The sequence below is a fragment of the Microvirga makkahensis genome, from assembly GCF_009830105.1.
GTDB lineage: Bacteria > Pseudomonadota > Alphaproteobacteria > Rhizobiales > Beijerinckiaceae > Microvirga > Microvirga makkahensis.
On sequence record NZ_WURB01000022.1, the window covers coordinates 1 to 55,882 of the forward strand.

Genomic DNA, 55,882 nt, shown 5'->3' on the forward strand with positions numbered 1-55,882 from the left:
GCGCTCATCTTCGCGGAGCCTGACTTCCTGCTGCTCGACGAGCCGACGAACAACCTCGACCGCGAGGGACGCGCGGCGGTGATCGATCTTCTCGCCGATTGGCGGGGCGGCGCGATCATCGTCAGCCCTGATGAAGCATCCCTCAATGCCATCGGGGTCTCCCGCAGGCTGGACCTCGCATCCGCGCAGAACCGACGGGGGATCTTTGATGCCGAAAGGCGCACAAAATGCAGGTCCGCCTTTCAGGTTCGGTTCGAGTCGCCGCCCTCGACCTGGTTCGCCTTGTCCTCGCCGGGCACGGTCGTGGCTTCGCCCAAGGTTTCGCGAACATAGAGTTTCTTCACCAGGACGAACACGACCACGGCCAAGGGGAAGCCGAAGATCAGACCGAGCGTCCCGAACAGGACGCTGCCGATCAGAATGGCGAAGAGCGCCAGGGCCGGAGGCGTGGCGATGACGTTCTGCGTCACCAGCGGTTGGATGACGTTGCCCTCGATCTGCTGGATGACGAGCGTGGCCAGAACCGTCCAAAGGGCGGCCTCGCCGCTCACGGTGAAGGCGATCAGCACGGCGGGAGCCGCTCCCAGGAACGGGCCCAGGAAGGGGATGAAATCCGCCAGCCCCGCGATGAGGCCGAGCGCGAAGGGCGAGGGCAGGCCGATCCACCAATAGGCGAGAGAGGAGAGAATGCCCACGCAGGTCATGGCGATGAGTTGGGAGACGAGCCAGAGCCTCAGGGCCTCGCCGGAGGCGCGAAGGGAGCCTTCCACGCGCTGGTGATGACGAATGGGGAAGAGCTTGATTGCGCCCTGGAGATAGGTCCGCGGCGAGGCTGCGATGTAAATGCCCGCCACGATCACGAGCACGAGGTTCGTCAGGGCGCCGAGAATCGTGCCGCCGATCCCGGCCAGCCGTGAGGCGATGCCGCCGCTGGGCGCGTTGCGCAGCATCTCGTTCAGATTGTCCGTGACGGCTCCGAAGCCGAGATTCTTGCTGAAATTGTCGACGGCGAACGGCAGCTGCTCGGCCACATTGGCGAGCTGCGAGCGGATCTGTGTGCCAAACATCACAGCCAGGAGCAGAAAAGTCGCGAAAATAAGAAGAGTAGCGACGCTCAGGCTCCAGCGCTCGGCTACGCGAAGATAACGTATGAGCAGGTCCGCCAGAGCATGCAGGATGATCGCGACGAGAACGGCCCCGAAGGCCAGGAGAAGGACGTCTGCGAGCTTCCAGAGCAGGAGAGTTAGCAGGACGAGGCCCAGGACGATCAGGGTTTTCCGCACGAACTCGGCATCCCCCATGATCCTGCGAAAGGAATAGCCGTCCTCGTCCATCAGCCGTCCTCTGTCTCGTCATCAGGACAATGGAAACGGCAAAGCCGGGTTCCCTTGACGGGTCAGGGACATAAGTCAGAGGCCGCTCTGGTTCATGCTTGGCTGTAAAAATTGTGTAATGGGAGAGTTTGCCGTTGTTAGGAACGTAAAAGGAGCCGGGTAGTTGATAGTAAGGAAGGAGGGTTCATGTAATGACATCGCATGTGATCTGCTTTTTGCTTGGCACCGTGTTTCCTCTGGCCGCTGTCGGTTGGATGATTGCTCATCAATAGGTCGCCGCTCCGCACCTCATGAAGATGAGAGCAGAGGATAGAGAAGGAACTTGCGCAAAGATGCCCGCGCGGGTTCGAAATGTGCGGGGGCTTACCGTGCGGCAACGGCGGCGCGCTTGATGAGCTCCTCCCGCAAGGGGACGGGCAGGTCGATTCCGGTCAGGCGCCAGGTCGTGTATTGCAGGCGCATGGTGATCCTGAACTGCTTGTCTTTCGGCTGATCCACCGGAACGGGGATCGTCACGCTCCGGAAGCCCTGGGACTCAGAGAAGAGAAACGTTTTCCACGCCTGCCCGAAGGACCCGATGTCGAGGCGAGGGGCTGCGGCCGCCCCATCCGAGCCGCGGCCTACGGCCCGCTCGGGCCAGCCGTCCTCGAACAGGTCGACCAAAGCCTGGGGCGTGACGAGCTGCTCCACGACGGGGTTGAGAACGGCGGTTCCCGCCTCGGTCGCGAGGTCCAGCTCGGGCCCCTGAAGATCCTGGTCCTTCAGGTATTCGCCGAGAATCTGGCGAGAAAGCGAGGTTCGCAGGGCGTTGAAATTCACGCGCTCCGCAATCCTGTCCATGTCCTTGGCTCCGACTGCCTTGCTCAGATCGTAGAGCGCCACGAAGGGCGAGACCATGAAGATCGCCCAGGCCAGGAAAAGAAGAAAGCTGATCCGCAATGTCCAGCGCATGAGGCCGATGGTTCCTTCGCAATGCTGCCATCCGCCCCACAACGATGCGAGACGGCGGGCAGCCGGGAAAGGTCCCAATGTGGGAATTGCCGGCCGCATAAAAAAGGGCGGCCAAACGGCCGCCCCGGTCGGGGGAGCTGCCCCTCTGCCTGGAGCATCGGAGAGATGGCGCGTCGTCCGGTGCGGCCCGAAGGACCACGTTGTTGAAAATCCAGGTCTTCCTTTTTGCACGATGCGCTAGCCGCGGGCGCGGGCGCGGATCATGAAGGTGTCGTAGGAGTACTCGGCCACCTGGAACCACAGGTACTCCTCGTTGCGGAACCCGCGGACGCTCTCGTAGATCTTCTTGAATTCGGCGTTCTTGGCGGACACCTCGTCGTAGACCTCGTTGGCGGCTTTGTAGGCGGCCTCCAGGATCTCCGATGCGAGGGGACGCAGCTGCGTTCCGGCGCCGAGTAGGCGGCGCAGGGCGGCCGGGTTGCGGGCGTCGTACTTGGCCAGCATGTCCTGGTTGGCATAGCCGGCGGCGGCCGTCAGGATGGCCTGATACGCCTTCGGGAGCTCTTTCCATTTCGCATTGTTGACGAAGAGGTGGATCGCCGGACCGCCCTCCCAGAAGCCCGGATAATAGTAGTAGGGCGCGACCTTGGAGAACCCGAGCTTCTCGTCGTCATAGGGGCCGACCCACTCGGCGGCGTCAATGGTGCCGCGCTCAAGGGACGGATAGATGTCGCCGCCGGGGATCTGCTGCGGCACGGCACCGAGCTTGGTCATGACCATGCCTGCGAGGCCCGCGATGCGCATCTTGAGACCCTGGAGATCCTGAACGGTCTTGATCTCCTTGCGGAACCAGCCGCCCATCTGGACGCCGGTATTGCCGGCCGGCATGCCGTAGAGGTTGTGCTTGGCATAGAACTCGTTCAGGAGGTCGTTGCCGCCGCCGTGATAGAGCCAGGCATTCATCTGACGGGCGTTGAGGCCGAACGGAAGGGCCGTGCCGATGGCGAAGGTCGGATCCTTGCCGAAGTAATAGTAGGAGCAGGTATGGCCCATCTCGACCGTGCCGTTGCCCACGGCATCGGCCACTTGGGGCGTGCCGACGATCTCGCCCGCCGCGAAGGGCTGGATCTGGAACTTGCCGTCGGTTGCCTCGGACACGAACTTCGCGATCACTTCGGCCGCGCCGTAGATCGTATCGAGGGACTTCGGGAAACCGGATTGCATGCGCCACTTCAGGTCCGGCATCGACTGAGCGATGGCGGGGGCCGCGACCGCCGTCGAGGCGGCACCGGCTGCAGCGGCCTGTATAAACTGACGACGCTTCATGTGTTTGTTCTCCTCCCAGGGATCGTGACTTTTGTCACTTGGCCTTATTGACACTAAATTTCGTTCAACCCGCAAGGAGGTAACGTGTCATTATCGACCAATGACGGAGACGTCTTGTGAAAACCGCCTCGGGGAGGCTCAAGATCCAATCCCCTCCAAGGGCACGTCGATCGTGCAGATGACCCCTGCAGACTCGTAGGCGATATGGGCGGATCCGTTCAGCTCGCGCGCCAGGCCTTTCTGGATCAGGCGGGAGCCGAAGCCCGTCCGCCGTGGAGGGCTGACCGGAGGCCCGCCGCGCTCTTCCCAGCGCATGATCAGGCGCTGTCCGGTCGCCGCCGCGAAGGTGGACCAGGACAGACGGATCCGGCCCGACGAGTTGCTGAGGGCGCCGTATTTGAGAGCGTTGGTGAAAAGCTCGTGCAGGGTCATGGACAGGCAGAGGGCCATCGGCGGCGCAATGCGCAGATCGGGCCCATCCATCCCGATGCGCGTGCGCTCCGCGGCGCTCGCCTTGTACGGAGCGCAGGCCTCGGCCAGGACATCCGAGAGGTTCGCGCCCTCCCAGTTCTCCCGGGTGAGGACGTCATGGCCGCGCGCGAGCGCAAACAGACGCGCCTCGAAGGCGCTGCGGGCCGCCCGTAGTTCCTCGTCTTCGTGCGAGGCGAGCCGGCTGAAGCTCTGGGCCGCAAGCGATTGGACGGTCGCGAGCGTGTTCTTCACCCGGTGATTGAGCTCGTTGATGAGCAGCCGCAGGTGGTCCTCGGCGCGCTTGTGGTCGGTGATGTCGATCTGGAGGCCGTCCCATATGGCTTCGCCGTTCGGCAGAATCCGGCGCGTGGCCATGATGCGCTGCCAGCGCAGCTCCCCCGTCACGCCGTGGCGGATGGCGATTTCCATGTCGAAGGGCTTTCCCGTGGCATGGGATTCGATCTGGGCCTGAAAGACTTTCTCGCGAAATTCGGGCAGGAGGAGATCGTAGAGCGCCGTCGGATCCTCGATCGCGCGCTCGGCCGGAACGCCGTTGATCCGTTCGCAGCTCGCCGAGACATAGATGAAGCGGCGGTCGAAGAAATTCTCGGCGTCCCTCATCTGGTAGACCATGCCGAGCGGCAGGTTGTCGGCGAGGGCGCTCAGCTGGGCCCGGCTCTCCCGCAGATATTCCTCGGTCCTGCGGCGCTCGGTCCAGTCGCGGAAGCTCACCGCAATTCCCCCGTCATAGGGGAATACTCTGTACTCCAGATGGCGGCCTGGCGCGCCGACCGTCCTGGATTCGAACGACGCCGCGACGCCCGTACGGAATACGTCCTCACAGCGCCTGCGCAGATCCGTTCCTTCGGAATGGGGGGAATGGGGGAATACGTCCCAGATGACGCGGCCGAGCATGCTCGGCGCTGGCGCGCCGAAATGTTCCTGTGCCGCGCGGTTGATGTAGGTGAATCGCCATTCGCCATCGAGGGAGTAGAACGCGTCGCCGATCCCTTCGAGCAGGACGGCGAGCCGCCCGTGATCCTTCGCGTCGGAGATTGGACCACGGGATGGTCCGTCGTCATCCGGGATGACGAGAGCGCCCGAAATCCTCTGCTGGTCGGGAGAAGCTGGAAGAGCGGATCGCGGCACGTTCATCCATCGAAACATAATCATATTACGTTTCGGGCGCAATCCGCGAACTTTCCTGCAACGCGCCGGGAAGAACGTCAGGGCAGGGATCCTGGGGACGAACTGCCCCCCGGGCCCCGTGGCGGGAACGCTGCGCGGTTCTTGAGAGGATCAGCTCTTCGGTACGCTGAAGGCCTCCGCAGCGCAGACGATGGCGAACAACGCGATCACGCCTGCCAGCTCCGCGATGTTCATCACGAGGACTGCAGGATCGGCGACATAGAAAAGGGCGCTCGCGACGAGCGCAATGATCGTAGCCCAAGCGAGCATGGGCCTTCTCCCGGCTTATTCTTGTGCGACCTAATAATCCCAAAGAGACAAAGAAGTTCCTAACCTCACCCAGAATTTTTCTGGACGCTGCCGCTCGCGGCCGGAGCGCGATGCACTATCTGCGAGGCGTGAACCAAGGTGCGAAGGGAGCTCGCGCTTGCGTCCCCTGATCGATCGGAGCGTCTCTGACCTTCCCTGTCCGGATCCCGCCTTGCTGGAGGAGGCGCGCCGGACGGCGCACGCCTCCTCGGCGCATCGGGACGTCCTGAGCCGGATCGAGGCTTTTCGCAGGCTCGAAACGCGTCCGCCGCGAAATCCGGTGTCCTGCCCCGGCCGCCTGCGGATCGCGGCCCTCAATGCCGAGCGGCTGAAGCGGCCCGAAGAGGTCAGGCGGCTTGCGGATCGGGTCGGGGCGCACGTCCTTCTCCTGAGCGAAGTCGATGTCGGCATGGCCCGGTCGGGCAATATCCACACCATCCGCGAACTCGTCGCCCCGATGGGCGAGGGCTACCTTTACGGGGTCGAGTTCGTGGAGCTCGATCTCGGCGACGAACAGGAGATGCGCTGCCATGCGGGTCAGCGCAACCTCTGCGCGCTCCATGGGAACGCCATCGTCAGCGGGCTCGCCGTCGAGCGCCCGCATGTGATTCCGCTGGAGGAGAGCGGGCTCTGGTTTCAGGGATTCGAGGGGGCGCAACGGCGCATTGGCGGGCGAATCGCGCTCGCCGCCTGCGTGGCCGATGCGTCGCGCCCCCTGTGGGTGGTGAGCCTGCATCTCGAAAGCAAGACCGATCCGGCCGACCGGCGGCTTCAGATCCGCAACCTGCTGCACGCCCTGAAGCGGCTGGCGCCGGACGATGCCTGCGTCATCGGCGGGGATTTCAACACGAAAGCCCTGCCGAGCGGCGTGGGAGAGCGGCATCTGCTGCTCGAGGAGCCGGAACGCTACGAGCCGCTCTTCGCCGATCTTCGGGAGGCAGGCTTTTCGTGGGCTCGCGCGAATCGGGCCGATCCGACTCAGCGCGACGGCCCGTCGAAGACGCATCCGCGCCCGTTCGGAAAACTCGATTGGTTCTTCACGCGCGGCGTGAGAGCGGAGAACCCCCAGATCGTGCCCTCCGTGGACGGGCAGGGACAGCCCATTTCCGATCACGAGATGATCACGGTCGATGTCGTCCTCGATGAACACGCCTGACGGAGGCGCCTCGGAGGCTCTTCGGCATCACCGGCCTCGTGCCGGTGGTCCCGGTCACGCGAGGCACGGCGCTCCTCGGAAGCGAGATGGCCGGAACGAGCCCGATCGAGACGATGCGGTCGACGGGCCGGAGGCAGCCTCCAAAGGCCACTTGACAGCGCAACGCTGATAGGGTACAAAACGTGAACACTGGCGAAGTGTGAATGATCTCCCCCGGCTTCGTCCATGGTGCAAAACCTCCGCCGCTCAAGCGCCGCTTGGGCGGTTTTTTGTTGGCCGGACCGGCGATCAAGAGAATGCAAGATCCCTCCCTTCATCAACTTCGGCGCCTATGCCGGGGATTCCGAACCCTTGAGCGCCATGCTTCTCCGAACGGATGGCCGGGCCGCGCCCGGCTGTGACGGTGAGGCTCATGCGATGAGGTTTGCCATGCGTGCTGCCAAAGCCGTTTCCGCCGCTGGCCAGGCGAGGGCCTACGAGGCCTATTGCCGCCCGGAGGTCGCTCTCCAGGACATCGCGAAGGATCTGGGCGTGTGCATACGCACCTTCGCCAATCTGCGCCGCCGCTGGGGCTGGCCGCGGCGCGCCGACGCGGTCCGCGAACGGGACGCGGAGGACGCGCGCCGCAGGGAGGCGCGCCTGGCGTTCGAGAACGGATTGCACGCCGCCGCCAACGCCCTCGTCGCGACCACCTGCGCGCGCATCCAGGCATTGTCGCAGGCCGGCGAGGGATCGTCCACCGACCACGACAGGACAGCCCGGATGCTCGCGTCCTATGCCAGGACGCTGGCGGCCGCGCGGCTGCTTCTGCAACAAGGCAAAACGTCCGATGCCGGACACCAATTCACACGGACGGGCGCGCCCGGCGATGGCCCGGTCGACGAGGGCCAGGATGCTCCGCGCGAAGAGCCGGGACGCTCGCTCCACGAACTCCGCGACGAGCTTGCTCGCCATCTTGAGCGGATTGTCGCGGAGGAGGAAGCTCGCGGAAGCGACGGCCTTCTTCTCTGAAAAGGATCTCGAACGGCTTTTGCGCCACTGGCCCGTCCGCTGCCGTCCCGAGCAGCGCGTGCCGGGCCTGTGCCGGATGCGCGATCCGTGGACGATCTGGCTCATGCTGGGCGGACGCGGGGCGGGCAAGACCCGCACCGGCTCCGAATGGGTGCGCGGCATCGCGCTCGGCGAGCCGGATTTCGCGGTGGCGCCTGTGCGGCGTATCGCGCTCGTCGGAGAAACCTTTTCGGACGCCCGCAACGTGATGGTGGAGGGGCCCGCCGGAATTCTCGCCGTCCATGCGCGCCAGGAGCGCCCCGTCTGGTCGCCGTCCTTGCGCAAGCTCGAATGGCGCAACGGCGCGGTGGCGCACGTGTTCTCCGCCGAGGATCCGGATTCGTTGCGCGGGCCGCAATTCGAGGCCGCCTGGGCGGACGAGCTCGCCAAGTGGAAGCACGTGGAGGCGAGCTGGGACATGCTGCAATTCGGTCTGCGCCTCGGCGCGCATCCGCGCCAGGTGGTGACGACGACGCCCCGGCCGATCCCGCTGCTGAAGCGCCTCCTCGCCGATCCCGCGGTCGCGGTCTCGCGCGCCAGAACGTCGGACAACGCGGCCAATCTCGCGCCGGCCTTTCTCGAAGCGGTCGTCGGGCGCTATGCCGGGACGCGGCTCGGGCGGCAGGAGCTCGACGGCGACATCATCGAGGACCGCCCGGATGCCCTGTGGGCGCGGGAGACGATCGAGGCCCATCGCGCGGATGCGCCGCCGCCGCTCATGCGCATCGTCGTTGCCGTCGATCCGCCCGCCTCTTCGTCCAGGCGCGCGGATGCCTGCGGCATTGTCGCGGCGGGTTTGGACGAGGGTGGCACGGCCTATGTGCTGGAGGACGCCACCGCCTCCGGACTCAAGCCGCCCGAATGGGCGGAAAAGGCGGTGGCGCTCTACCGGCGGCTCCAGGCCGATGCGTTGATCGTCGAGACGAATCAGGGCGGCGAGATGGCGACCGGCGTGATCCGTGAGGTCGATCCGTCCGTGCCCGTGGCGAGCGTGCGCGCCACGCGCGGAAAGTATCTGCGCGCGGAGCCCGTCTCCGTTCTCTACGCGCAGGGCCGCGTGCGCCATGTCGGCGCGATGCCCGAGCTGGAGGACGAACTCTGCGATTTCGGCCCCGACGGCCTCACGTCGGGACGCTCGCCGGACCGCCTGGACGCGCTCGTCTGGGCTCTGACCGAGCTGATGCTGCGCGGCAGGAAAGAGCCGCGGGTGCGTGTCTTGTGAGTCGCGGGAAAGGAATCCGCGCGCAGGCCGGAGCGGGAGGACGTTGTGGAGGCCAGGACGCCTCTTCTCGTCATGGCCGGGCCTGTCCCATCATCCTTCCTCCTTCTGTCATGGCCGTTCCCGCCGTGATCGGGGGATCAGTCCCGGCCGTCCCGATCGGAAAGGCGCGGCGCATTTCATCATCGGGATCGCCGGCACAGGGGCGGTGATGGCGGGGAGATGCCGCCATACGACGCGGTGCTACGAGCGCCTCATCCCTTTTGCCATTGTCTGGGCAGGAGTTTTTCATGCTGACCAAACTGACCCGCTGGTTCCGGGCGCCGCCGGAGGCCAAGGCCTCGCGCGCGCATTCGGCTGCGGCCTTCTACTTCGAAGGCCGCGCCGTGTGGACGCCGCGCGATTACGCGGCGCTGTCCCGCGAGGGTTTTCAGAAGAACGCCGTCGTGCATCGTGCGGTGCGGGTCGTCGCGGAATCGGCGGCCTCGCTGCCCCTGATCCTGAAGCAGGACGGCCGCGAATTGGCGGCTCATCCGCTCCTGTCGCTGCTCGCGCGGCCGAATGCGCGGGAGGGCGGGCAGCGATTCCTCGAGAGCGTGTACGGACACCTGATGGTGTCGGGCAACGCGTATGTGGAGGCGGTGGGCGTGGACGGCGCTCCCTCCGAGCTCTATGCGCTGCGGCCCGACCGCATGCGCGTGGTGCCGGGCAGCGACGGGTGGCCCTGCGCGTACGAGTATCATGTGGGCTCGGATACGGTCCGGTTCGCGATGGGGCAGGGTGAGGCGGTGCCTCCCATCCTGCACCTGACCCTGTTCCATCCGGCGGACGACCATTATGGGCTCTCGCCCATGGAGGCAGCGGCGACCGCGCTCGACATCCACAACGCGGCGGGCGCCTGGAACAAGGCGCTTCTCGACAATGCGGCGCGCCCGTCGGGGGCGCTCGTCGTCGGAGGCAGCACGCTCACTGACGCGCAGTTCGAGAGGCTGAAGAGCGAGCTTGAATCCAACTACCAGGGCGCGTCCAATGCGGGCCGCCCGCTGCTGCTCGAAGGCGGCGTCGATTGGCGGCCGCTGTCGCTGTCGCCCAAGGAGATGGACTTCGTGGAGGCGAAGGCCTCCGCGGCGCGGGAGATCGCGCTCGCCTTCGGCGTGCCGCCCCTGCTGCTCGGGCTTCCGGGCGACAACACCCACGCCAATTTCGCCGAGGCCAACCGCGCCTTCTACCGGCAGACGGTGATCCCGCTCGCGAAGCGAACGATGCAGGCCCTCGCGCAATGGCTCTCTCCCGGCTTCGGCGGGACGCTGCAGCTCGAGCCCGATCTCGACGCCATCGAGGCGCTCGCCGACGAGCGCGAAAGCCTTTGGCGCCGGGTGTCGGCCGCGCCCTTCCTGTCGGACGACGAGAAGCGTGAGGCGGTGGGATATGGGCGTGGCTCGAGCGGCCGCACCGCAAGAGGAAGACAGGCGCGCTCCCTGCGCGAATGACCGCGCCGCGGCCCCGGCGCTCCGTTCCGACACGCCACGTCACCGCCGGCCTCGTGCCGGTGAGCCCGATTGTGGGAAGCGTTTTGCATTTCGCATCGGATGGCCGGGACAGGCTCGGTCATGGCGCGAAAGAGCCGGGACGGCCATGACAGGAAGACCTGCTGCCATCCTGGAAGACGAGGCTTCCAAACCTTCATCAAACCTTCGTGATCGGGGGCTCTTTGTACGAGAACAAATCATGAACATTGTCGATCGGATCGCCGAGGCCATCATCAGCCGGGGCGATCTCGCCCATCTCGCCTTGTTCGTCTGGGCGAGCGGGGCCTCCACGCTGCTCGCCATGACCCTTCGCGACCTCTTCGCGGCCAACCGCCGCTTCGACGCGTTCGTGCGCGAGCTGTCCCTCTTCAATCGCCGTCACACGGGAGATCCCTCATGACCCGAACCTTGCCCCGCCCGGCCCGCAAGCCCAGACCTGAGCGGACCGGGCAGAGCCGCGCCTCGCTCGTGTTTCGCGACTTCGTTCGCCAGCTCGAGAAGCTCGATTCACGCCCTCCCAAGCCCGCCCGCGGAGCGCGGGCATGAAACAGGCGGCCCCTCACTCCGCGCAGGAGGTGAAGTTCCTCGCCGAGAAGCCGACCGCCGTGGAGGTGGACGGGGTGTTCGAGGGCTATGCCAGCCTGTTCGGCGTGGCCGATCTCGGCAAGGACGTGGTCATGCCCGGCGCTTTCACGGACAGCCTGAGGAAGCGCGATGCGGGCGCGATCAGGCTCCTTTGGCAGCACGATCCCGCCACGCCCATCGGGCGCTGGCTTTCCATCGAGGAGGACCGGCGCGGGCTTCGCGTGCGCGGCAGGCTCAATCTCGCCGTCGAACGGGCGCGGGACATCCATGCACTCATGCGCGAGGGCGCGGTGGACGGATTGTCCATCGGATTTCGGGTGGAACGGGCGAGGGCGGAGCGGCCGACGGGCCTTCGGCGTCTGGAGAAGCTCGACCTGTGGGAGATCTCCGTCGTGACCTTCCCGATGCTCCCGGGAGCGCGGGTGGAAAGCGTGAAACAGGGGCTGCCGAGCCTGTCATCATCCATTAGAGCAGCGGCCGTTCGACTATTTTCCTGAACCTCGGCAGGAGATGTGCGTTACACGCATGCCCGCAGGGAGGCGGACGCTGCGGGCGCCGCCCATGATGCCGTCCGCTCTCTCGGGAGGTTCTTCATGAAAAAGCTCGCTTTCGTCGCCCTTCTCGGTCTCGCGGCCGCGGCCTGCACCACCACGGAAGAGCGTGTCGGCGGCGCGGCCGTCGGCGCGGGCGTCGGCGCCGTGGCCGGCCCGCCCGGTGCGATCGTCGGCGGCGCCGTGGGTGCGGCGGTCGGCCCGTCCGTTTCCAATTCCGTAGAGGCGAACACCCGCCGCCGCCGCTACTAAGCAATTCCCCTCGGCAGGGAATGACGGGCCCGCCCTCCGGCGGGCCTTTTTCGTTGAAGCCGACCTCTATTTCAGAACCACTGGATTGACATGATTCCCGTTGTTGAAACCAAATCGATGTCCGACGACGTCGCCTCGGCATTCGAGGATTTCGCCCGCGCCTTCGAGGCGTTCAAGGATGCCAACGATACGCGCCTCTCCGAAATCGAGACGCGCCTGTCGAGCGACGTGGTGACGGAGGAAAAGCTCACCCGCATCGACGCCGCCCTCGACGACGCCAAGCGCCGTCTCGACCGCCTGGCCCACGACCGCTCCCGGCCGCCTTTGAGCCGGGGCTCCGACGCCGCGCCGCGCGATCCGGTCCAGGCCGAGCACAAGGCGGCCTTCCATGCCTATATGCGCTCCGGCGAGGCCACGGGTCTGAAGCGGCTCGAGGAGAAGGCGCTCTCGGCGGGCTCGGGTCCCGACGGCGGCTATCTCGTTCCCGACACGGTCGAGACGGAAGTGCTGCGCCGGCTGTCCGCGATCTCGCCGATCCGCGCGATCTCGTCGGTGCGCGTCATCTCCGGGGGGCAGTACAAGCGCGCTTTCTCGACCTCGGGCCCTTCGACCGGCTGGGTCGGCGAGACCGCCGCACGGCCGCAGACGGCGGGGCCGGCGCTCTCGGAGATGAGTTTCCCGGCCATGGAGCTCTATGCCATGCCCGCTGCGACGCAGACCCTTCTCGACGACGCGGTAGTCGATATCGACCGCTGGATCGCGGAGGAGGTCGAGGCCGCCTTCGCCGAGCAGGAGGGCGCCGCTTTCGTGAACGGCGACGGCACCGCCATGCCGAAGGGATTCCTTGCCTCCGACGTCGTGGAAAACGACTCCTGGATCTGGGGCCGTCTGGGCGCGGTCCACACCGGCGGCGCCGGGTTTCCCGCCTCGAATCCGTCAGACGTGCTGGTTGAACTGGTCTATGCCCTGAAGGCGGGCTATCGCCAGAACGCGTCCTTCGTCATGAACCGCAAGTCGCAGAGCGCCATCCGCAAGTTCAAGGATGCGAACGGCCAGTATCTCTGGGCCCCGCCAGCGAGCCTCGGCCAGTCCGCGACCCTGATGGGCTTCCCCGTGGTGGAAGCCGAGGACATGCCCGACATCGCGGCGGACGCCTGCGCCGTCGCCTTCGGCGATTTCAAGCGCGGTTATCTGGTCGTCGACCGGGCGGGCCTGCGCGTGCTGCGCGACCCGTATTCCGCCAAGCCCTACGTGCTGTTCTACACCACCAAGCGCGTCGGCGGCGGCGTGCAGGACTATGCGGCGATCAAACTGCTGAAATTTGCTCCTTGAGCATATCGCCCCAGGCCTCTTCGGCCACGTCATCCCCGGCCTTGTGCCGGAGCTCCCGATAGAGTGAGGCGCGGCGTTTTCCGAGACGGGATGACCGTGACGGGCTCGGTCATGACCGCGTGAAGCGCAAAGCAATGTGAGCGAGTTCAGCGTCTGGTCCATGCTCCATCAGTGGCGAGGAGGCTGCGGACCGCCTGCCTGACCCAGCCGAGATGCTCCGCGAGGGGCGTCACGGCCGTCAGGCCTCCGCAGGCATAGCGCCTGCCCCCGCTGCTGGAGCGCAGGGCGCCGCTCGACCAGCTGACGACGCCATAGAGCAGATAGCTGTCTTGCGTCGCTGCGAGGATCGGGCCGCCGGAATCACCCCGGCAGGCGCCCGCGCCGCTGGTTTCGGCCAGCCGGTCGGGATCGGCGACGATCAGAACGCGGTTGGCCACCTCGATCGGACCGAGGGACACGAGATTGGCGTGCCGAAGAATACGTGCCGTGCCCTTGCGGCTCTCGTCCGAGACGCCGAAGCCTGCGATGGTCACCGCATCGCCGACGTCGATCCTGCCCGCCAGGGTGGGATCGAGGGGCAGGAAATCTGCGCCGAGCCGCTGCTCGAGGCGCAGGATCGCTAGATCGACGCCCGGCTGCGTGCGCGGCGTCGTGCCGGTGACGAAGGTGGGGTGAATGGCGAGCGCGACCACCTTGATCCGCTGCCGTTTGAAGGCCCGGTTGACCGCGACGACCCGGTAGGAGGCCGCATCCGTGACGCAATGGGCCGCCGTGAGGACCAGATTCGGGCCGATGAGGGCGCCCGAGCAGAGTTCCCCCGTGGAGTTCTCGATGAAGACCACCGAGCGCCTGAGGCCGTTGGGATCCCGCGACGCTGCGCCCAGCAGGATGGCCTGCGCGGAGCCCGTGAAAAAGGTGAGAGCAAGGAGAACGAAAAATGGGAGCGCACGCATGGGGATTATGGAAAAGGATGAATCGGAATGAAAGGGAAGGCACGTTCGCGCAGGATAGTTCCACCCGGTCCGGAATTTCCAGTCCTGTCTCTTTCCCTCGTCGTCACCGGCTCCCTTCGCCCTCGTCACCGGCCCGGTGCCGGTGATCCCGATGGCTTGAGGCGCTGCGCTCCCAGGGCGGGGTAGCCGGGACGCCCGGTCGTGACGGCGGATCGTCCCGGCCCGGTCCTCTAGCCGCCCGTCCATGACGCGGCGCGATTCCAGGTCCGCAGCGTGCGGTCGATCCATTCCTTTTGCGGCCCCAGGAGAATGCCTTGGGAGATCCTTCCGCAGCTGGATCGCCCAGCCCCCTTTGCCCAGGTCGTGATGGCGAAGACGTTTCCACCCTGCATGACGGGGCCGCCGGAGTCGCCCTGGCACGCTCCTGTCACAACTCCTTCCAGCCAGACGAGAAGCTGGCTGGAACCGAAAGGCTCGATCGCTCGCAGATCTGCTGTGCGGAAGGTTCCGGACGACTTGCCATCGCCTTCTTGTGCCACGCCGTAGCCGCCGATGGTGACGGTTTCTCCTTTGGGCGGTTTCGCAGGGGTGAGTTGCGCCCGCTCGAAACGTTCGGGCAGCGGCTGAGGAATCCGCACGAGCGCCAGATCGATGGAGCGCTGCCGGGTCTCGATGGCCTTCGCGTTGTAGCTCGGATGCACGGCTTTGGCGGCAGGCGGGATCAGCACCGGCTCGCCCGCCTCGTCGCGAAAATGAACCCGGTGCTCGTCCGCGCCCGTCACGCAATGGGCCGCGGTGAGCACCACGTCGCGCGCCACCACGACGGCGCTGCAGACGCCCCCGTTCGAACTCAGCACCATCACGCTCTGCCGGGCGAGGGGGCCCTGGTCCTCCGCGCCGCCGACGATGGCCTTTGCCCCGCTCGCCGCGAGCGACAGGGCGAAGGCGAGCGTGATCAGACGATTCATCATGGAAGGATTCCTGTTGCGATGATTCCGATATTCGTTGACGGCCCCGCCGTCGAGCCCATAACGCTGCCCGAGATGAAGGCCTATCTGCGCCTCGACGACGATGGGCAGGACGATCTGCTCACAGGCCTGATCAGGGCGGCGCGGCTCATGGTGGAAGCCGCCTCCCGGCGTCTCCTGATCGAGCAGGGCTGGCGCGTCGTGATGGATCGCTGGCCGAAAGGCGGCAGGGTTCTTCTGCCGCTCTCCCCGGTGCTGGCCGTGGACCGCGTCAGGGTGCTCGATGCGGCAGGCGCCGCCACGGATATCGCCCCGGATTCCATCGAGCTGGATGGAGCGAGCGACCCTCCCTGCATGACGGTCCTTGAGGCGCCGGAGCCGGGCAAGGCGAGAAACGGGATCGAGATCGAGCTGCGCGCGGGCTACGGCGCCACCCCCGAGACGGTTCCGGACTGCCTGAAGCTCGCGATCAAGATCCTCGTCGCCCATTGGTTCGAGAACCGGGGCGACGTGGCGGGCGCGCAGGTTCTGCCGCCCGACGCCATGGCACTCGTGACGCCTTTCCAACGGGCGCGTCTCTGACATTCACTCACCGCCATCCCGGCCCCTTCCTCGTCATCCGCGGCCGTGTGCCGGGGATCCCGATTGCCGGGAGCGCCGCGCCTTTTCGATCGGGACGACCGGAGCAGACCGTGGCGCGACATCCCTTTCTCGACGTGTGTTCCCCATGAAAACCAAGTCATTGCCCATCGGCGCGCGCGCGCGCCGGTTCGTTCTCGAAGTGCCTCTCGAGAGCCCCGACGGGTTCGGAGGCGTCATCCGTTCCTACAGGCCGGGGCCTCAGCTCTGGGGCGCGATGGAGATGCTCTCCGGCTCCGAGCGCATCCGCGCCGACCGGCCGGACCAGAGCCTGACCCACCGGATCACCCTTCGCTACCGCGACGGCGTGACCGGCGCCATGCGCCTGACCTCGGGCCTTCGCCGCTTCGCCATCCGGGCCGCCTCCGATCCGGACGGCACGCGGCGCGATCTCGTCTGCCTCGTCGAGGAGATCAAGGCATGACGAGCCCGGTCCTCGCCTTGCGCCGGGCCATTCTGGAAACGGCTTCCGGGGATGGGGAACTGATTGCCCTCATGGGCGGGACGTTGCGCCTTCATGACGAGCCGCCCCGGAACGCGGAGCCGGTCTATGCGCTGTTCGGCGACGTCGCGGCCCGTGACTGGTCCACGGATACGGATCGCGGTCACGAGCAGAATCTCGCCATCGTGGTCTGGTCGGAGCGCGGCAGCGCCCGCGCGGGGCTCGCTGCGGCGGAGCGCTTCTCCGCCGTCCTCGACGGTGCGGAGCTGACCCTGGAAGGCCACAGGCTCGTCAATCTGAGCGTGACGGAGATCGTATCCGCCCGGGACAGCGATACGCAGCTCTCGCGTGTCACCTTGCGCCTTCGCGCCGTTACCGAGCGTGCGTGAGGGGAGCACTTCTCCTTCGCGTCATTTCTCGTTCACGCCATTCCAATTCACCTCGTCATCCCCGTCCTCGTGCCGGGGATCCGCATCCTGTTCCGCGTGACGGTTCTCGAAGACGTGGATGGCCCCATCCAGTACGGCCATGAGGGGGAGGGGCGGCACAGTCCCGCCTCACGTCATCACCAGCTCTGTGCCGGTGATCCAGATCCGTCGAGGCGAGGCGCTCTTCCAAGTCGAGACGGCCGGGACGAGGCCGGCCTTGACGGTAGGCAGCTGCGCCGGTGGAGGAGGCCCCCTCCCGACGTCTTCATTTTCAAAAGGATTGTTCCATGCCTGCACAGAAGGGCAAGGACCTGCTCATCAAGGTCAGCGACGGCGATACCGGCTTCGTGACCGTGGCGGGTCTGCGCACCCGTCAGATCTCGTTCAACGCGGAGACCGTCGACGTCACCCATGCGGAATCCGCCGGGCGCTGGCGCGAGCTTCTCGCCGGCGCCGGCGTGCGCCGCGCGGGGATCACCGGCTCCGGCGTGTTCAAGGACGAAGCCTCGGATGCGCGGATGCGCCAGGCGTTCTTCGACGGCGACATCCTCGTCTATCAGATCGTCGTTCCCGATTTCGGGCGCGTCGAGGGGCCGTTCCAGATCATCAGCCTCGAATATCGCGGCGATCACGCGGGCGAGGTCACGTTCGAGATGGCGTTCGAATCCGCCGGTGCCCTGACCTTCGTGGCACTGTAGGCCGCTCGTCCGCCGGGATGGTCCGGACTGATCCCCGGATCAGTCCGGAAACGGTCATGACGGGACCGGCGCACCCCACATTGCAACCGGAGAAATCATCATGGCGAACAAAAGACGCGGCGAGGTCGCGCTGCGGCTCGGCGAGAGGCGTTATACCTTGTGCCTCACGCTCGGCGCGCTGGCGGAACTGGAGGAGGTCTTCGGCGTCGAGGATCTCGTGGCGCTCGCCGAGCGCTTCGGCACGGGCCGTCTGTCGAGTCGCGATCTTCTCAGGCTGTTGGCTGTCGCCTTGCGCGGCGGCGGTCACGACATGAGCGATGCGGAGGTGGCGGGTCTTCCGCTCCATGACGGCATCGAGCCCGTCGCATCGGCCATCGCCGAGATTCTCGTCCTCACGTTCGGTGCGGGTGCTCCAACGTCAAACCCTCCGCTGCCGCAGAATGCTTGAGCGAGCCGCAGGCCTTCCCGTGGGAAGACGCGATGATGCTGGGCCTGAGCGTTCTGCGGTGGAGCCCCGACCAGTTCTGGCGCGCGACGCCGGGCGAATTGTTCGCGGCTTGGGAAGGCTTGAGCGGCGGGCGACGGGTGGAGCCTGCCGTCAGCCGTGATCTGAGGCGGATGATGGACGCGTTTCCGGATGTGGACGGGGAATGATCCCCCCTTTCCGGCACGCCTGCCGCAGGAAACGGCAACGGGACTGGAAAGAGTTTTGAAAGGAGAGGCGCCCATGGATCACCCGAAAGACCTTGCGCTCGCGCAAGAGGCCGCTCTCGACGACAAGCAGCGCCAGCTCGATACGCTCATCGGCCTCTCGGAGAAGTTCGGCGACTCCCTGTCCAGGGCTTTCGCGAAGAACATCACCGAAGGCAAGAAATTCGATGGCGTCTTGAAGAAGGTAGGGGAGTCTCTCGTGCAGACGGGGCTGCGTCTCGCGCTCGGGTCTCTGCAGACCGCCTTGAACGAAAGCCTGAAGGGGTTGCCCGCCGCGTCTGCGCAAGGCTCGCTCCCGATGAGCGGCGGAGACCTGTTCGGCGGCCTTTTCAAGGGTATAGGCTCAATCTTCGGCTCCCTGTTCGGCTCAGGAGGAAGCGCCGCGCCCTTCGCCGAGGGGGGCGTGTTCTCCCGCGGCATGGTGATGCCGTTCGCGCAAGGCGGTATCATCGGCGCGCCCACCTACTTTCCGTTGGGGCGCGGTCTCGGAATCATGGGAGAGAGGGGCGCGGAGGCCGTGATGCCGCTGGCCAGGGGACCCGACGGGAAGCTCGGCGTGCGCTCCGGCGGAGGAGGACGCCCCGCCTCGATCACGGTCAATATCACGACGCCCGATGTGGAGAGTTTCCGCCGGTCCGAGGCGCAGGTTTCCGCCGCGCTGGCGCGGGTGGTCGCCCGGGGCCAGCGCGTGATGTAGCAAACGGGCGGCTCAGACGCTCCCGCTGTCGAGCATCGCCATGATCTCGTCCTTGATCTGCAGGCGGCGGCGCTTGAGCTCCTCCTCCACTTCCTCGGGCTTCGGCTCCACCCGCGTCTCGATGCGATGAATGGTGCGGTTCAGCTCGTTGTACTCGTCGTAGAGCCGCGCGAAGTGGTTGTTGCTCGTCTTGAGCTGGTGAATCCGATCGACCTTGTCCGGAAAATCCTCGGTGAGGTCGTTGGGAGCGTTGCTCATCGCCTGCCGTCTCCTTGGTTGATGATCCTTGGCTGATCGTCCTGTCCCGACGACAACGCCACCGCCTCTTTTTTCGTTTCATGTTCGCGAAGGATGGATCATGGCATCCGATTTCCATGAGGTGCGCTTTCCTCTCGACGTCAGTCTGGGGAGCCGGGGAGGACCCGCGCGGCGCACCGACATCGTCACGCTCGCCTCCGGTCGCGAGCACCGCAACAGCCGCTGGGCTTCCTCCCGCCGCCGCTACGATGCGGGGCTTGGGGTGAGGACGGTCGATTCCCTGCATGCGGTCATCGCCTTCTTCGAGGAAAGGCGCGGCAGGCTTTACGGATTCCGCTTCCGCGACCGGATGGACTGGCGCTCCGGCCCGCCCTCCGCGGAGCCGACGCCCCTCGACCAGCGCATCGGCGCCGGCGACGGGACGGCCCTGACCTTCCAGCTCGTGAAGACCTACGGCTCCGCTTTCGCTCCTTACGTCAGAACCATCGCCAAGCCTGTCGGCGGGTCCGTGCGGGTGGCCGTCGACGGCGTCGAGCAGGAGGTGGGATTGGCCTTCAACTGCGATCCGGCGACGGGTCTCGTGGCCTTCGTCACGCCACCTCCCGCTGGAGCCGTAATCACGGCTGGCTACGGCTTCGACGTGCCCGTGCGCTTCGACACGGACGAGCTCGACATCGATCTCTCGGCTTTCGAGGCGGGCGCCATTCCGCAGATCCCGCTGATCGAGATCGTTCCTTGAATCGGTTTCCCGTCATGGTCGTCTCTCATTCGTCATGGCCGCACTTGTTGCGGCGATCCACGTCGTCAGGAGCGGCTGCACCATCAAGGCGTGGATCCCCGGCACAAGGCCGGAGATGACGCAGGGGGTTCTACCAATCCTCATCCGGAGGAAACTCGTCATGCGCAGCATCCCTTCCAGCCTCGCCGCCCACATGGCGGGCGGGGCGACCAGTCTTTGTCATTGCTGGAAACTTATCCGCCGCGACGGCAGGAGCTTCGGCTTCACCGATCACGACCGCGATCTCGCCTTCGGCGGAACCCTCTTCGCCGCCCGCTCTGGCCTGGAGGCCGCGGAGGCCTCCGCCGAACTCGGCTTCGCGGTCGGCGGAGGCGAAGTCTCCGGGGCGCTCATGTCCGCCGGTCTCACCGAGGACGACATCGCGTCGGGCTTCTACGACGACGCGAGCGTGGAGACCTGGCTCGTGAACTGGAGCAACGTCGCGGAGCGCCTGCTCCTCGACATCGGCTCCATCGGCGAGATCAGGCGTGCGGATGGCAGCTTCATCGCCGAGGTGAGGGGGGCCATGCACCGCTACGACGAGGAGCGCGGGCGGCTGTTCCGCGCCACCTGCTCGGCGGATCTGGGCGATGCCCGATGCGGTGTGAACCTCGCCTCGTCGAGCCATTCCGGTACAGGCACCGTCACGCGCACGGACGGGTTTCTCGGGATCGTGGCTTCCGGAATCGGCTTTGCCGACGGCTGGTGCACGGGAGGCCGGCTCACCTGGACGGGCGGCGACAATGCGGGCGTCTCCGTCGAGATCAAGGTGCATCGTGCCATCAACGGAACGGACGAATTCGACCTGTGGCAGCGCGCGCCGCAGACCATCGAGGCGGGCGACACTTTCCACGTCACGGCAGGCTGCGACAAGACCCATGCCACGTGTCGCAGAAAGTTCGACAATGTCGCGAACTTTCGCGGCTTTCCCCACATGCCCGGCAACGATTTCATCATCCGCATGCCGCAGCAGGGCGAGCCCGGCCTCGACGGCGGGAGCCTGTTCAGGTGAGGGACGGTTCCACGCATCCCTCCTCGCACTGTCATGGCCGCTCCCGGACTCGATCCCGGAAGCAGTCCCGGCCATCCCGATCGAAAGAGCGCTGCGCGCGATGCCATCGAGATCACCGGCACAGAGCCGGTGATGACGAGGTGGGGCTGCGGCGACGAGGTAGGGGATGACGGGGCGCATTCGCGAAACCTCCGACTTGTGAAACCATGCCCACATCCCAGATCATCATCGCCGAAGCGCGTTCCTGGATCGGCACGCCCTATCGACATCAAGCCTCCCTCAAGGGGATCGGCTGCGACTGCCTCGGGCTTTTGCGGGGCGTCTGGCGCAACGTGATGGGTGCCGAGCCGGAGCTGCCGCCGCCTTACTCGCCCGACTGGGCGGAGGCGGGAGCCGATACGCTCGTTATGGCGGCGCGGCGCCATCTCGTCGAGATCGGCGTTGCCGCGTTCGAGCCGGGCGACGTGCTGCTCTTTCGCTGGCGCGATGCACTTCCGGCGAAACACTGCGCCATCGCGACCTCGGCCGACACCATGATCCACGCCCATGACGGCGCCTCGGTGGCGGAGGTCGCCTTCGCGCCCTGGTGGCGGCGCCATCTCGCCTATGCCTTTCGGTTTCCGGAATCCTGACCATGGCAACACTCGTTCTTCAAACCGTCGGCTCCGTCGTGGGCGGCATGGTCGCCGGGCCGCTCGGCGCGATGGCGGGCCGTGCCCTCGGCGGGCTGGCAGGCGCCGCCATCGACAATGCACTGTTCGGCGGCGGCGATACCAAATACGTGGAAGGTCCGCGCCTCAAGGAGATCGACGGCCTCACCTCGACGGAAGGAGCCGCCATCCCGCGTGTCTACGGTCGCGCGCGGATCGGCGGCCAGCTCATCTGGGCGACGCGCTTCGAGGAGGTGGTGAACACCACGAGCGAACGGTCGGGCGCCCAGGGCGGCAAGGGCATGAGCGGCCCGAAGACGGTGACCACGACCTATTCGTATTTCGCCAATCTCGCGATCGGGCTTTGCGAGGGGCCCATCGCCCTCGTCCGCCGCGTGTGGGCGGACGGGCGCGAGATCGATCTGTCCGCCATCACCATCCGGGTGCATCGCGGATCGGAGGCGCAAGGCGCCGATCCGCTCATCGTGGCGAAAGAGGGCGCGGGTTTCGCGCCGGCCTATCGCGGGCTTGCCTATGTGGTCTTCGAGCGTCTGCCGCTGGAGGATTTCGGAAACCGCGTCCCGCAATTCTCCTTCGAGGTGGTGCGGCCGGTGGACGGCCTCAATCGGATGATCCGCGCCGTCTGCCTGATCCCGGGCGCGAGCGAGTTCGGCTACGATACGCTGCCCGTCGCGCAGGTTCTCGATCTCGGCAAGACGCGACCTGAGAACCGTCACCAGTTGCGGCGCAGGACCGACATTCTCGCATCCCTCGACGCCCTGGAGGCCCTGTGTCCGAATCTGAGGCGCGTTTCCCTCGTCGTCAGCTGGTTCGGCACGGATCTCAGAGCCGATTCCTGCCGGATCGAGCCGCGTGTGGATGTCGGGAGCAAGACCACCGACGGCGACACCTGGTCGGTCGGAAGCGTGACACGCGAGTCGGCGAACGCCGTCTCATGGGTCGACGGCGCGCCGGCCTACGGAGGAACGCCTTCGGACGCCTCCGTCATGCGCCTGATCCGGCACCTGAAGGATCGGGGACTGGAGGTCGTTCTCTATCCCTTCGTGATGATGGATATTCCCCAAGGGAACGCATTGCCCGATCCCTACGGAGGCACGGGCCAGCCGCCCTATCCCTGGCGCGGGCGCATCACGTGCAACCCGGCTCCCGGACGGCCCGGCTCCGTCGATGGCACGAGCGCCGCGACGGCGCAGATCGACCAATGGTTCAACCGGCCGGACGGGTACGACGCCTTCATCCTGCATCACGCTCGACTGGCCCAAGCCGCCGGAGGCGTGGACGGCTTCGTTCTCGGCAGCGAATTCGTGGGGCTGACGCGCGTGCGTTCCTCACCGGGAAACTACCCGGCCGTGAACGGCTTCAAGTCGCTCGTCGTGCAGATCCGCAGCATCCTCGGGCCGGGCACCAAGCTCGTTTACGCAGCCGACTGGACGGAATATGGGGCGCATGTCCTCGATGGCGGATCCGAAATCCGTTTCCCCCTCGATCCGCTCTTCGGCGATCCGGGGATCGACGCGGTCGGGATCGACTATTATCCGCCCCTTTCCGACTGGCGCGACAGCCCCGATCACGCGGATCTGGCCGAGGCGCGCAGCATCTACGATACCGATTATCTGCGCAGGCGGCTCGGCGGCGGCGAAGCGTTCGACTGGTATTATGCCAGCCCATCCGACCGGGCGGCGCAGAGACGCACGCCCATCACCGACGGCGCCTACGACAAGCCCTGGCTGTACCGCCCCAAGGATCTGGTGTCCTGGTGGTCGAACCCGCATGTGGAGAGGCACGACGGCATCGAAATCGCCGCGACCGAATGGGTGCCGAAGTCGAAGCCGATCTGGCTGACGGAGATCGGGATTCCGGCCGTCGACAAGGGTCCCAACGGACCCAACGTCTTTCCCGATCCGAAATCCTCGGAATCCGCCTATCCTCCGTTCTCGCGGGGCGTGCGGGACGACCTCGTTCAGGCCCGCGCCCTGGAGGCGATCCTCTCCCGGTTCGATCCGGCGCAGCGCGGCTTCTCGTCCGCCTACAATCCCGTCTCTCCCCTCTATGGCGGGCGCATGGTCGACCCGGCGAACGTCTGCGTCTGGGCATGGGATGCGCGGCCCTTCCCCGCCTTTCCCGATTTCACGACCGTCTGGAGCGATGGCCCGAATTGGGAGACCGGCCACTGGATCACCGGGCGGATCGAGGGCGCGCCGCTCGACCGCCTGATCGCGTCCATTCTCAAGGATTTCGGCTTCGCCGATCCCGGAGCGATTCCGGTCGACGGCTTCGTCGACGGCTATGTGGTCGACCGACCCATGTCGGCGCGAGCGGCGCTCGAGCCGCTCATGCGCCTGTTCGGCGTCGATGCCGTGGCCAGCGGCGGCAAAATTGCCTGGAAAGGGCGCGGCGGGCGGTTGGTGATCGCGCTCACGACGGACGATCTCGTGATGAAGGAGGGCGAGCCCTCGCTCAGGCTCACGCGTTCCCAGGAGACGGAACTGCCTCGGCAGGTGGAGATCGGCTATACGGAAAGCGACCTCGACTATCGCCGCGCGGCCGTGGCCTCCCGCCGCCTGTCCGGATCGAGCCGGCGGGAAGCGCGCACCGATTGCGCCGTTGTCACGAGGCGGGCGGAAGCGCAGCGCCTTGCCGACGCCTGGCTGCAGGACCTTTGGGCGGGACGGGAAGGGGCGGAGTTCGACCTATCGTCCCGGCGGGTCGATCTGGATCCCGGAGACGTGATTTCTCTTCCGACCGATGCGGGCCCGAAACTGCATCGCGTGGTGCGGGTCTCCGACGGCGCGACGCGCCGGGTGAGCACGAGGGCCGTGGAGCCCGCCGTCTTCGAGAGGCCGGGCTCCACGGTTGAAAGGCCGCCGCGCCGCCCGCCGCCCATTCCCGGCAAGCCGCAGGTGGTCGTCCTCGATCTGCCTGCCACCCTCGGCGATCCCGAGCCGCTGCAATACATCGCCGTCGCCGCCGATCCGTGGCCCGGCGCGGTGACGATTTGGCGGTCGGGCAACGGCGCGAGCTTCAATCCGCACCGGATCATCACCCTGTCCGCCGTGATCGGGCGGACGAGGACGGCGCTTCCCGCAGGGCCGTTGTGGCGGTGGGATCCGACGGCGGTTATCGATGTGGAGATCTCCTCCGGCTTCATCGGCTCCCTCGATGACGAGGCGGCACTGGCCGGCGGCAATCTGTTCGCTGTCAGAGGGGTGAATGGCCGTTGGGAAATCGTCTCGGCGGCCCGGGCCGAGATGATCGGAGAGCGGATCTTCCGTCTGTCCCGTTTTCTGCGCGGGCTCGCCGGAACGGAGCCGGAAGCCGGACGCGTCGTACCGGAAGGGGCTCTCGTCGTCCGCCTCGACGAGGCGATTCTTCCTCTGACCGCCGACCTGGCGGATCTGGGGCAAAGCTGGCGCTACAGGATCGGCCCGTCGGGGCGCGACCATGCCGATCCGGCGATGGTCGAGGTTACGGCGATCGTCGGGCGCGAAGCCCTCAAGCCTTTCAGTCCGGTTCACGCGACCCTGCGCCGCGAAGCGGGTGGAGTGCGCATCGCCTGGGTCCGCCGCACACGTCGCAACGGGGACGGATGGGGAGCGCTCGACGTTCCGCTCGCTGAGGGTGCGGAGCACTATGAAATCGACATCCTGGCAGCGGGCGAGGTCGTTCGCACCCTCGCAAGCCCGCAATCCTTCGTGCTGTATCCCACCGCGCAGGAGCTGGAGGATTTCGGCGCACCGCAAACAGAGCTCAGTCTTCGCATCGTGCAGATCAGCGCAGTCGCGGGAAGAGGATTCGAGCGAAGCGTCACGTTGCCGGTGATGGTGTGAGGCAGGACGATGACGCTTCTTCTTGCCATGGCCGTCCCCGGACTTGATCCGGGATCAGCCCGGCCATCCCGAATCCGAAAAGCGCGGCGCCTCGCACCGCCGGGATCACCGGCCCAAGGACGGGGATGACGTGAGAGGGTGAAACGACGACGGGGCTGGGCAAGGTCGCGGCGTCTCAAGACGCCTTCTTAGAACAACGATTTTTCATCTTCATGTCACGGAAAGCCGATCAATGAGCATAACGCCGCACTTGGCGCTGCCGCTGCTTGCCGCAGCGCAGGCGCAAAAGCACGTCACCCACAACGAAGCCCTGTCGTCCCTGGACGCCCTCGTTCATCTCTCTGTGCTGGAGCGGGAGCGCGCGGCTCCTCCCGCGACGCCTGCCGAGGGGGACCGCTATCTCGTCGGACCCGGCGGGACGGGCGCTTTCGCCGGGCACGAGCGCGAGATTGCCCTCTTCGACCTGGGAGCGTGGCGTTTCCTTTCGCCGCGACCCGGCTGGCGAGCCTATGTCGAAGCGGAGAGCGTCGTCGTCGTGTTCGACGGCGAGCAGTGGCGCGATCTGGGCCATTATTGCCGGATTCTCGACAATCTGGACCGCCTCGGAATCGGAACTGCGCCCGACGATCTCAATCGCCTCTCGGCGAAGCTCAACGCTGCTCTGTTCTCTGCCCTGAATACGGAGGAGGGCGGAACGGGGGATCTGCGCTTCGTTCTCAACAAGGCCGGGATGGGCAATGTCCTTTCGCAGCTTTATCAGCGCGGCTTCAGCGGCCGCGCGGAGACGGGCCTCATCGGAAATGACGATTTCACCATCCGCGTCTCGTCCGACGGAGCGGAATGGATCGACGCGCTGGTCCTCGATGGCGGGACCGGTACCGCCACCTTCCCGCAGGGGCTCTCGAACGTGCCGCGAGCCAATCTGCTCATCAATGCCTCGTTTTGCGTGAACCAGCGCGGCTTCGCCGGCGGGGCTCTCGCGGAAGGCGCTTACGGCTTCGACCGCTGGAAGGCAGGCCCCGGGGGGTGCACGCTCACGCGCGCGGCGGACGGAACGATGGTCTTGACGGGAGCTCTCGAACAGATCGTCGAGGTGGCGCATGCCTCCGCGATTGCCGGAACCGCCGATCTCGCCGGTGCCGCCCTGACCCTTTCGGTGGAGGATCCATCCGAGCCGATCCCGGTCCTGATCGGCACCAGGGCGGCGACGATCCCGGCCGGGGCAGGTCGTTGCTCCGTGTCCGTCGTGCTCGGCGAGACCGAAACGGGGCACCTCCCGATCCGGCTCGATGCCGCGGCCGAGTGCTCCTTCAAGAACGTGAAGCTGGAGCTCGGATCTCACGCGACGCCATGGAGGGGAGAGCCGCTCGACCGCGAGGAATTTCATTGCAGGCGCTATTATCAGCCCCTGCCCCTCAGCGGCTCGTCGCCCATGCTCCTCGGGACTCTCGGCCAGCGGGTCTCGGTAAATCTGATCGATATTCCCTTGGTTCTGCCGACCCGGATGCGTGCCAACCCGGCTTTGGTCACGAGCGGCGCCGTCTGGACCGGTGGCGTGCCGAGCGGCAACCAGCTCGCCTTCTTCAGCAACAACAACGGATCCTGGGTGACAACCTCCGGAATGGTACAGGTGACGACCGTCGTGCCGGCGAGCGCCTCCGCCGTGACGCTGAGACTGCAGTCCATGGCATCGTTTTCCGGTACGGCCGGGTCCGTCGGCCACCTCTACCTCGGCGACGCCGCTGTCCTGGCTCTGCAGGCGGAGCTCTGAACAATGGCGGCCCGCACGCCCGCACCGTTCGAAGAGGCGCTCGCATTCGTTCTGCGGCAGGAGGGCGGTTTCTCGCGACACCCTCGGGATCCCGGCGGGGCCACGAATCACGGGATCACGCTCGAAACCCTGTCCCGCGCGAGGGGATACCCGGTTTCTGTCGGGGACATCCGTGCCCTCACGGCGGAAGAGGCGGCGGCCATCTACCGTCGCTTCTACTGGGAGGCCGTTCGCGCCGAAGAGCTCCCGCGGGGGCTCGATCTTGCGCTCTTCGACCTTGCCGTCAATTCGGGCCCGATGCGCGCGATCATGCTGCTGCAGAAGGTTCTCGGGGTAGTGGCCGACGGGCTGATCGGTCCCGTCACCCTCGAGGCGGCCCGCCGCATGGACGCCGTCGAAGCCATCCGTGGCCTGACCCGCGAACGCCTCGGGTTTCTTTCCCGTCTCGCCATCTGGCCCGTCTTCGGAGGCGGGTGGCGCAGGCGGGTTCTCGACGTCGAGCAGGAGGCCATCCGGCTCGCGTCCTCATCGCCCCCTCTCCAAGGAATGTCTGACATGATGGATACCAAAACCATTCTCGCGAGCCGTACGGTCTGGGCCAATCTGATCGGCCTGACCGCCGTGATCCTCGGCCTGTTCGGCTTCGATTCCTCTGTCCTCACCGGCAGCGCCTTCCAGGAGGCCCTCGTCCAGTTCATCGCGGCGGCCAGCTTTATCGCCTCCACGGTCTTCCGGATCCTGGCCACCAGGCGGATCGAGAGCTAGATTGGACATTCAGGGTTCGTTCAGTGCTGCAAAGGCATAAGGCGCCCATGCGTCTGCTATGGCTGATCATCGCGATGGGGGGAATGATGGGGGTTGCGTCCGCGCAAAGCGGGACGGCGGCCCTCAAGAATTGCTTGCCGCCCCGGGAAATGCAGGAGGCCGTGGCCTCCAAGGGTGTCGTCGCGCCAGCCTCCGCTGTCATGACGGCCCGCCGCCAGGTCCCAAACGCGGATGTGGTGCGGGCCAGCCTTTGCCGCAGCAGCAATTCCCTGGTTTATGTGATCATGGCCTTGCAAAAGGACGGGCGCATCGTTCAAGTGACGATCGACGGCTCGTCCGGCCGGGTCAAATCGGTCCATTGAAAAGAAAGCCCGAAACGTGCGCCTTCTCGTTGTCGAGGATGACAAGACCCTCAATAAACAGATCGTGACCGCCCTCGAACAGGCGGGTTACGCGGTCGATGCGGCTTTCGATGGCGAGGAGGGGCAGTTCCTCGGGGATACCGAGCCTTACGATGCCATCATTCTCGATCTCGGCCTGCCGAAGGTGGACGGCGTTTCCGTCCTGACCGCTTGGCGGCGGGAGGGCAGGAAGACGCCGGTGATCATCCTGACGGCCCGTGATCGCTGGAGCGACAAGGTTCAGGGTTTCGATGCCGGGGCCGACGACTACGTGACCAAGCCGTTCCATATAGAGGAGCTGCTGGCGCGCGTCCGCGCCCTGCTGCGCCGCGCCACGGGACACGCCACGAGCGAGATCGCCTGCGGCCCGGTGAAGCTCGACACCCGCTCGGGCCGGGTGGCGGTGGACGGCAACCCCGTGAAGCTGACCTCGCACGAATACCGGCTCCTCTCCTATCTCATGCATCATACCGGCCGCATCGTCTCGCGCGGCGAGCTGACGGAACATCTCTACGACCAGGACTTCGACCGTGACTCGAACACGATCGAAGTCTTCATCGGTCGCCTGCGCAAGAAGCTCGGCGTGGATATCATCCAGACCGTCCGCGGCCTGGGCTATCTCCTCGACGCGGGCCACACCCATCAGAAATCGTGAGCGGCTTCCGCCCGATCCTGACACGCCTCTCGAGCCGGCCCATCGCGGTCCGGCTCGCAGTCTCCTCTGTCTTCTGGAGCTTCGCGATCCTGCTCGTCGCGGGCCTCATCCTGCAGACGCTGTACCGCGACAACACGGAGCGGGCCTTCGACCAGCGCCTTCTCGTCTACGCGAACACCCTGGCCTCCAATCTGGTGGCTCCGGGGGATCCGGATCGGGACCTCGGCCCCATCGGCGATCCGCGCTTCGAGCTTCCCCTGTCCGGCTGGTACTGGCAGGTGGCACGCCCCAATGCGAAGCCCGGCGAGATCCGCTCCTCGAAGTCGCTCTTCGGCGGGCAGATCCCGAGCCTCGCCGCGGGATCCGACAACCGGTTCGGTCAGATCCGCCGCGGTTACGGCAAGGCGCCTGACGAGCGCAACCTTCGCATTATCGAGCGCGACATCGATCTGGGCGAGGATGGCCGCTACATCATTCGAGTCGCAGGCCCAGCGGACGAGATCGACGCCGGAGTCCGCGACTTTCTCTTTGCGCTGACGGTCACGTTTGCGTTACTCGGCCTGGCCCTCGGCTTTTCCACTCTTCTGCAGATCCGCTTCGGCTTGCGGCCGCTGGCCAATCTGCGCAGCGCCCTCGGGGCCATCCGGCGCGGCGAGTCGGAAAGAATCGTCGGCGAATATCCCCGGGACATTTCACCGCTCGCGAGCGAGCTGAATCTTCTTTTGGACACGAACAGGGAAATCCTGGAGCGGGCCCGCACCCAGGTCGGTAATCTGGCTCATGCCCTCAAGACGCCTCTCAGCATCATCATGAACGAAGCGGAGAATGCCCCCGAAGAGGTTGCGGCCCGTGTGCGCGAGCAGGCGACCCTGATGCGCGATCAGGTGAACTATTACCTGGACCGCGCCCGCGCGGCGGCCCTCGCCGGAACCCTGGGCACGCTCACGGATGTGGAGCCCGTGATCGCGGGTTTGGCCCGCACCTTCGCCAAGATCTATCGCGACAAGGAGCTGGCGGTGGAACTCGCGATCCCGCGCGACCTGCGGTTCAGGGGCGAGCGACAGGATCTCGAGGAGATGGCCGGCAACCTGATCGACAATGCCGCCAAATGGGCCGCCCGGAAGATCGAGATTTCCGTCGAGATTGTCCGCGAAGACGATCGTCCGCGCTTCCGCCTTATCATCGACGATGACGGCCCGGGCCTTCCGGAGGCGGCGAGGGCCGAGGTCCTCAAGCGCGGTCGCCGCCTCGACGAGACGAAGCCCGGATCCGGCCTGGGGCTGTCCATCGTCAGCGATCTTGCCGCCCTCTACAGAGGCTCGCTCAAGCTCGAAGCGGCGCCCCTCGGCGGTCTTCGAGCCGTGCTCGAGCTCCCAGGGGACAGAGGCTAAACCTATGTATTTTTACGCGTGACACCGTGCCACCGTCGTGCTTGACGGGGACTCGGAGTAATTGAGGTTTCATGGTGATCTGGATCATACTCTTGCTGATGACGGCGGCAGCCGTGATGGCGGTTCTCTGGCCGCTGTCGCGCCACCGTGCCCTCACAGCGGAGCAACTGGACCCGGATACGCAGTTCTATCGGGAGCAGATCGCCGAGATCGAGCGGGATCGCGAGCGCGGCGTGCTTTTGGCCAGCGAGGCCGAAGCCGCCAAGGTCGAGGCCGGGCGGCGTCTTCTGCGTTCGACCGGCATGACGGCAGATACCTTCGCCGCCCTGGGCGAACCGGCCTTGCGCCGCCGCAGGGCAGCCTCGGCGCTGGCCCTTTCGGTAATCCCCATCATCGCTCTCGCTCTGTACGGTGCTTACGGCTCGCCGCAACTCCTGACACATCCGCCCAAAGAGCAGGCGGAGGGCCAGCGGGGCAGCCTCGATCTGATGACCGCCGTCTCGCAGATCGAGGCTCACCTTGCTCAGAACCCCCAGGATGGCCGGGGGTGGGAAGTGGTGGCCCCGGTCTATATCCGCATGGGCCGGATCGAGGATGCGGTGAAGGCTTACGAGGCGGCGGTCCGCTATCTCGGCCCCAGCCCGGACCGGTTGGCGAATTACGGTGAGGTCATGGTGCTCGCCAAGGACGGGCTGGTGTCTTCGGAGGCTCAGAGGGTTTTCGAGCAGGCGGTCGCACTGGACAGCACCTCGCCGAAGGCCCGCTACTACTTGGCCGTCGCCGCCGAGCAGGACGGGCAGTTCGACAAGGCCAAGCGGGCTTACGGCGAGCTTCTGGCTGCGTCGCCGGAAGGCGCGCCTTGGGCGAATGTGGTGAGGCAGCGCCTGGAGGGCCTTGGCGCCGAGCAGTCCGTTGCCGGCGCGCAGGAGAATGCTCCTCAGCTAGGGGCCGACGACATAGCCCGCATGGTGTCAGGATTGGCGGAGCGTCTCGAGACCCGGGGTGGATCTCCTGACGAATGGGCGCGCCTGATCCGCTCCTATGCGGTTCTCGGTCAGCGCGACAAGGCCAAGGCCGCCGTCGAGCGCGCGCGGCAGGTCCTGGCGCAGGACGATGACGGGGTGAGGACCATCGACGCGATGGCGCGCGAAATGAAACTGATTGACGCGGGACCATGACCAGAAAGCAAAGACGTCTGACCCTGATCGGCTTCGCAGGAGCCATCCTCGCGATTGCGCTCGGTCTTGTTCTTTACGCCATGAACGACACGATCGTGTTCTTCAATTCCCCGGCGGATATCCAGGCAAAGAACGTGCCGCCGGGCACGCGCATTCGCCTGGGCGGTCTCGTAAAGGAAGGATCCATCCAGCGGGGCGACGATCAGCAGATCACCTTCGAGGTGATGGATGCCCAAAGCGAGATCCGGGTACACTACCAGGGTCTGCTGCCCGATCTGTTCCGTGAAGGGCAGGGTGTCGTGGCCGAGGGCGTGCTGGAAAGCGCGACCGTGTTCCGGGCCGATTCCGTGCTGGCCAAACATGACGAGAACTATATGCCGCGCGAGGTGGCCGATACCCTGAAGAAGCAGGGGCATTGGCAGGGCGAGGCCAACGCCGCGCCGAAAACGCAGTAACGAGGGAGAGCCTGGTGTTCGTCGAGGCTGGACATTTCGCGCTTGCGCTTGCGCTCGGGTTGTCTCTGATCCAATTCGTCGTGCCGCTCTGGGGCGCGCGCGCCAACGATCCGGTCCTGATGTCGGTGGGGCGTGCGACGAGCCTGGCTGTCTTCGTCTGTATTGCCTTCTCCTTTCTGGCGCTGACCGTCGCCTATGTGACCTCCGATTTCTCGGTGGTGAACGTGGTCGCGAACTCGCATTCGGCGAAGCCGCTCATCTACAAGATCTCGGGCGTATGGGGTAACCATGAGGGTTCCATGCTGCTGTGGGTGTTGATCCTCGCGCTGTTCGGGGCGGTCGTGGCTCTCGCCAGGAACAGCATTCCCCTGCGCCTGCAGGCCAACACGCTGGCCATGCAGGGAGCGATCACCATTGCCTTCCTGCTCTTCATCCTGCTCACGTCCAATCCGTTCACGCGAAGCGTCCCGGCTCCCGCCGAGGGGCAGGATCTGAACCCGCTGCTGCAGGATCCCGGCCTCGCAATCCACCCGCCGCTTCTTTACATCGGCTATGTTGGCTTCTCGGTTTCGTTCGCCTTCGCCATCGCGGCGCTGATCGACGGACGGATCGATGCCGTGTGGGCACGCATCGTCCGTCCCTGGACCCTGGGCGCATGGGCCTTTCTGACGCTCGGCATCGCCATGGGTTCGTACTGGGCCTATTACGAACTCGGCTGGGGCGGCTGGTGGTTCTGGGACCCGGTGGAAAATGCCTCGCTCATGCCGTGGCTCGCTGGCACGGCGCTTCTCCATTCGACGGTCGTGATGGAAAAGCGCGATGCCCTGAAGGTCTGGACAATCCTTCTGGCGATCCTCACCTTTTCCCTGTCTCTGCTCGGCACATTCCTCGTGCGCTCGGGCGTGCTGACCTCCGTACATTCCTTTGCGGTCGATCCTGAGCGCGGCACCTTCATCCTCGGCATTCTCATCCTTATCATCGGCGGCTCCCTTGCGCTCTTCGCCTGGCGGGCGCCCCTGCTCAAGCAGGGTGGCCTGTTCGCCCCCGTCTCGCGCGAAGGCGCGCTCGTGGTGAACAACCTGTTCCTGGCGACCGCCTGCGCGACGGTTCTGATCGGCACGCTCTATCCGCTGGCGCTGGAGGTCCTGACCGGCGAGAAGATTTCCGTCGGCGCGCCGTTCTTCAATTTCACCTTCCTGCCGCTGATCGTTCCGCTGCTGCTGCTCCTGCCGCTCGGCCAGACGCTCGCCTGGAAGCGCGGCAATTTTCTCGGCACCGCGCAGCGCCTCTACGCGGTGTTCGGCGTCTCGCTGATCGCGACGATGGCGCTGTTCGCCTTCGAGTATGGCGGTCCAGTCGCGGCGCCTCTCGGGATCGGCCTCGGCGTCTATCTGGTGCTCGGCTCGCTCAACGAGATCGTGACGCGCTCCTGGTCCAGGGGAACGCCCCTGTCCGTGGCCTGGCGCAGGGCCGCCAACCTGCCGCGCTCCACCTGGGGAGCGGTGCTGGCCCATGCGGGCGTGGGCCTGACGGTCATCGGCATCGCGGCCACCGCCTGGGGCGTCGAAGGGCTCGCAACGATCAGGTCCGGCGAACGCGTCAAGGCGGGTGACTATGAAGCGCGGCTTGAGCGCGTCATGCCTCGCATCGAAGCCAATTACCGGGAGGACGTGGCGGTCTTCACCATCTTCCGGCAGGGGCAGGAGCTCGGTTCGCTGGAGAGCATGAAACGCCTCTACGTGACGCGCGGCATGCCGACGACGGAAGCCGGCATCATGACCGTCGGCCTCGGTCAGGTCTATGTCAGCCTGGGCGAAGTGGCGGCCGACGGCTCGGTGGGCGTGCGGCTCTACTACAAGCCTCTCGTGCTGCTGATCTGGATCGGTGCGCTGGTGATGGCCCTGGGCGGCGGCGTCTCCCTGATGGATCGGCGTCTGCGGATCGGCGCTCCGGCTCGGGCCAAGATGGCCCCGAGCGCGGCCGTGCCTGCGGAGTGAGCGATGCGGTTTGTTCTTGCCCTATTGACGTCTCTGGTTCTCACCGTGCCGACTTGGGCCGTACAGCCGGACGAGGTGCTGAAGGATCCCGCTCTGGAGAGGAGGGCGAGGGAGATCTCCTCGGGCCTGCGCTGCCTCGTCTGCCAGAACCAGTCCATCGACGATTCCGACGCGCAGCTCGCCAAGGATCTGAGGCTGCTGGTGCGCGAGCGGCTCGTGGCCGGCGACACCGACCAGCAGGTGCAGGACTTCCTGGTGCAGCGCTATGGCGAGTTCGTCCTCCTGAAGCCTACCTTCAGCGCCCACAATATGCTGCTGTGGCTCACCCCGATCCTCGTTCTGGTCATGGGCGGCATCGGAGCCTATGCCGCCCTCAGGCGCCGCCCGCAGGCCGCGGAAGCCCTGAACGAGGAGGAGCGCAGAGTCCTCGAGGCGCTGCTCAAGCAGGACCGGTCGGCCTCCTGACCAAACCTTACCAACATTTCATCTGTGGGTGAGAGCGCCGTAACGCTGAAGTCCCCATCTTCCTCTCAACAGGAACCGGAAAAGGTTCTTTCAGGAGAGAGAGACGATATGATGAATAAGGCTTCCGCTTCCTTCCGCAAGCGTACCGCGAAATGGCTCGGCGCCGCAGCCGTTGCCGCCTTGATTGCCGGCGGTTCCGTCGGAACAGGCCTCGTTGCTCCCAATCCTGCCCATGCCGAGCTGCGTTCGATGTCGCAGCCGGTCCAGAACCTCCCGTCCTTCGCGGACGTGATCGAGCGGGTGAAGCCCGCCGTCGTGGCGGTGAAGGTCAAGGTTCAGAACGTGGCCAGCCGGGACGAGGGGCCGCAATTCTCGATGCCGGACCTGCCGCAGGGGCATCCGATGGAGCGCTTCTTCCGCCAGTTCCGCGACCAGTTCCCGGGCGAGCGCGGCGGCCGCGGCCACCGTCCCCGCCAGTTCGGTCAGTCTCTGGGATCCGGCTTCTTCATCTCGGCCGACGGCTATGTGGTGACCAATAATCATGTGGTCGACAATGCCTCCGAGGTGCAGGTGACCATGGACGACGGCAAGACCCTCGACGCCAAGGTCATTGGAACCGACCCCAAGACGGACCTCGCTCTGCTCAAGGTCGAAGGCAGTGATTTCCCCTATGTGCGCCTCGCGGGCCAGAAGGCCCGCATCGGCGACTGGGTGGTCGCCATCGGCAATCCGTTCGGGCTGGGCGGCACCGTGACGGCCGGCATCGTCTCGGCGCAGCACCGTGATATCGGAGCCGGGCCGTACGACGACTTCATCCAGATCGACGCCTCCGTGAACAAGGGCAATTCCGGTGGCCCGACCTTCAACCTCTCCGGCGAGGTCGTGGGCGTGAACACGGCGATCTTCTCGCCGTCGGGCGGCAATGTCGGCATCGCCTTCGCGATTCCGGCGAGCACGGTCGACCGGATCGTTACCGAACTGAAAGACAAGGGCAGCGTGACCCGCGGCTTCATCGGCGTCCAGATGCAGCCGGTGACCAAGGAAATCGCAGAGGCGATCGGCCTCAAGGAGGCCAAGGGCGCCCTCGTGGCCGAGGCGATCAAGGACGGGCCCGCCGCGAAGGCCGGCGTCCGGACGGGCGATACCATCATCGCGGTGGACGGCGAGCCGATCAACGAGGCCAAGGACCTTTCGCGCAAGGTCGCCCAGGTCGCGCCGGGCAAGACCCTCTCCCTCACGCTCTGGCGCGAGGGCAAGGAGCGGACCGTGACTCTGGAGGTCGCCAGTCAGCCGAAGGGCGTCTGATCTCTCGGCCAGGGCATCGGATCTGAAAGTGGAATCCACTTTCCGGACCGATCCGATGCCCCTTTTCCAGGCGGCACATCGCTCGGAGCGGAAAACCGGGTCCACTTTTCCGCACGATGCGCCAGGAGCAGGACACCAGGATCTTAAATGTTGATTGCCCCCGACACCTGGTGTCTTCTGCCCGCGGCAGACCGGTCCTCTCCCCCTCCGGGGCCGGTCTGCCGTCGGGCTTGGATTACGTTATAGATTGGCGATGCGGATTCTCATCATCGAGGACGACAAAGAGGCAGCCTCCTACCTCGTGAAGGCGTTTCGGGAGACGGGCCATGTGGCTGACCACGCCGCCGATGGGCTGGACGGCTACGCCATGGCCGAGGCGGGAGATTACGATGTGCTCGTGGTCGATCGTATGCTGCCGAAGCTCGATGGCCTCTCCCTCATACGCTCCCTGCGCGAGCAGAAGATCGAGACGCCGGTCCTCATTCTCTCCGCCCTCGGTCAGGTCGACGATCGGGTGAAGGGATTGAGGGCAGGCGGTGACGACTATCTGCCGAAGCCCTACGCCTTCTCCGAGCTTTTGGCCCGTGTCGAGGTGCTCTCGCGACGCCGCAGCTCCACTCCGAGCGCCGAGCCGACCGTCTATCGCGTCGCCGACCTCGAACTCGACCGTCTGTCCCACCGCGTGACGCGTTCGGGTCACGAGATCGTGCTGCAGCCTCGTGAGTTCAGGCTGCTCGAATACCTGATGAAGAACGCCAATAAGGTCGTCACGCGCACGATGCTGCTGGAGCACGTGTGGGATTACCACTTCGATCCCCAGACCAACGTGATCGACGTTCACGTTTCGCGCCTGCGTTCCAAGATCGACAAGGGCTTCGACAAGCCACTCATCCATACCATACGCGGAGCGGGCTACATGGTCCGGGTCGGTTCGGTGGAGGGTGAGGAATGAGCATGTGCGCATGACCGCCCTCGGCAAACTCTTCCGTACCACCGCATTCAAGCTATCCTTCGCGTATCTGGTTGTCTTCACGCTCTTCGCCTTCGTGACGCTGGGCTATGTCGCCTGGAGCGCCGAAAAGCTTCTCACCGATCAGTTCGTCTCGACCATCGAGTCGGAGATCAGCGGGTTGTCCCAGCAGTACAGGAATGGCGGCCTACGCCGTCTGGTGAACGTGGTCGAGCGGCGCTCCCGCATGCCGGGCGCCTCGCTCTATCTCGTCACCACCAGTGTCGGCGAGAGGGTCGTCGGCAATGTCGGAGCCTTGCCGCCCGGCGTGATCGATCGCGTGGGGCAGTTCGAGACGCTCTACAACCGCACGGACGAGACGGATACGAAGCCCAACATGGCCCTGGTGCGCGTTTACCTCCTGCCCGGCGGCTTCAGGCTGCTGGTCGGCCGCGACATCGAGGAACGCATCCGCCTGCGCGACGTCATCCACAAGGCCATTGGCTATTCCCTGTTGTTCATCGGCGTTCTGGGGTGCCTTGGCAGCTGGTTCATCGCGCGGCGGGTGCTCAAGCGCGTCGACGACATGACCGACATCACGCGCGATATCATGGCAGGCGACCTCGACGGGCGATTGAAGGTTGCCGGGACGGGTGACGAGCTCGACCGTCTCGCGCATAACCTCAACGACATGCTCGACCGCATCGGCGAGCTGATGCGCGGCATGCGCGAGGTCTCAGACAATATCGCTCACGACCTGAAGACCCCATTGACGCGCCTGCGCAACAAGGCCGACGAGGCTCTGCGGACCGCGAAGACCCAGGACGAGCTGAAGGCCGCGCTCGAAGCCACCATCGAGGAAAGCGACAATCTCATCCGCATCTTCAACGCCCTTCTCATGATCGCCCGGCTCGAAGCCGGCAACGCACGCGAGGCTCTGGCCGATTTCGATGCGGCGGAAGCGGTGAGGGACGTGGCCGAACTCTACGAGGCCGTGGCGGAGGAAGTCGGCGTCTCGCTCAACGTGTCCGTCGAGAGCGGGTTGCCCATCCACGGCAGCCGCGAATTGCTGGGCCAGGCCATGGCGAATCTCCTCGACAATGCCCTGAAATACGGTGCTGCCCCCGATGGCAGCGCGCAGACGATCACCGTATCGGCCCGGCGCGTCGGTCAGGAGGTGAGAATCGTCGTGGCGGATCGCGGCCCCGGCATTCCGGAGCAGGAGCGCAGCCATGTCCTGGAGCGTTTCGTGCGGCTGGAAACGGCCCGCTCGCGCCCGGGCTTCGGGCTCGGCCTCAGCCTTGCCGCCGCGGTGGCGCGACTGCACGAGGGGCGCCTCATGCTGGAGGACAATGCGCCCGGCCTGCGCGTCGTTCTGATCCTGCCTTTGAAGGAGGCTCCGGTTCCGCAGGCGGCCCTGCCGTCCGCGGCCTGAGCCCGAGGAAGGAGAGCGGTTCACTTTTCGGTTGCCTCTTGCGTTGCGGCATGAACACTCAGGCCATTCTCAGCACATGAATGGATTGGCCGTGCCGGATCAGACCCGCCCCCTCATCGACCGCCTGATGCAGGCTCCGCCCGTTTCCGATCCCAAGAAGGCCGCGGCCGGGCTGGCGGACCTTCTGGAGCGTGCGCGCGAGGTGCCGGAGGCAACTGTCCTTCTGCCGTATCTCGAGCAGGGATTGTTTCGCGATCTCCTTTCAGCATTGGCCGATTACTCTCCTTTCCTCTGGCAGCTCGTCGTGGCCGATCCGGCTCGCACGGCGAGGCTCGCGCTCGAGACGCCAGAGGCCGTTCATTCCTCCATCGTCGACGATCAGGCCAACCTGTTCCGCCGGGTGCGCGGGGGCGAGATGACCCATGATGATGCGGCCCGAGCCCTTCGGCGCAACCGCAATGGTCATGCGCTCCTCGTCGCCCTTGCCGATATCGGCGGACTCTGGAGCACCGAGGAAGTCACGCAGGCCCTGTCCGCCTTCGCCGACGCTTCCGTTGCCGGTGGCCTGAATCTCATCCTGACGGAGACCGCGGATCTCGGCCGCATCACGCTCCAGGATCCCGAGGCGCCGGGAGAGGGCTCCGGCATCACCGTGCTGGCACTGGGCAAGCATGGGGCGGGGGAGCTCAACTATTCGAGCGACATTGACCTGGTTATCTTCTTCGATCCCGAGGCGCGAGCGCTGAAGGAGGGGGCAGAGGCGACGACCATCTATACCCGCATCGCCCAGAAACTGGCCCGACTGCTCCAGGAGCGGACTCCGGACGGCTACGTGCACCGCGTCGATTATCGCCTGCGCCCGGATCCCGGCTCGACGCCCACGGCGATGTCCCTGTCGTCGGCCTATGTCTATTACGAGACGCTCGGCCAGAACTGGGAACGCGCGGCCTTCATCAAGGCGCGGCCCGTCGCAGGCGATCTGATCTTGGGCAAGACTTTCCTCGAGGAGCTGCGGCCCTTCATCTGGCGCAAGTATTTCGACTTCGCCTCCATCGCCGACGTGCACGCCATGAAGCGGCAGATCCATGCGGTGCGCGGGCATGATCAGATCGCAGTGGCGGGGCACGACATCAAGCTCGGCCGCGGGGGCATTCGCGAGATCGAGTTCTTCGTGCAGACGCAGCAGCTGGTGTTCGGCGGCCGCCGCCCCGCGCTTCGGGGACGGCGCACCCTCGATATGCTGGTCGAGCTTCACAACGAAGGCTGGATCACGGCGCAGGCCAGAGACGAGCTGTCTCATGCTTATCGTTTCTTCAGGACGATCGAGCACCGGCTGCAGATGGTAGCCGACGAGCAGACGCAGCGGCTTCCTTCGGATGACGAGGAGCTGAAGCGCTTCGCCAGATTCTGCGGCTATCCGCATCTCAAGGCGTTCTCGAAAGCCCTGACGCAGCAGGCCAGGATCGTGCAAGGCCATTACGCACTGCTTTTCGAGGAAGGGCCCGTACTCGCTTCCGATGTGGGGAGCCTGGTTTTCACCGGGGTGAGCGACGATCCGGAGACCCTTGCCACACTCCAGCGCATGGGATTCCGCGAGCCGGAGAAGGCGGCCGAAACCGTGCGCGGATGGCACTTCGGGCGGCGCTCCGCTATCACCAGCGCGCGAGCGCGCGAGGTGCTGACCGAACTCACGCCGGCCCTTCTGTCCGCCCTCGGCGGCACGGCGGATCCCGATGGAGCATTGGCTGCACTCGACAGCGCCTTCGGCCGCATGCCGGCCGCTGTCGAACTCCTCACCATCCTGCAATCCCACGACAAGCTCCGCCTTCGCTTCGCGGATCTTCTCGGCACGGCTCCGCGCCTTGCCAACACCGTGGCGCAATCTCCGCACGTGCTCGATGTTCTGATCGATCCCGCCTTCAATATCCCTCTGGTCGATGAAGCCACGATCGAGGATCAGGTGCGACAGATCATCGGCAGCCCTGAGAGCTATGAGGACTTTCTCGACCGAGCCCGCGATGCGGCCCGGCAGATCCGCTTCATCACCGGAGCGAGATTGCTCTCCGGCATCATCTCTCCGGGGCAGGCCGGGGCGGCCTATGCGGCTGTCGCGGCCGCGATCATCCGCGCGTCGTTCGAGCGCGTTCGCCGGGAGTTCGAGGCCGAGCACGGCGTCGTTCCCGGAGCCAAGGTAGCCATTCTCGGGCTTGGCCGCCTCGGCACGAAAGAGCTGACGGCCGGCTCCGATCTCGACCTGGTCGTCGTCTACGATTTCGACGAGGAACGGCGGGAGAGCAGGGGACCGCGCGCACTGGACGCGGTGGTCTATCATACGCGCCTCACGCAGCGTCTTGTCGCTGCGCTGACCGTGCCGACCCGGCGCGGTCTCCTGTACGAGGTGGACCTTCGCCTCCGGCCACAGGGGGGGAAAGGGCCTGTTGCTTCCCAGTTCAAAGGCTTTCTCGCCTACCAGCAGAGCGAGGCCGAGTTGTGGGAGCACATGGCCCTCACGCGCGCACGCATCCTGTTCGCTGACCCCGGTTTCGCAGCGACTGTCGGCGAGGCGATCAATCGCATCGTCGGCGCCGTGCGCGACCCGCGGCATGTGGTATCTGATGTTCGCGCCATGAGGGATCTGATCGCCCGTGAGAAAGGCGACGACAATCCCTGGGATCTCAAGCTCGCAAGCGGCGGCCTGACGGATCTCGATTTCATTGCCCAGGCACTCGTTCTCGCGCATGCGAGCGAACACGCTTCGCTCATCGGGCGCACGTCCGAGGAGGTGTTCCGGGAGGCTTCCAAAGCGGCCCTGATTTCAGACGGGGACGCCAGGGACCTGATCGAGGCTCACCGGCAGTTCAACGCCATCTTTCAATGGCAGCGGCTGACCATCGAAGGCTCTTTCGATCACGATCGGGTTCCGCCCGCCATCTTCAAGCGACTCGCGACCATTGCAGGCCTGCCTGATGCCAAGGTTCTGCAGACGCATCTGGAGGCGATGCGCCGGCACGTCCGGGAGATTTATGATCGCGTTCTGAGATGACCGGGTTTCGGCGGCTGCGCTCGTCATTCCGACACGGCCTCGCCTGTCATGGCCTGGCCGGTCTCGGCCATGACAGGCGCGACGCATCGTGCGATCGAGATCACCGGCCCAAGGCCGGTGATGACGGAGCGAAAGTAAGGGGCCGCGCCCGGCGCGTTATGCAGCCGCGTCCGCGAGGGCGATGTGGGCGTTCGTGGCTTCCGCAAGCGGCAGGTGGACGAGAACGATGGTGCCGACGCCTTCCTGACTCTTGATGCGAAGACTGCCACCGTGAAGTTCGGCGAGGGAGCGGGCGATGGCAAGGCCGAGACCAGACCCTTTGTAGCTCTTCGAGAACTCGGTCTCAACCTGCTCGAAGGGCTGCCCGAGTTTGTGCAGCGCGTGGTCGGGAATGCCGATTCCGTTATCCTCGACATAGATGTTGACCGCGCCGCCCGCGAGGCGGGTGCGCACTGTGATGCAGCCGCCCTCGCTCGTGAATTTCGTCGCATTCTGGAGAAGGTTCACGAGGATCTGGTGGAGCGCGCGCTCGTCGGCCGGGACAACGATGTCCTCTGGCGTCACGTCGACATTCACCGAGAGGTTCTTGGCCTTGGTCTGCTCGCTGACGAGCTTCAGCGCACGCTGGATCGACGCGTGAACCTCCAACGGCTGCTTCTTGAGAGTGGTGCGGCCGGCCTCGATCCTCGACATGTCGAGAATATCGTTGATGACGGACAGGAGATATTCGCCGCTCGAGCGGATATCCGCGCAGTATTCCTCGTATTTCTCCGATCCCAGCGATCCGAAGATGCCGCTCTGCATGACCTCGGCGAAGCCGATGATGGCGTTCAGCGGAGTGCGCAGCTCATGGCTCATGTTGGCCAGGAATTCCGATTTGGCGCGGTTGGCGCTCTCGGCCTGGGCTTTCTGGTCGAGGTAGCGCTCGGCGAGATCCGCAAGCTGCTGCGTCTGGGCCTCGAGCTTCTGACGCGACTGCTTGAGGTCGAGAACTGTTGCGATGAGTTCCTTCTCGGACTCGACCAAGCGGTGTTCATGACGCTTGAGAGCCGTGATGTCCGTGCCCACCGACACATAACCGCCGTCCTTCGTGCGGCGCTCGTTGATCTGGAGCCATCGGCCGTCCTGGAGGCGTGCCTCGAAGGTTCGCGCACCCACATCCTGCTGCTCGCGGCGCAGGAACTGGTGCTGCACTTCCGGCGGACGGCCCAGCGCCATGACTTCTGCATAGGACTTGCCCTGCAGGTTGGCATTGGCTGGCAGCTCGTGGAGCTTCTGGAACTTCGAATTGCAAAGCACGAGATTGTTGTTGGCATCCCACAGCACGAAGGCTTCGGAGATCGCCTCAATGGCATCGTGCAGCCGCGCGTCCGCGCGGGCGGTCTTCTCTTCGAGGCCGCGCTGTTCGGTGACGTCCACGGCGATGCCGACGAGGTGGCTTGCTGCGTCGTCGGGATCGTTCATCAGCTCTGCGCGGGCACGCAGCCAGACCCAGTCGCCCGTGATGCTGCGGATGCGGAACTCATAATCCACGAGAGACGTGGTGGCGGAAGCCAGTTGCTCGGCGAGTGTGTAGAGGTCCTGATCCTCGGGATGAATCATGGCGTTGACTTCGCCGAAAGAAAGGAACTCGTCCTGTCGCTCGTAGCCGAGCAGTTCGTACATGGAGTCGGACCAATAGATGCGTCCACGGCCGATATCCCAGTCCCACAGGCCGCAGCGGCCACGGTTCAGCGCCGAGTCGATCCGGTCGCGCACTTTCTCGCATACTTCGTCGGCGGCGCGTGCGCGGTTGGCCTGCATCATGTAGGCGACGCCGATGCCGAGGAGCACCACGATCGTCGCGCCGAGCAGGGAAACGTGTCCGATGGTGCGCGTCCACCAACCGGACAGGACGTGGGGCAGGGGCTGAATGATGGCGATCTGGCCCGAGGAGGCCGGAAGCGCGCGCACGGTCGCGATGCCCTCGTTGCCGCCGGCCAGCTTGATCGTCATCACGCCTGCACGGTCGGCAAACAGGGCCAGGGGCTGAGCATCGCCGAGGACCTCCGACAATCTACGCGGTGCGGTATCGGTTTGCGGGTACGTGGCGAGAACCGCGCCTGATTTGTCGACGAGAAGGAGGCTGCGCCTGTGGCTCAGGGCAGCCGCCGGCATCTCCTTGGCGAGCGCATCGAGTTGCGCTGCGGCCTGCTCACGGTCGGCGGGGATGCGATAACTGGCGAGCTTAGCGGCCGAAAGCGAGGCAATGATGTCGATGTCCTGAATGGCATCGAGCATCGTGTCGCGGCGGCCGTCACGGATCTGCACCCAAGCGCTGCCGACCAGAGTTACGAGAAAAAGAATGAGAACGGCTGGAACGGCAAGTCTAAGCAGGGATTCGTATTGCTCAAGCCGACGATAAGCCGGGTTCGCATCCGAACGTGCTACCCCCAGAATCGTACCCGCGCGTGCGGATACGCATGCGGTCACCGCCCCCGCCATGCGATGCTCCCTCCGGAACCGTTACTGTCCTCATTCGGAGGACGTGCCGCATCTCTCCGAATCACCATCAATAGAATCACGGGCAGGTGATTTGTCTAGCTATGGAGCCTCTTTGGTTAATAAAAAATTCTCATCCCCCTCATTATCTGGGGATAGTTCGGGATAACCCGTGGCGGCGCTCGGCACCGCAGGCGTGCTGCTAGGCTGTTGAGCTTTCTTCAAGAGACCGATTCACGATGTCTCCTACGTCGCGGGAAAGATTCGGTTTTTGGGCGATCGACTGCAATGCGCGGCGCGCGTGAGAGCGCCGCGTTGGTTCCATCATCCTCCACGTGCTGAAAGCGGTGAGCAATCTTGATGCAAGCTGGGGATTCAACTCGTCGGCGCGTAGCACGATGGAGGCTACGAATGCGTAGCCGGCCCCATCGGCACGGTTGAACTGCACCTGATTGAGCATCGCGAAGTTGCCGATCAGTGAGCGCACGCGGTTGGGGTTGTTGATCGAGAAAGCGGGGTGCTCCATCAGACGCTTCACGCGCTCGAGCGTCGTGTCCTCCGGAATTGCGGCCTGCAGTGTGAACCACTTGTCGATCACGAGTGGTTCGCTGCGGTAACGTTCCTCGAAGGCTGCAATGGCGTTCTCGCGCACCATGCCGGGAATCGTCATAAGGACGCTCAGCGACGCCAGCCGGTCGGTCATGTTGCTGGCCGTCTCGAATTGTGTGCTTGCGAGCTGCTCTCCTGTCCGCAGATCTGCTGCGGCCAGAAGATCGAGCGCGGCATTGCGCAGTGCTCTTCGACCTGCGCTCGCCGCATCCGGACTGTAGGACTCCGTTTGCGCAAGGGAGCGATGGAAATCCAACAGTTGCTCGCGGCAGGCATTCCCGAGGTGCCGGCGCATGGCCTTGCGAGCACGATGGATCGCATCAGGATCCACCTCCTTTCCGATTTCCTGGGCGACATCGGCTTCGCTGGGCAGCGTCAGAGCAAGCGCGGCGAAAGCAGGATCGCGCAAGGCGTCCGTTTCAATGAATGCGCAGAGGGCAGAGGACAGGGAAGCCATTTCCTCGTCGCTCACCGGGGTACCTGTCGACAGCGAGACAAGAAGGCGCATCGCAACCGTCTGAGCCGCTTGCCAACGGTTGAAGGCATCCGTGTCGTGCCGCAGCAGTACAAGGAGCTCATCGTTCGAAAGGTCCAGGGAAACCTTCACGGGAGCCGAGAAGCCGCGGAAGACCGACGGGACAGGCCGTGAGGCGACGCCCGTGAACGTGATGCTGTCCTCCGTTTTGTCGAGGACGAACACGCCGCGGGAGTTCACGCGCTCGCAATGGGCGTCCATCGGCTGTCCGTCCTGGGTCACGAGACCGAGTGCGATGGGAACCACCAGCGGCTCCTTCGTCGGCTGGCCAGGCGTCGGAGGGGTCTGCTGCCTGAGGTCGAGCCGGTACATTTTCGCAGCTTCGTCATGGTGGCCGTGAACGCTCACGCGCGGCGTGCCGGATTGCGCATACCAACGGGCGAAGTGAGACAGGTCCCGGCCGGTAACGTCGGCAAAGGCCTTCAGGAAATCCTCGACCGTAGCGGCCCTGCCGTCGCAGCGGTCGTAATAGAGATCCATGCCGCGCCTGAAGTCCTCGTCTCCGATGATAGTCTTGAGCATCCGGACGATCTCGGCGCCCTTTTCGTACACGGTTGCGGTGTAGAAGTTGTTGATCTCGCGGTATTGGATCGGCCGCACAGGATGGGCGAGGGGGCTCGAATCCTCCAGGAACTGCCGCGATCTCAGAGCCTTCACCTCAGCGATGCGATGCACGGGGCGCGATCGTTCGTCGGACGAGAACTCCTGGTCGCGGAAGACCGTCAGACCTTCCTTCAGGCAGAGCTGGAACCAATCGCGGCAGGTCACGCGATTGCCGGACCAGTTGTGAAAGTACTCGTGAGCGATGATCGCTTCGATATTCGCATAATCGGAGTCCGTCGCGGTCTCCGGGCTCGCCAGCACGTATTTGTCGTTGAAGATGTTGAGGCCCTTGTTTTCCATCGCCCCCATGTTGAAGTCCGACACCGCGACGATGCTGAATACGTCCAGGTCGTATTCCCGTCCGAAGACCTGCTCGTCCCAGATCATGGATCGCTCGAGAGCATCGAGCGCATAACCGGCGCGATCTTCCTTTCCGGGCTCCACGTAGACCGCGATGTCCACCTCGCGCCCGCTCATGGTCGTGAAAGTCTTGGAGACACGGCCGAGGCGTCCGCCCACGAGCGCAAAGAGGTAGGACGGCTTCGGGAACGGGTCGTGCCAGACAGCGTAGTGCCGGCCCGTGCCCTCGACGAAGCCGCTCTCGACCGGATTGCCGTTGCCGAGCAGAACCGGAGCTTCTTCGTATTCGGCTTCGATGCGGGTGGTATAGACGGCCAGCACATCAGGGCGGTCGAGGAAATAGGTGATGCGCCTGAATCCTTCAGCCTCGCATTGCGTGCAGTAATTGCCGCTGGACCTGTAGAGACCCATGAGCTTGGTGTTCGCCGTCGGATTGATCTCAGTTTCGATGGTAAGCCGGAACGAGTGCTGCGGCGGCTGAGAGATCGTGAGGGATTCAGGATTCGCCTCGAACTCGCCGGCCTCCAGCGTCCGGTCGTCGAGAGCGATCGCCTTCAGGTTCACCTCGTCGCCGTCGAGGACCAGAGGGACGTCCGAGCGCCCGGACGGGTTGGGCCGCACCGACAGCGTCGCCGTCACCTTCGTGGCCGTCGGATGAAGTCTGAAGTCCAGCTCGACCTTGTCGATCAGGAAATCGCTGGGCCGGTAATCCTCAAGGCGGACAATCTGAGCGACGTCGGTGCGCATCGGCTTCTCACTTTGAAACTTGATTGCATTCAGGGCGGATTGGACGGTCAGGGCCAAGATTGTCTGAAGGGACGGGCAATAGAAATCATGCGCACTTGGTCGATTCCAAGGCTTTTTCCGCAGGGTTAAAGCATAAGCCTTGATCTCTACGCCAAATGCGCCATCACCGTGAACCAGGCTCATATAGGAGATGGTCTATGGAATACCTCCACACGATGGTCCGGGTTTCGAACCTGGAGCAATCCCTCGATTTCTTCTGCAATAAGTTCGGCCTCGTCGAGGTTCGCCGGATCGAGAACGAAAAGGGGCGCTTCACCCTGGTGTTCCTGGCTGCTCCCGGTGATGTGGAGAAGGCCAAGGAAACAAAGGCCCCGCTTCTGGAGCTGACCTACAACTGGGACGAGCACGAATATTCCGGCGGACGGAATTTCGGCCATCTCGCCTATCGGGTCGACGACATCTACGAGACCTGCCGGAGGCTGATGGATGCCGGCGTCACCATCAATCGTCCACCCCGCGACGGGTACATGGCCTTCATCAAGACCCCCGACAACATTTCCATCGAACTGCTGCAGCGCGGCGAACCCAAGCCCGTTCAGGAGCCCTGGGCGTCCATGGCGAACACGGGCACCTGGTAAGAGAGTTTCACGAACCCGGGCGAAGAGGCCTCTTGGCGAAAGGCACTTGCTCCGTCATTCTTCCCGGCCCACCATAGCTGGCCGGGAAGAACCCGGCGGAGGAAGACCTTGACACGAGACGCAATCCGCTTCTGGCGGAATGGACAGCCCATCGAGGTTTCTGGCTTTCACCCGCGCACCACACTCCTGGATTACCTGAGACTTCAGGAGCGCCGGGTCGGCACCAAGGAGGGTTGCGCCGAGGGCGATTGCGGAGCCTGCACCGTGGCGCTTGGCCGCGTACGGGCCGGGCGCGTCCGTTACGAACCCGTCAATGCGTGCATCCTCCTGCTCGGCCAGGTCGATGGTGCGGAAGTCGTGACCGTCGAGGATCTGGCCTCGACGGGCGAGCTGCACCCGGTTCAATCCGCCATGGTGACGCATCACGGATCACAATGCGGATTCTGTACCCCCGGGATCGTGATGAGTCTGTTCACGCTCTATCACCAAGACGCGCGACCCTTGAGCCGCGAGCAAATCAACGACGCCCTCGCGGGGAATCTCTGCCGCTGCACGGGCTATCGCCCCATCGTCGATGCGGCCCTCGAGGCATGTACGGGCGAGCCTCGGGACGCGTTCGCACAGGCCGGTGAGGAGACCGCCCGTGCCCTCGCCGAATTGGCGGATGGCCAGGATATCCTCATCGGCAACGACGTCTGCTTCTTCGCCGCGCCCGCGAGCGAGGCGTCGCTGGCGGCACTTTATGCGCAGCATCCCGATGCGACGCTGGTCGCCGGCTGCACCGATGTTGGGCTCTGGATCACGAAGGGGATGGCGGAGATCGAGAAGATCATCTGGATCGGCCGCATCACCGGTATCAGCCGGATCGAGGATGGCGAAGATAAGCTGACGGTCGGCGCGACCGCTACTCACGCCGAGGCTTTCGCGAGGCTTGGCGCAATTGATCCCGACCTCGGCGAACTCGTCCGCCGCTTCGGCTCGGCCCAGGTGCGAGCCTCCGGAACCGTAGGCGGCAACATCGCGAACGGATCGCCCATCGGCGATCTCGCGCCCGCTCTCATTGCGCTGGACACCACGCTTGAGCTGCGCCAGGGCGAGAGCACGCGCGTTCTGCCTCTCGAGGATTTCTTCATCGCCTACCGCAAGCAGGATCGCCTGCCCGGCGAGTTCGTGCGTCGCGTGACTGTGCCGAAACTGAAAGGCAATGAGGCCTTTCGCGCCTATAAGGTTTCCAAGCGCTTTGACGAGGACATCTCGGCGGTAATGGGCGCTTTCAGGTTCACGCTCGACGGTCGCAGAATCGCCGGGGCCCGCATCGCGTTCGGCGGCATGGCGGGCATTCCGAAACGCGCCTTGCAGACGGAAGTCGCTCTCGCCGGGGTCTCTCTCGATGAGCCGTCGAGCTGGGGCGATGCGATGGCCGCAATCGCACGCGACTACCGGCCCCTCGATGATCACCGCGCCTCCGCGGCCTACCGTTCGACCGTGGCCCGCAATCTCGTGTTCAAGGCCCTGAGCGAGACGGCTTCCGGCGAGACTCGCGCAACGCGAATCATTGGTCAGCGCGAAGCGCTTCACGCAGCGGAGTAGGGCCATGAACGCACCCACGAAACCTTTCGACACCGAGGCGCTTCGCTACGTCCGCCAGCCTCTGCCGCACGATTCCGGCCCCAAGCACGTCCAAGGTGTCGCGCAGTACATCGACGATATCCGCGAGCCCGAGGGTACGTTGCATATCGCCATCGGTCAGGCGCCGAGAGCGCGCGGGCGCCTCATCTCGCTCGACGTCTCCGCCGTCCGCAGCACGCCCGGCGTGGTGGCCGTTCTCACGATTGCCGACATCCCCGGCAAGAACGACGTGTCGCCTGCCTTCGGCGACGATCCCCTGTTTGTCGACAGCGAGATCAGTTTTCTGGGGCAGGCCGTATTCGCCGTCGTCGCAACGAGCCGCGACATCGCGCGGCGCGCGGTGAAGAAGGCGGTGATGGAGATCGAGTCCGAGGTGCCGAGTGTCACCATCGAGGATGCGCTGGAGCGCGGCGAGACGGTGCTGCCGGATTATGCCTATGGGCGCGGCGACGCGGATGCTGCGGTCGCCGGTGCTCCCCACCGGCTCGAAGGACGGTTCCGTGTGGGCGGGCAGGAGCATTTCTATCTCGAAGGCCAGGTGGCCATGGCGATTCCCGGTGAGGACGGCGACATTCACGTCTATTCGTCGACCCAGCACCCGACGGAGGTGCAGCATGTGGTCGCCCGCGTTCTCGACATTCCCGATTCCTATGTGACCTGTGAAACCCGCCGCATGGGCGGCGGCTTCGGCGGCAAGGAGAGCCAGGCGACGCAATGGGCCGTCACGGCGTCCCTCGCCGCGCGCGTGACCGGGCGTCCATGCAAGATCCGCCTCGACCGCGACGACGATTTCATCCTCACCGGCAAGCGGCATGACTTCCGCTGCGACTGGCGTGTCGGATTCGACGACGAGGGGCGCATCCAGGGCTACGGCGTCGATCTCCTGGCTCGTTGCGGCTGTTCGGTGGACCTTTCCGCGGGCGTGGTCGACCGCGCCATGTTCCACGCGGACAATGCTTACTGGATGCCCGCAGTCCGCGTCGCCTCGAAGCGGCTGAAGACCAATACGGTCTCCAACACCGCGTTCCGCGGCTTCGGCGGCCCGCAGGGCATGCTCGCCATCGAGCATGTGATGGACCAGATCGCCTGGGCGACCGGGCGCGATCCGCTCGATGTGCGCTACGCCAACTTCTATCGTCCTGGCGAGAACCTCACTCCCTACGGAATGGAGGTGGAGGAGACCGACACGCTCCACAACCTCGTGCGAACGCTCGAGGAGACGTCGAGCTATCGCGAGCGCCGCAAGGAGATCGCCGCGTTCAACGCTTCCTCGCAGATCATGAAGCGAGGCATTGCCCTGACTCCGGTGAAGTTCGGAATCAGCTTCACGCTCACCCACATGAACCAAGCGGGCGCGCTTGTGCATGTCTATCAAGACGGCTCCGTCCACCTGAACCACGGCGGCACGGAGATGGGTCAGGGGCTCTACATCAAGGTAGCGCAAGTCGTGGCGGAGGAATTCGGCATCGCCCTGGAGCGCGTTCGCATCACCGCGACGACCACCGCGAAGGTGCCCAATACCTCGCCGACGGCGGCCTCGTCGGGCTCCGATCTGAACGGTATGGCCGCGAAGATCGCGGCGGGAGCGATCAAGAAGCGCATGATCGTCCATGCCGCCGAGGTCTACGGCGTACCGGAGGACCAGATCGAATTTCGGGACGACCGCGTCTTCGTCGGCAACGAGAGCATTCCCTTCGATGCACTGGTGAAGCAATGCGTTCTGGCCCGTGTGCCGCTCTCGGAAGCCGGGCATTACAAGACGCCGAAGATCACCTGGGATCGCGAGAAGGGAACAGGCCGCCCCTTCTTCTACTTCGCCTATGGCGCCGCCTGCTCGGAGGTGATCGTCGATACGCTCACCGGCGAGAACCGGCTTCTGCGCACGGACATCCTTCATGACGTCGGACGCTCCATCAATCCGGCCATCGACGTCGGCCAGATCGAGGGCGGCTTCGTGCAGGGAATGGGCTGGCTCACCACGGAGGAGCTGGTGTTCGGCAGGGAAGGGCACCTGCTCACCCATGCGCCGTCCACCTACAAGATCCCGGTAGCCTCCGACGTGCCCGCCGATTTCCGCGTGTCGCTCTATCCCAACACCAACCGGGAGGAGACGATCTACCGCTCGAAGGCCGTGGGCGAGCCGCCGCTCATGCTGGCGAACAGCGTCTTCTGCGCCCTGGCCGATGCGATCCATTCGCTCGATCCCGTAAAGCCCGTGCCGCTGAACGCGCCCGCGACGCCCGAGGCGATCCTGCGCGCCTGCGAAGCTCTGCGGGGGAGGCCGATGGGGTGAGGGTCTGGCGACAGCTCTCCGACCTCATCGCGCGGCGTGGCGCGGCCGCCCTGATCAGCGTGCACGACGTGAAGGGCTCCGCGCCCCGCGAGAAGGACGCGCATATGGTCGTGCGGTCCGATGGCGCGTTCCATGGCACCATCGGGGGCGGCCAGCTCGAATTCCTCGTTCTCGACATCGCCCGCGAGATGCTGAAGCACGGGCGCGGACCCGCGCGGATCGTCGATCAGGCGCTCGGCCCCGATCTCGGTCAGTGCTGCGGCGGGCGGGTGAAGATCCTCGTCGAGACCTTCGACCGGCGCGACCTCGACGACATCGCTCCGCTCGTCGCGGCGGAGGACAAGGGCGGCCTCTTCGACGTCGAGTGCCGCATGGAGGACGGGCGCGTCAGGCGCGAGCTGGCGTCGGAGGCCGATGTCGCTCCCGGCTCCCAGTGGCGCGAGACCCATGGCGAGGACCGCACGCCCGTTCTCCTCTTCGGCGCAGGTCACGTGGGCCGCGCCCTCGCCCTGGCGCTGGCGCCGCTGCCGTTCTCCGTCCGCTGGCTCGATGATCGGGACGATGCCTTTCCGTCCCATGTTCCGGCGAACGTGACGGCGGTCCGCATGCGAAGTCCCGAGTCCGAAATCGCGGAGGCGAAACCGGATTCTCTGATCCTCGTGATGACACACGATCACCCTCTCGACATGGCGATCACGGCAGCGGCTCTGCAGCGCGGCTTTCCCTATGTGGGGCTGATCGGCAGCGCCTCGAAACGGGCGCGATTCGAAAAGCGCTTCCGCGAGCTCGGCCTGTCCCGCGAGCGGATCGCCTCCCTGGCCTGTCCCATCGGGATTTCCGGCATCGCGGACAAGGACCCGGCCGTCATCGCGGCCTCCGTGGCCGCCCAGCTTCTTCAGGCGAGAGAGCGCGGCGAGCGTGACCGAAATCGCTCGCCTCTCGCCGTCTCAGGCGATACATAACTCCCATGACCGAGATGAACCCACAAGACCAGCGCTACCTGAAGCGCGCCATCGACCTGTCTCGCGAGCACATGGAGGAGGGGGCCGGCGGTCCGTTCGGCGCCGTGGTCGTCCGTGACGGCAAGGTGCTGGCGGAGGGCTGGAACCAGGTGACCTCCGCCAACGATCCCACCGCCCATGCGGAAGTGATGGCGATCCGCCGTGCCTGCCAGGAAATCGGCGACTTTTCGCTGGAAGGGGCGACGCTCTACACGAGCTGCGAGCCATGCCCCATGTGTCTGGCCTCCGCCTATTGGGCGCGGGTGTCGCGCATCGTCTTCGCCAATACCCGTCAGGATGCGGCGGAAATCGGCTTCGACGACAGCCTGATCTATGACGAGATCCCCAAGCCCATCCCGGAGCGCCTCATCCCGATGGATCACCTGCCGAGCCTGGAAGCCAAGGCGGTGTTCCAGGCTTGGGCGGACAGTCCAAACAAGGTCGAATACTAAGGCTGGGACCGAACGGCATGGGAGCTTCCGCTATCGTTCTTGGCGCTCTTGCTCTTTTCTACGGCGTATCCGGCGCGAGTGCGGGCACCGTCTGCATCAATCGGGTGAGGATAGGCGAGAAGATCCTGGCGGTATCGGGTGAAGGCGAAGACTCGAAGCATCCATACCATTTTACCGTCTCTGTAGGACGCAAGTCTGCTGTTGCGGCCTCATCGTTGGAGGCGGTTCTGATCCGAGATGTCCCGACCAACAGGCCGCAGATGGTTGCCATCAAGTTGAACGGCCGTCCCCACACCGCCTTTCCGCTGGACTTCTCCTCTTATCGGACTCAGCATGTATGCTTGTGGCTCAATGATCTGTATCCTACGTGGTCTGTGTCCGCCTTGTCGGAGGCACGGGGACGATGCTCTTGCAAAAGCTAGCGCCGTGCCTCAGCTAGGGCCTAAAGCTTCCATTATTCCGTCGATCGCTGACTAAAGCACCTCACCCGAGACAAAGCCATGCCCCGCGTCACCACCATCGTCCGCAAGCCCGCCGTGAAGGCCGACCGTGTCGTCGACACGGTGACCCTCGACCACGAGGCGAGAAACCGTCGGCAGGCGACGCTGACGGCCGAGGGGGGCACGGAGATCCTTCTCGATCTTGACATGGAGACCACCCTCAACGACGGCGATGCCCTGCGCCTGGAGGACGGCAGCCTCGTTCAGGTGAAGGCTAAGCCCGAAGGATTGCTGGAAGTGAGGGCGGAGAACCCCTTGCGCCTCATGCGCCTTGCCTGGCATCTGGGCTCGAACCATGGTCTCGCCGAAATCACGAACGACGCCCTCTACATCGAGAACGATCCGGCTCTCGCGGAACTGGCGCGCGGACAGGGCTGCACCGTCACCCCGGTGGAGCGCCCGTTCAAGCCGGAGCGCAGCACCCATGTCTGCGACCATGACCACCATCATCACGGCCACGGGCATCACCACCACGGCCATGACCATCACGACCACGGTCACAGTCACAGTCACAGTCATGGGCATGAGCACCGCCATCATGATCATACTCATGATCATTCCCGTGGCCGCGTGCACGATCATGGCCATCACCACGATGAGCACGGTCCTGGTTGCGGATGCGGCCACCACCATGAGCACAAGCACGATCACTGATCCCATCGTGTTCTGAAGTCGAACGATGTCCAAGACGACCCGCGCCACCCAGGCCCTCCATCGGGCGGGCGTTCCCTTCTCGGTTCATACCTACGAGTACGATCCGAACGCGGAGCGCATCGGCCTCCAGGCCGCCGAGGCTATCGGGACGGATCCTAGCACCGTGCTCAAGACCCTGATGGTGCTGGTGGATGGCATGCCCGCCTGCGCGGTCGTTCCCTCTGACAAGGAGGTGAATCTGAAGAAGCTCGCCGCCGCTCTGGGCGGCAAGGCGGCGCAGATGATGAAGCCAGCGGATGCGGAGCGCGTGACGGGCTACCACGTGGGCGGCATCAGCCCCTTCGGTCAGAAGAAGCGTGTGCCGATCCTCATCGAGCGCTCAGCCTTTGCGCACATGGAAGTGTTCATGAATGGAGGCCAGCGCGGGTTGCAGGTGAAACTGAGGCCAACCGACGCCGTCTCTGCGCTGGACGCCAGGGTAGTGGAACTGGTCTGATGGCGCGGGAGTGCGGAGGAAGCATTTGGCCCCCTCCGCGGGATGGCGTGTTACTGATCCGTCGATGTCGAACCGGTGCCGTTCGTCTGCAGCTTCTTCTGCTGGCCGGGAGCATAGCCGGAAGCGCCGGGAGCGGTCACGGAGCCGGTCGTGTCCGACTTCAACTGCTGGCCGGGAGCATAGCCGGAAGCGCCGGGGGCGGTCACGGAGCCGGTCGTGTCCGACTTTAACTGGTGGCCGGGAGCATAGCCCGAAGCGCCGGGGGCGGTCGCCGAGCCGGTGGTGCCCGATTTCATCTTCTGGCCCGGTGCGAATTGTGAAGCGCTATTGGAGTTCGTGTTTACGCTAGAATTCTGTGCATGCGTAGCCGCAGGGAGCGCCATCAACATGGCGGCGGCACAAGTAATACCAAGCACTCTCTTCATAAATACGCTCCTTTGATGGTGCGGTTATTGGACTTGAGGAACGTATTCTGTCGCAGACTGTTCCAAGCGTTGCTGGAGATTGATATGTACGAGCTCGTTTCATGACTCGGCCGTGAAATTCGATGAATATGAGATGAATAATTCTTGGCCCTGTGACATCTCAGAGCACCTATTCCTCTTGTGATTGTCATCCCTATATCGGAAAAAGGCCGTCCTGACCCGATCCCGACAGCCCGGACCTATGACTCAGAAATTCCTCGCCGTTGCCCCCATGATGGATTGGACCGACCGGCATTGCCGCGCGTTCCATCGCGCCATGTCGCGCCGGGCGCGACTCTATACCGAGATGGTGACCACGGGCGCAGTCATCTTCGGGCCGCGGGAACGGCTCCTCGGCTTCAGCGAGGCGGAGCATCCGGTGGCGGTGCAGCTCGGCGGGTCGAATCCGGCGGAGCTCGCCCAGGCGGCAACGATCTGCGCCGATTTCGGCTATGACGAGATCAACCTCAATGTGGGTTGCCCTTCCGACCGGGTGCAGAACGGGCGCTTCGGCGCCTGTCTGATGCAGGAGCCGGTGCTCGTTGGAGAATGTGTGGCCGCCATGAAGGCCGCCGTCTCTCTGCCGGTGACGGTGAAATGCCGTATCGGCGTCGATAATCAGGATACGGAAGAGGCCCTCGACCGCCTGACCGAAAGCGTGGTCGCGGCCGGTTGCGACGAGCTGACGGTCCATGCCCGCAAGGCGTGGCTCAAGGGCCTGTCCCCCAAAGAGAACCGGGACATTCCGCCTCTCGACTACAGCAGGGTCTATCGTCTCAAAGCGGCGCGGCCGGATCTGCCGGTCGCGATCAATGGCGGCATCAAGAGTTGGGCCGAAATCCACGAGCACCTGAAGCATGTGGACGGCGTCATGCTGGGCCGTGTGGCCTATCACGAGCCCGAGATCCTGCTCGGCATCGACCGGGAGCTCTACGGCGAGGAGCCGCCGGTGGCCGATGGGTTCGAGGCGGTGGAGGCTTACGAGCCCTATATTGCGGAGCAGCTGGAGAAGGGCGAACGTCTGAGCAGCATCACCCGGCATATGCTCGGCCTCTTCACGGGCCGTCCGGGTGCGCGGGCCTATCGCCGCCACCTGGCGACGGAAGCGATCAAGCCGGGAGCCGATCTCCAGACCCTGCGCGATGCGGTTGCGCATGTCTCCCGTGCTCTGGAACGTCTCGGCCCGACAAGCACAGAGGCGGATGCGGCCTGACAGCTCCGGCAGGCCGCCGCTTACGCCAGAGATGCAGGAACTCGGCCTGAGAGCGTCCGGTC

The 55,882-nt window shown here is 65.2% G+C and carries 53 protein-coding genes and 1 pseudogene; 42 read left to right on the plus strand and 12 right to left on the minus strand.

From position 1 onward, the window contains the following. Positions 1-153, plus strand: a pseudogene (locus tag GR328_RS28735) (P-loop NTPase family protein); the annotation flags it as partial. Positions 154-242: 89 nt separating this feature from the next. On the opposite strand, the gene GR328_RS20590 reads toward GR328_RS28735, so the two are convergent. The 5 genes from GR328_RS20590 to GR328_RS20610 all read right to left on the minus strand — a co-directional run bounded on the left by GR328_RS20590 (position 243) and on the right by GR328_RS20610 (position 5,540). Next, positions 243-1,334, minus strand: a complete 1,092-nt coding sequence (locus tag GR328_RS20590; RefSeq protein ID WP_160887179.1) for an AI-2E family transporter — start codon at positions 1,332-1,334, stop codon at positions 243-245. Positions 1,335-1,697: 363 nt separating this feature from the next. Continuing rightward, positions 1,698-2,285 (minus strand): DUF2939 domain-containing protein, encoded by a 588-nt coding sequence (locus tag GR328_RS20595; RefSeq protein ID WP_160887181.1) that lies wholly within the window; start codon positions 2,283-2,285, stop codon positions 1,698-1,700. Positions 2,286-2,522: 237 nt separating this feature from the next. After that, on the minus strand, positions 2,523-3,611 hold the full coding sequence (locus tag GR328_RS20600; RefSeq protein ID WP_160887183.1) for a TRAP transporter substrate-binding protein: 1,089 nt from the start codon (positions 3,609-3,611) through the stop codon (positions 2,523-2,525). Positions 3,612-3,749: 138 nt separating this feature from the next. Then, on the minus strand, positions 3,750-5,231 hold the full coding sequence (locus tag GR328_RS20605; RefSeq protein ID WP_205790186.1) for an HWE histidine kinase domain-containing protein: 1,482 nt from the start codon (positions 5,229-5,231) through the stop codon (positions 3,750-3,752). 150 nt (positions 5,232-5,381) lie between these two features. After that, on the minus strand, positions 5,382-5,540 hold the full coding sequence (locus GR328_RS20610) for a hypothetical protein (RefSeq protein ID WP_160887187.1): 159 nt from the start codon (positions 5,538-5,540) through the stop codon (positions 5,382-5,384). A gap of 157 nt (positions 5,541-5,697) precedes the next feature. On the opposite strand from GR328_RS20610, the gene GR328_RS20615 reads away from it, so the two are divergent. From GR328_RS20615 to GR328_RS20650, 9 genes are all read left to right on the plus strand, one after another. Beyond that, positions 5,698-6,735 carry an endonuclease/exonuclease/phosphatase family protein gene (locus tag GR328_RS20615; RefSeq protein WP_160887189.1) on the plus strand — a complete coding sequence of 346 codons (1,038 nt, stop codon included), beginning with the start codon at positions 5,698-5,700 and terminating at the stop codon, positions 6,733-6,735. 429 nt (positions 6,736-7,164) lie between these two features. Continuing rightward, positions 7,165-7,746 carry a hypothetical protein gene (locus GR328_RS20620; protein ID WP_160887191.1) on the plus strand — a complete coding sequence of 194 codons (582 nt, stop codon included), beginning with the start codon at positions 7,165-7,167 and terminating at the stop codon, positions 7,744-7,746. Next, positions 7,679-9,007: a DNA-packaging protein gene (locus tag GR328_RS20625; RefSeq protein WP_425487060.1), complete on the plus strand. Its 1,329-nt coding sequence runs from the start codon at positions 7,679-7,681 to the stop codon at positions 9,005-9,007. The genes GR328_RS20620 and GR328_RS20625 overlap by 68 nt, the downstream gene beginning before the upstream one ends. A 287-nt stretch (positions 9,008-9,294) precedes the next feature. Further along, positions 9,295-10,494 (plus strand): phage portal protein, encoded by a 1,200-nt coding sequence (locus GR328_RS20630; RefSeq protein ID WP_160887193.1) that lies wholly within the window; start codon positions 9,295-9,297, stop codon positions 10,492-10,494. Positions 10,495-10,732: 238 nt separating this feature from the next. Next, positions 10,733-10,933 (plus strand): hypothetical protein, encoded by a 201-nt coding sequence (locus GR328_RS20635; protein WP_160887195.1) that lies wholly within the window; start codon positions 10,733-10,735, stop codon positions 10,931-10,933. Beyond that, the gene (locus GR328_RS20640; protein ID WP_160887197.1) at positions 10,930-11,079 is read left to right on the plus strand and encodes a hypothetical protein; all 150 of its coding nucleotides are present in this window, start codon (positions 10,930-10,932) and stop codon (positions 11,077-11,079) included. The genes GR328_RS20635 and GR328_RS20640 overlap by 4 nt, the downstream gene beginning before the upstream one ends. Positions 11,080-11,144: 65 nt before the next feature. Continuing rightward, positions 11,145-11,615 (plus strand): HK97 family phage prohead protease, encoded by a 471-nt coding sequence (locus tag GR328_RS20645; protein WP_160887296.1) that lies wholly within the window; start codon positions 11,145-11,147, stop codon positions 11,613-11,615. A gap of 96 nt (positions 11,616-11,711) precedes the next feature. Further along, on the plus strand, positions 11,712-11,921 hold the full coding sequence (locus GR328_RS26725) for a hypothetical protein (RefSeq protein ID WP_170304148.1): 210 nt from the start codon (positions 11,712-11,714) through the stop codon (positions 11,919-11,921). A 90-nt stretch (positions 11,922-12,011) separates the two neighbouring features. Continuing rightward, positions 12,012-13,253, plus strand: a complete 1,242-nt coding sequence (locus GR328_RS20650; RefSeq protein WP_160887199.1) for a phage major capsid protein — start codon at positions 12,012-12,014, stop codon at positions 13,251-13,253. 146 nt (positions 13,254-13,399) lie between these two features. Here GR328_RS20650 and GR328_RS20655 read toward each other — a convergent pair whose 3' ends face one another. Beyond that, the gene (locus GR328_RS20655) at positions 13,400-14,206 is read right to left on the minus strand and encodes a S1 family peptidase (protein WP_160887201.1); all 807 of its coding nucleotides are present in this window, start codon (positions 14,204-14,206) and stop codon (positions 13,400-13,402) included. A gap of 230 nt (positions 14,207-14,436) precedes the next feature. Further along, entirely contained in the window at positions 14,437-15,177 is a 741-nt protein-coding gene (locus GR328_RS20660) for a S1 family peptidase (protein WP_246216010.1), read from the minus strand. Positions 15,178-15,195: 18 nt separating this feature from the next. Here GR328_RS20660 and GR328_RS20665 point away from each other — a divergent pair, with 18 nt between their 5' ends. The 3 genes from GR328_RS20665 (at position 15,196) to GR328_RS20675 (ending at position 16,644) form a co-directional block, all read left to right on the plus strand. Then, positions 15,196-15,756 (plus strand): head-tail connector protein, encoded by a 561-nt coding sequence (locus GR328_RS20665; protein WP_160887203.1) that lies wholly within the window; start codon positions 15,196-15,198, stop codon positions 15,754-15,756. Positions 15,757-15,901: 145 nt separating this feature from the next. Further along, positions 15,902-16,237 carry a phage head closure protein gene (locus GR328_RS20670; RefSeq protein ID WP_160887205.1) on the plus strand — a complete coding sequence of 112 codons (336 nt, stop codon included), beginning with the start codon at positions 15,902-15,904 and terminating at the stop codon, positions 16,235-16,237. Beyond that, positions 16,234-16,644, plus strand: coding sequence for a DUF3168 domain-containing protein (locus tag GR328_RS20675; RefSeq protein WP_160887207.1), 411 nt, complete (start codon positions 16,234-16,236; stop codon positions 16,642-16,644). The genes GR328_RS20670 and GR328_RS20675 overlap by 4 nt, the downstream gene beginning before the upstream one ends. Positions 16,645-16,665: 21 nt before the next feature. Here the strand turns inward: GR328_RS20675 and GR328_RS20680 are convergent, their stop codons facing one another. After that, entirely contained in the window at positions 16,666-16,803 is a 138-nt protein-coding gene (locus GR328_RS20680; RefSeq protein ID WP_160887209.1) for a hypothetical protein, read from the minus strand. 167 nt (positions 16,804-16,970) lie between these two features. Between GR328_RS20680 and GR328_RS20685 the strand changes: the two genes are divergently transcribed. The 4 genes from GR328_RS20685 to GR328_RS20700 all read left to right on the plus strand — a co-directional run bounded on the left by GR328_RS20685 (position 16,971) and on the right by GR328_RS20700 (position 18,789). Continuing rightward, on the plus strand, positions 16,971-17,381 hold the full coding sequence (locus GR328_RS20685) for a phage major tail protein, TP901-1 family (protein ID WP_160887211.1): 411 nt from the start codon (positions 16,971-16,973) through the stop codon (positions 17,379-17,381). A 100-nt stretch (positions 17,382-17,481) separates the two neighbouring features. Further along, entirely contained in the window at positions 17,482-17,829 is a 348-nt protein-coding gene (locus GR328_RS20690) for a gene transfer agent family protein (RefSeq protein WP_160887213.1), read from the plus strand. Further along, the gene (locus GR328_RS20695) at positions 17,826-18,035 is read left to right on the plus strand and encodes a phage tail assembly chaperone (RefSeq protein ID WP_281352022.1); all 210 of its coding nucleotides are present in this window, start codon (positions 17,826-17,828) and stop codon (positions 18,033-18,035) included. Before GR328_RS20690 ends, GR328_RS20695 begins: the two co-directional genes overlap by 4 nt. A 73-nt stretch (positions 18,036-18,108) precedes the next feature. After that, entirely contained in the window at positions 18,109-18,789 is a 681-nt protein-coding gene (locus tag GR328_RS20700) for a phage tail tape measure protein (protein ID WP_160887215.1), read from the plus strand. 12 nt (positions 18,790-18,801) lie between these two features. Here GR328_RS20700 and GR328_RS20705 read toward each other — a convergent pair whose 3' ends face one another. Beyond that, positions 18,802-19,047, minus strand: a complete 246-nt coding sequence (locus tag GR328_RS20705; RefSeq protein ID WP_160887217.1) for an HP1242/YdcH family protein — start codon at positions 19,045-19,047, stop codon at positions 18,802-18,804. A gap of 100 nt (positions 19,048-19,147) precedes the next feature. Here GR328_RS20705 and GR328_RS20710 point away from each other — a divergent pair, with 100 nt between their 5' ends. The 17 genes from GR328_RS20710 (at position 19,148) to GR328_RS20790 (ending at position 41,145) form a co-directional block, all read left to right on the plus strand. Then, positions 19,148-19,786: a DUF2460 domain-containing protein gene (locus tag GR328_RS20710; RefSeq protein WP_160887219.1), complete on the plus strand. Its 639-nt coding sequence runs from the start codon at positions 19,148-19,150 to the stop codon at positions 19,784-19,786. A gap of 160 nt (positions 19,787-19,946) precedes the next feature. Then, positions 19,947-20,837, plus strand: coding sequence for a DUF2163 domain-containing protein (locus tag GR328_RS20715; protein WP_160887221.1), 891 nt, complete (start codon positions 19,947-19,949; stop codon positions 20,835-20,837). 206 nt (positions 20,838-21,043) lie between these two features. After that, the gene (locus GR328_RS20720; RefSeq protein ID WP_160887223.1) at positions 21,044-21,469 is read left to right on the plus strand and encodes an NlpC/P60 family protein; all 426 of its coding nucleotides are present in this window, start codon (positions 21,044-21,046) and stop codon (positions 21,467-21,469) included. A 2-nt stretch (positions 21,470-21,471) separates the two neighbouring features. Beyond that, positions 21,472-25,335: a baseplate multidomain protein megatron gene (locus GR328_RS20725; RefSeq protein WP_160887225.1), complete on the plus strand. Its 3,864-nt coding sequence runs from the start codon at positions 21,472-21,474 to the stop codon at positions 25,333-25,335. Between the two features lie 232 nt (positions 25,336-25,567). Beyond that, on the plus strand, positions 25,568-27,106 hold the full coding sequence (locus GR328_RS20730) for a DUF2793 domain-containing protein (protein ID WP_160887227.1): 1,539 nt from the start codon (positions 25,568-25,570) through the stop codon (positions 27,104-27,106). 3 nt (positions 27,107-27,109) lie between these two features. After that, complete coding sequence (locus tag GR328_RS20735; protein WP_160887229.1) at positions 27,110-27,871, plus strand: glycoside hydrolase family 108 protein; 762 nt, start codon at positions 27,110-27,112, stop codon at positions 27,869-27,871. Positions 27,872-27,918: 47 nt separating this feature from the next. After that, positions 27,919-28,233: a PepSY domain-containing protein gene (locus tag GR328_RS20740; RefSeq protein WP_160887231.1), complete on the plus strand. Its 315-nt coding sequence runs from the start codon at positions 27,919-27,921 to the stop codon at positions 28,231-28,233. A gap of 16 nt (positions 28,234-28,249) precedes the next feature. After that, positions 28,250-28,927 carry a response regulator gene (locus GR328_RS20745; RefSeq protein ID WP_160887233.1) on the plus strand — a complete coding sequence of 226 codons (678 nt, stop codon included), beginning with the start codon at positions 28,250-28,252 and terminating at the stop codon, positions 28,925-28,927. After that, positions 28,924-30,318: a sensor histidine kinase gene (locus tag GR328_RS20750; RefSeq protein WP_343039441.1), complete on the plus strand. Its 1,395-nt coding sequence runs from the start codon at positions 28,924-28,926 to the stop codon at positions 30,316-30,318. The genes GR328_RS20745 and GR328_RS20750 overlap by 4 nt, the downstream gene beginning before the upstream one ends. A 71-nt stretch (positions 30,319-30,389) precedes the next feature. Beyond that, positions 30,390-31,496 (plus strand): c-type cytochrome biogenesis protein CcmI, encoded by a 1,107-nt coding sequence (gene ccmI, locus GR328_RS20755; protein WP_160887235.1) that lies wholly within the window; start codon positions 30,390-30,392, stop codon positions 31,494-31,496. Continuing rightward, positions 31,493-31,951 (plus strand): cytochrome c maturation protein CcmE, encoded by a 459-nt coding sequence (gene ccmE, locus GR328_RS20760; RefSeq protein WP_160887237.1) that lies wholly within the window; start codon positions 31,493-31,495, stop codon positions 31,949-31,951. Before ccmI ends, ccmE begins: the two co-directional genes overlap by 4 nt. A gap of 14 nt (positions 31,952-31,965) precedes the next feature. Continuing rightward, the gene (locus tag GR328_RS20765; RefSeq protein WP_160887239.1) at positions 31,966-33,948 is read left to right on the plus strand and encodes a heme lyase CcmF/NrfE family subunit; all 1,983 of its coding nucleotides are present in this window, start codon (positions 31,966-31,968) and stop codon (positions 33,946-33,948) included. A 3-nt stretch (positions 33,949-33,951) separates the two neighbouring features. Beyond that, complete coding sequence (locus tag GR328_RS20770; RefSeq protein WP_160887241.1) at positions 33,952-34,413, plus strand: cytochrome c-type biogenesis protein; 462 nt, start codon at positions 33,952-33,954, stop codon at positions 34,411-34,413. 111 nt (positions 34,414-34,524) lie between these two features. Next, complete coding sequence (locus tag GR328_RS20775) at positions 34,525-35,718, plus strand: S1C family serine protease (RefSeq protein ID WP_425487059.1); 1,194 nt, start codon at positions 34,525-34,527, stop codon at positions 35,716-35,718. A 253-nt stretch (positions 35,719-35,971) separates the two neighbouring features. Next, complete coding sequence (locus tag GR328_RS20780) at positions 35,972-36,670, plus strand: winged helix-turn-helix domain-containing protein (protein ID WP_160887245.1); 699 nt, start codon at positions 35,972-35,974, stop codon at positions 36,668-36,670. A 10-nt stretch (positions 36,671-36,680) separates the two neighbouring features. Further along, positions 36,681-38,102, plus strand: coding sequence for an ATP-binding protein (locus GR328_RS20785; protein ID WP_160887247.1), 1,422 nt, complete (start codon positions 36,681-36,683; stop codon positions 38,100-38,102). A 76-nt stretch (positions 38,103-38,178) separates the two neighbouring features. Beyond that, positions 38,179-41,145 carry a bifunctional [glutamine synthetase] adenylyltransferase/[glutamine synthetase]-adenylyl-L-tyrosine phosphorylase gene (locus GR328_RS20790; RefSeq protein ID WP_160887249.1) on the plus strand — a complete coding sequence of 989 codons (2,967 nt, stop codon included), beginning with the start codon at positions 38,179-38,181 and terminating at the stop codon, positions 41,143-41,145. Between the two features lie 156 nt (positions 41,146-41,301). On the opposite strand, the gene GR328_RS20795 is transcribed toward GR328_RS20790, so the two are convergent. Further along, the gene (locus tag GR328_RS20795) at positions 41,302-43,629 is read right to left on the minus strand and encodes a PAS domain-containing sensor histidine kinase (protein ID WP_160887251.1); all 2,328 of its coding nucleotides are present in this window, start codon (positions 43,627-43,629) and stop codon (positions 41,302-41,304) included. 199 nt (positions 43,630-43,828) lie between these two features. Further along, on the minus strand, positions 43,829-46,480 hold the full coding sequence (pepN, locus tag GR328_RS20800) for an aminopeptidase N (protein WP_160887253.1): 2,652 nt from the start codon (positions 46,478-46,480) through the stop codon (positions 43,829-43,831). A gap of 197 nt (positions 46,481-46,677) precedes the next feature. Between pepN and GR328_RS20805 the strand changes: the two genes are divergently transcribed. The 7 genes from GR328_RS20805 (at position 46,678) to ybaK (ending at position 54,143) form a co-directional block, all read left to right on the plus strand. Beyond that, complete coding sequence (locus GR328_RS20805) at positions 46,678-47,118, plus strand: VOC family protein (protein WP_160887255.1); 441 nt, start codon at positions 46,678-46,680, stop codon at positions 47,116-47,118. 108 nt (positions 47,119-47,226) lie between these two features. After that, complete coding sequence (xdhA, locus tag GR328_RS20810; protein WP_160887257.1) at positions 47,227-48,708, plus strand: xanthine dehydrogenase small subunit; 1,482 nt, start codon at positions 47,227-47,229, stop codon at positions 48,706-48,708. Positions 48,709-48,712: 4 nt separating this feature from the next. Beyond that, positions 48,713-51,040 carry a xanthine dehydrogenase molybdopterin binding subunit gene (gene xdhB / locus GR328_RS20815; protein WP_160887259.1) on the plus strand — a complete coding sequence of 776 codons (2,328 nt, stop codon included), beginning with the start codon at positions 48,713-48,715 and terminating at the stop codon, positions 51,038-51,040. Beyond that, positions 51,037-52,002, plus strand: coding sequence for a xanthine dehydrogenase accessory protein XdhC (xdhC, locus tag GR328_RS20820; RefSeq protein ID WP_160887260.1), 966 nt, complete (start codon positions 51,037-51,039; stop codon positions 52,000-52,002). The genes xdhB and xdhC overlap by 4 nt, the downstream gene beginning before the upstream one ends. A gap of 5 nt (positions 52,003-52,007) precedes the next feature. After that, positions 52,008-52,493: a nucleoside deaminase gene (locus GR328_RS20825; RefSeq protein WP_246216011.1), complete on the plus strand. Its 486-nt coding sequence runs from the start codon at positions 52,008-52,010 to the stop codon at positions 52,491-52,493. A 500-nt stretch (positions 52,494-52,993) separates the two neighbouring features. Continuing rightward, positions 52,994-53,647: an urease accessory protein UreE gene (locus GR328_RS20830; protein ID WP_160887262.1), complete on the plus strand. Its 654-nt coding sequence runs from the start codon at positions 52,994-52,996 to the stop codon at positions 53,645-53,647. Between the two features lie 25 nt (positions 53,648-53,672). Next, a complete protein-coding gene (gene ybaK / locus GR328_RS20835; RefSeq protein WP_160887264.1) occupies positions 53,673-54,143 on the plus strand; it encodes a Cys-tRNA(Pro) deacylase in 471 nt (156 codons plus the stop codon). 50 nt (positions 54,144-54,193) lie between these two features. On the opposite strand, the gene GR328_RS27625 is transcribed toward ybaK, so the two are convergent. Then, positions 54,194-54,439, minus strand: coding sequence for a hypothetical protein (locus tag GR328_RS27625; RefSeq protein ID WP_246216012.1), 246 nt, complete (start codon positions 54,437-54,439; stop codon positions 54,194-54,196). A 370-nt stretch (positions 54,440-54,809) separates the two neighbouring features. Here GR328_RS27625 and dusA point away from each other — a divergent pair, with 370 nt between their 5' ends. After that, positions 54,810-55,820: a tRNA dihydrouridine(20/20a) synthase DusA gene (gene dusA, locus GR328_RS20845; protein WP_160887266.1), complete on the plus strand. Its 1,011-nt coding sequence runs from the start codon at positions 54,810-54,812 to the stop codon at positions 55,818-55,820. Positions 55,821-55,882 lie beyond the last annotated feature (62 nt).

What these genes read in the sequence shown, in the direction of transcription:
- GR328_RS20740 (WP_160887231.1), top strand. Translation starts at nt 27,919, where the DNA reads ATGCGTCTGCTATGGCTGATCATCGCGATGGGGGGAATGATGGGGGTT.
- GR328_RS20650 (WP_160887199.1), top strand. Translation starts at nt 12,012, where the DNA reads ATGATTCCCGTTGTTGAAACCAAATCGATGTCCGACGACGTCGCCTCG.
- pepN (WP_160887253.1), bottom strand. Translation starts at nt 46,480, where the DNA reads ATGCGCACCGACGTCGCTCAGATTGTCCGCCTTGAGGATTACCGGCCC.
- ccmE (WP_160887237.1), top strand. Translation starts at nt 31,493, where the DNA reads ATGACCAGAAAGCAAAGACGTCTGACCCTGATCGGCTTCGCAGGAGCC.
- GR328_RS20670 (WP_160887205.1), top strand. Translation starts at nt 15,902, where the DNA reads ATGAAAACCAAGTCATTGCCCATCGGCGCGCGCGCGCGCCGGTTCGTT.
- GR328_RS20735 (WP_160887229.1), top strand. Translation starts at nt 27,110, where the DNA reads ATGGCGGCCCGCACGCCCGCACCGTTCGAAGAGGCGCTCGCATTCGTT.
- GR328_RS20780 (WP_160887245.1), top strand. Translation starts at nt 35,972, where the DNA reads ATGCGGATTCTCATCATCGAGGACGACAAAGAGGCAGCCTCCTACCTC.
- GR328_RS20665 (WP_160887203.1), top strand. Translation starts at nt 15,196, where the DNA reads ATGATTCCGATATTCGTTGACGGCCCCGCCGTCGAGCCCATAACGCTG.
- GR328_RS20595 (WP_160887181.1), bottom strand. Translation starts at nt 2,285, where the DNA reads ATGCGCTGGACATTGCGGATCAGCTTTCTTCTTTTCCTGGCCTGGGCG.
- GR328_RS20675 (WP_160887207.1), top strand. Translation starts at nt 16,234, where the DNA reads ATGACGAGCCCGGTCCTCGCCTTGCGCCGGGCCATTCTGGAAACGGCT.
- GR328_RS20805 (WP_160887255.1), top strand. Translation starts at nt 46,678, where the DNA reads ATGGAATACCTCCACACGATGGTCCGGGTTTCGAACCTGGAGCAATCC.
- ybaK (WP_160887264.1), top strand. Translation starts at nt 53,673, where the DNA reads ATGTCCAAGACGACCCGCGCCACCCAGGCCCTCCATCGGGCGGGCGTT.
- GR328_RS20630 (WP_160887193.1), top strand. Translation starts at nt 9,295, where the DNA reads ATGCTGACCAAACTGACCCGCTGGTTCCGGGCGCCGCCGGAGGCCAAG.
- GR328_RS20790 (WP_160887249.1), top strand. Translation starts at nt 38,179, where the DNA reads ATGAATGGATTGGCCGTGCCGGATCAGACCCGCCCCCTCATCGACCGC.
- GR328_RS20660 (WP_246216010.1), bottom strand. Translation starts at nt 15,177, where the DNA reads ATGATGAATCGTCTGATCACGCTCGCCTTCGCCCTGTCGCTCGCGGCG.
- GR328_RS20590 (WP_160887179.1), bottom strand. Translation starts at nt 1,334, where the DNA reads ATGGACGAGGACGGCTATTCCTTTCGCAGGATCATGGGGGATGCCGAG.
- xdhB (WP_160887259.1), top strand. Translation starts at nt 48,713, where the DNA reads ATGAACGCACCCACGAAACCTTTCGACACCGAGGCGCTTCGCTACGTC.
- GR328_RS20700 (WP_160887215.1), top strand. Translation starts at nt 18,109, where the DNA reads ATGGATCACCCGAAAGACCTTGCGCTCGCGCAAGAGGCCGCTCTCGAC.
- GR328_RS20825 (WP_246216011.1), top strand. Translation starts at nt 52,008, where the DNA reads ATGACCGAGATGAACCCACAAGACCAGCGCTACCTGAAGCGCGCCATC.
- GR328_RS20635 (WP_160887195.1), top strand. Translation starts at nt 10,733, where the DNA reads ATGAACATTGTCGATCGGATCGCCGAGGCCATCATCAGCCGGGGCGAT.
- GR328_RS27625 (WP_246216012.1), bottom strand. Translation starts at nt 54,439, where the DNA reads ATGAAATCGGGCACCACCGGCTCGGCGACCGCCCCCGGCGCTTCGGGC.
- GR328_RS20685 (WP_160887211.1), top strand. Translation starts at nt 16,971, where the DNA reads ATGCCTGCACAGAAGGGCAAGGACCTGCTCATCAAGGTCAGCGACGGC.
- GR328_RS20830 (WP_160887262.1), top strand. Translation starts at nt 52,994, where the DNA reads ATGCCCCGCGTCACCACCATCGTCCGCAAGCCCGCCGTGAAGGCCGAC.
- GR328_RS20710 (WP_160887219.1), top strand. Translation starts at nt 19,148, where the DNA reads ATGGCATCCGATTTCCATGAGGTGCGCTTTCCTCTCGACGTCAGTCTG.
- GR328_RS20690 (WP_160887213.1), top strand. Translation starts at nt 17,482, where the DNA reads ATGGCGAACAAAAGACGCGGCGAGGTCGCGCTGCGGCTCGGCGAGAGG.
- GR328_RS20795 (WP_160887251.1), bottom strand. Translation starts at nt 43,629, where the DNA reads ATGGCGGGGGCGGTGACCGCATGCGTATCCGCACGCGCGGGTACGATT.
- GR328_RS20610 (WP_160887187.1), bottom strand. Translation starts at nt 5,540, where the DNA reads ATGCTCGCTTGGGCTACGATCATTGCGCTCGTCGCGAGCGCCCTTTTC.
- GR328_RS20620 (WP_160887191.1), top strand. Translation starts at nt 7,165, where the DNA reads ATGCGTGCTGCCAAAGCCGTTTCCGCCGCTGGCCAGGCGAGGGCCTAC.
- GR328_RS20730 (WP_160887227.1), top strand. Translation starts at nt 25,568, where the DNA reads ATGAGCATAACGCCGCACTTGGCGCTGCCGCTGCTTGCCGCAGCGCAG.
- ccmI (WP_160887235.1), top strand. Translation starts at nt 30,390, where the DNA reads ATGGTGATCTGGATCATACTCTTGCTGATGACGGCGGCAGCCGTGATG.
- GR328_RS20655 (WP_160887201.1), bottom strand. Translation starts at nt 14,206, where the DNA reads ATGCGTGCGCTCCCATTTTTCGTTCTCCTTGCTCTCACCTTTTTCACG.
- GR328_RS20705 (WP_160887217.1), bottom strand. Translation starts at nt 19,047, where the DNA reads ATGAGCAACGCTCCCAACGACCTCACCGAGGATTTTCCGGACAAGGTC.
- GR328_RS20600 (WP_160887183.1), bottom strand. Translation starts at nt 3,611, where the DNA reads ATGAAGCGTCGTCAGTTTATACAGGCCGCTGCAGCCGGTGCCGCCTCG.
- GR328_RS26725 (WP_170304148.1), top strand. Translation starts at nt 11,712, where the DNA reads ATGAAAAAGCTCGCTTTCGTCGCCCTTCTCGGTCTCGCGGCCGCGGCC.
- GR328_RS20770 (WP_160887241.1), top strand. Translation starts at nt 33,952, where the DNA reads ATGCGGTTTGTTCTTGCCCTATTGACGTCTCTGGTTCTCACCGTGCCG.
- dusA (WP_160887266.1), top strand. Translation starts at nt 54,810, where the DNA reads ATGACTCAGAAATTCCTCGCCGTTGCCCCCATGATGGATTGGACCGAC.
- GR328_RS20775 (WP_425487059.1), top strand. Translation starts at nt 34,525, where the DNA reads ATGAATAAGGCTTCCGCTTCCTTCCGCAAGCGTACCGCGAAATGGCTC.
- GR328_RS20720 (WP_160887223.1), top strand. Translation starts at nt 21,044, where the DNA reads ATGCCCACATCCCAGATCATCATCGCCGAAGCGCGTTCCTGGATCGGC.
- GR328_RS20640 (WP_160887197.1), top strand. Translation starts at nt 10,930, where the DNA reads ATGACCCGAACCTTGCCCCGCCCGGCCCGCAAGCCCAGACCTGAGCGG.
- GR328_RS20715 (WP_160887221.1), top strand. Translation starts at nt 19,947, where the DNA reads ATGCGCAGCATCCCTTCCAGCCTCGCCGCCCACATGGCGGGCGGGGCG.
- GR328_RS20725 (WP_160887225.1), top strand. Translation starts at nt 21,472, where the DNA reads ATGGCAACACTCGTTCTTCAAACCGTCGGCTCCGTCGTGGGCGGCATG.
- GR328_RS20785 (WP_160887247.1), top strand. Translation starts at nt 36,681, where the DNA reads ATGACCGCCCTCGGCAAACTCTTCCGTACCACCGCATTCAAGCTATCC.